Here is a 57,671-nt window from a genome sequence, read left to right on the forward strand (position 1 = left end):
TACTATCTATGATTTCGATGATCGTGAATGCAGAAAAATTTCTGTATCTTTTTGAAAATTTGAGTTTCTTAACTAGCAAGCGCACATTCTCTCTCCTCTCAGTTATATAGCTGGATGTTTCCATATAAAGGTAAAAACAAAGTACCATAAACACTAATAATTAAAACGGCAATGACCACAAAAACCAGCGGCTGGATCAGACTAATTGCTCTTTCAACTTTGCTATTTAACTTTTGCGCACACAATTTGCTATATAAAATAAGTTCGATGCCGAGTTTTCCTGTTGCCTGCCCTTGAAAAACAATCAGACTAAATTCCGGTGGTAAAAACGCGTATCCCTGCAATTTATCACTTAAGGACTCTCCTTTTTGCAAGGCACAATCCAGTTCAGTCGCCAATTGACTTAACAAAGAACTACTATCTGTCTTTTGCATAACGTAAATAATCTGGTTAATTTCTAATCCTTGTTGAAATAATTTTCCCCACTCCAAGGCAAAATAATTGGCGATAAAGAGGCGATAAAATTGTTTAACAACAGGTATTTGACTTAAAAAATTCGCCTGTGCTAAAGCGGAACTTTTTTTGAAGAACTGTTGCATAAGGCCATAGGCTAATACAAGTAGCAAAACAAAAATGAACAACACATACGGACTATAACGAAGAAATAAAATGCCCCAATGACGTTTAGATAACATGCCAGAAGCTAGCAATTGCGGTAATAAAAATTGATGCAAACTCACCATTACACCACTGACAAAAATGAGCAATAAAAAGGGATAACTTAAAACTTGTCGCAGGGCGCGCTTTTGCTTTGCAGCAAGTTGGAGTTGTTTTGCAATTTGTCCTAGTGTTTCAGCTAACAAGCCCTGTTCTGCTGCTAATTGCACTTGGGCGATTTCGCTGGCGGTAAAGTCAAGTGTTTGGAAAACTTCACTTAATTGTGTTCCTGTTGCTAATTTGTCACGAAATGCGCCTAATTTTTCTGCGTTAAAACCGTGACTTCGCTGGATAACTTCAATAGCTTGCAGTAAAGTAAAGCCGCTTAGCAATAAATCGGCTAAAGTTTTTACAAAGCGCTGTTTTTCAGTTTTCTTGCTGGTAAATTTTTTCATCGATTCGCCCTTCTTCAACTAATCGCGCCAAATTTTGTTGCCAATTAGAAAATGGTAGTTCATGTTCAAACTGATAAGCCAATAAACTCGCAATTTTCCCCCTTTTATCAGGCAACAAGCGCTGATAAACAATACCACCTAAACAATAATCCAATTCATTTTCAATCGGCAGTAAATCCCGCAGACGACTTTTGGTCTCCATTAAATTAGCCGCATGAACTGTGGCAAAAACTTTGTGTCCGGTCAGTGCGGCTCGAATCGCCGCCTTGGCTGTTAAAGCGTCACGAATTTCACCAATGATGAGACAATCCGGACGATGTCGTAAAGCCAGTTGGATCAACTTATCATAGGTTTGTCCAATCGCCTCATTCGTTTGTAATTGCAAAAAAGTGCTTTCTTCAATTTCTACGGGATCTTCAATCGTAATGACTTGACCACCATCTGATTTAGCGAGACGATACATTAATGTTGTCTTGCCCGAACCTGTCGGGCCACTGAATAAATACAAGCGTCTTTTTTGAATCATTGCACCTACAATTGCCAATTGTTCCGGTAAATAAAAATGTGCGACTTTGGCGATGGGCTGTAAAAAGCGCAGAACTAAACTTTCATCTCCTTGATAATTTCCCACAACGGAAAGACGCAAACGTTGCTCTCCCATTGCTGTTTCATAGGTGATAGCTCCTAGTTGCACTTTTCTTTTCTCTCCGACATCCATTTGACCTAAATATTTAAACCGGGCAATTAATTTTTCAGCACTATCTTTTGGGATGCTATCAAAATGAATACGTCTACTGCCTTGGCGAAATTGTATCTGCCATAGTTGGTTTTCTGGCGTAATATATAAGTCTTCCATTTTGTGCGTCATCCCATAGGTAATTAACGTTTCAGATAATTCGGTGACGTCCATCTACTTTCCTCCTCACAAAGAATTACGCCAAAAAAATAAATTTTTGTTTACCAGCAGGAACTTTTTTTATTAGCCAAATAAAACGCAACGCCCTTTAAAAATTGCAGCTTTTCAGCAAGAAAAGCTGTAGGAAGCCTTCAGATCTAAGATATAACAAAAGCTATTCTTTCTTTATAAATAAAAAAGCCGCTCGTAAAAGTTACGCTCGGTAAAAAGAAAAAATCTACCCATCATCGCTCAAGTGTTAGTTGATGATTTGGGTAGATTTTTTTATTTGTTGGCTGGTTTAAAAACAGCAAGAACCGTTTCTTTAGCCGCTCGTGCTTGCCAACCAATCTGCAGAGCTTTTTCATTCGAATGAGTGTATTTTCGCTGCAACATAGGAACTAATGCCCGTAAAGGACCAACAAACTTCCCGCTAATTCTTAATAAAAAATCAGGAAGCAAAAAAGGATGATTGCCAAAAATTTCGGCAATTTCTTGAAAAGTTAAATCATTATTTTTCGCAATATAACGCTCTCCAATAGTTTGAGATTTTTCCAAAGCTAAAATATGTAAGGCAGCTAAATCCCGAACATCGGTAACTTCTAAGGAAATATTTGGAACAAATTTGGCTACTTTAATCCCGTCTAACACTTGATTGCTGGAACGATTAGCTGTTAAAGCAGGTCCAAAAATCGCTCCAGGTAAAATGGTCGTTAAATCCAATTGATATTTTTTTGCCAATTCCCAAGCCTTTTTTTCAGCGAATAATTTAGACAAACGATAAGCATTAAGTTCTGGATTTTTCGGATCAGACCAAAAATCTTCAGTGATTATCCCAGTTGTTTTAGCTTGCGGTGTCGCTGCTGCTTGGCTAGACGTCATAATAAGACGTTTTACGCCAGCTTCTTTGGCTGCTTGAAAAACCACTTCCACGCCGGAAACAGCTTCTTGAATTAATTGTGGATTATTGGCATTATCGTGCCCTAAAGGACTTGCCACGTGAAAAATAGCCTCTACATCCTTCATAGCCTCCAGCCAGCCTTGTGAACTGGTTAAATTAGCTGCAAAATAGGAAACATGGTTAAAAATTTTAGGTGCCCGCTCTAAACTTCTAACACTTCCCACTACTTCATAATTTTTTTCTAATAATTGTTGAATTAAATGCATTGCTAAAAAGCCATTGGCACCCGTGACTAAAACTTTCATTTTCTTCTTCCTCCTGTTACACTTGTTATACATGCTAGTATAGAAAGTCACAGATCAAAAAACAAATAAAATCCTAGCATTTGTAACAAAAAGGAGAATGTGTTATGGCAGCTACCGATTATTCAAAAAGTCTCAAAAAAGATAGTCAAGAGTGGATCACCTTAGCCCTTTTAGAAATTCTAAAAACTAAACCTCTTCCCCAAATTACCGTTTCCGAAATAGCCAAAAAAGCTGGTGTGAGTCGGATGGCTTTTTACCGACATTTTTCAGGACTAGAGGATGTCCTCTTTAGCTATTATGAGCCGAAATTTGAAAAAATTTTTGATAAAACATTAAATAAAATAAGTCATGAACAAAAAATTATCGATTTAACGGAATTTTTCAACGACTTGACGCCAGATTTTAAACGAGCTATTACCGGCGGATATGAAACCTTGCTTTTTCAAATTTTTACCCAACAAATGGCTCATTTTTACGACGCCACCACTACCTGGTCTGATTGGAAAGACCCAAAACGAAATTATTGGATAAAATTTATGTCTGCCGGTCTCTTTGAAGTTTGGCTGACCTGGATTCAAACCGGTCAAAAAGAAAGTTTAGAAGAAATGACCCAATTAATTCGAGAATTTCATGAGTAAATTTAAAAATTAAGAAAACCCTCGGATAAATCTCCGAGGGCTTCTTTGTATTTGTGTGTGCTGTTTTATTGCTCACTAAATCGAAATTCTTTTCCCAAACTATTTCGGTAATATTCCGGATACATTTCACCACCGCATTTAGAACAGCTAAATTGCGGTGGTTGGTTTGGTTCACATTCCAAGTCTGTCCCGTCAAGCAAGTCCACCACTGATTTCGGGATATCCTCCTTAAAAATTTAATACAATTTTAGAGGTTTCATCCATTAATCCTTTGAGTAATTGATCTCGATATTTTTCCATCATAAATATTGGACGCAGTCCTTCATCAATGGTAAATACAACATGACGATGCATAATGTTTAACATATCATTTGCTGTAATTTCAGCCCAACGTCTACTTTCACCAGTAGCGCAAGTTGGGCAAAACTTGCCTTTGCACTTTAACGGAACTAAGCGGACATCATGGCAGCCTTCACAAACTAACAGTCGGTATCCCCGTCGAATATCTCCACAAAATTGAAATTTGCGAACTTCTTTTTTTTACGACGAGTCGGATTCGTCGAGAATATTTTTTCAAGAAAGATTCCCAGTTTTGGAATTCATCAAAGAAAATAGCATGTAAAATATTAGGTTTCATACACTTATTTTACCGATAAAAATGCAATATGAAAAGAGGTATGAACAATGTCAAAACAGCCTTCATACCTCTTCAAAAAGATATAATCCCTTAATTGTAAAAAAAGCTGGGACAAAAGTCATTAACTTTTGTCCCAGCTTTTAGCTGCTTAACGTTGTTTTTTAGTTTTATCTGCAAATTGGGCTTCCACACGATAAATGGGTTGACCTTTGGCGCTGAATTTTTCTTCGTATTCCGTCATAACGTTGTCAGCAAACTCACTATTGTGTAAGTCTAACCAAACTTGTTTTAACGTCATACCATATTGCGAAAAACTAGCCAATGAATATTCAAATAATCCTTGATTATCGGTTTTAAAGTGAATCTCCCCTTTTGGTTTCAAAATGGCTTCATCCACTGCTAAAAAGTCTGGTGAAGTCAACCGGCGTTTAATATGCCGTTTTTTGGGCCAAGGATCAGAGAAATTCAAATAAATTTGATCGATTTCACTATCTGCAAAATATTCAGTTAAGGCTGAGCCGTCAACATGTAAAAGACGTAAATTTTTGACTTCTGTCGCCAGTGCCTTATCCAAAGCATGGGAAACTACGCTTACTTGCATATCGATTCCGATATAATTAATATTAGGATTTTGCTGGGCCATCCCACTAATAAAACGCCCTTTTCCCATTCCAATTTCAATTTGAAGTGGTTTATTATTGCCAAACACTTCATGCCAGTTGCCTTTATGGGCTGTCGGCTCTGCAATCACGATTTCTGGATGTGCCGTAAGCATTTCTTCGGCACCATTTCTTTTTCTTACCCGCATGCTCATTTCCTTTCTTTTTCCTAACTAAATTTGAAGCAACTCGCAAAAAAAAGAGCAAAGTCAAAAGCTTCCGCCTACGACATCGCTCTACTCACTAAAAATTCGTTTAATTTGAATAATGACTTCATTCATTGTTTCAAAATCACCACGAACGTAATATTTTTTGACTTCTTGTAACAACGACATCAAAGCATACCAGTATACTTTTTCCAAATTGGCGCCATTTGGCATCATACCATAACTCATTAACCAGCGACTCCAAGAAGATTTAGGTAAATAATGACCCAAAAACGTGCCGATATCCACTGCTGGATCACTAAAACAAATAGAATCCCAGTCTACCAAATATAAATAATTACGACAGACTAGCCAATTACGATGATTGACATCACCGTGAACCACCGCCACATCTTCTTTTGTGAATTCGGGTATATTATGCTTTAAATAATGCAAAACCAATTGTAAAAAACGATTTTCTGCAATCGGGTTTGCCAATGCACTCTCGTATTGTTCTAACATCATTTTCGGGGTTAAAACTTCACCGCCGATTTTTTGTAGCATCCGTTTTAAGGACTGGGAATGATGCAATTGATATAAGACATCCACAACATCATTTCTTTTGCCGATTTCTTCAGCAGTTAAAATTGTTCCTTCCAACCATTCCTGAGCTGAAAAAGTATCGCCATTGCCGGTTCTTTTAGTCCAAATTAACCGCGGGGTAATCCCTTCTTTTGAAAGAGCAGCAAGCATTGGCGTTGTGTTGCGCTTCACAAAAACTTTATCGTTTTCCCGCGAGCCAACATACGCTTTTCCGGTATCGCCTTTAATGGGACTTAAATTCCATTCTTGGCCTAACTGAATATCCATCGCTCCGTCCTCCTTCAAAACAAAAGTACCCCCATTCTAGCGGTCTCACACGCTATCGTCAAGCGCATATACGTTCCCCTGAAGTGCTTTTTAAGAGCTTTTTTATTTTAATGCCCGCTATTATGCCATCTTCTTTAAACGACGTGGGACATACCAACGGGTAAAGAAAAATACCATGAGAAAATATGCAGCGATTACTAAGAAACGCTCGTACCATAAAGATAGCGCCAAACTGGCACTAATTGCAAAAACAAAAGCCGCCAAACTTAATAACAGCAAGAGTAAAACTTGTAATGCTTTAGCCTTTTGTTGGCTAGAAACTGGATAAAGTTGGGTTAAAATCATATAGCGAAATTGATTGTATAACGGGATTAATTGAAAGCCAATCATATAAATAAACAAAATGCCTAAACCCAAACTAAAATAGACGTCTTGAACAAAATACAACAATAAACTTCCAATCACTACTAAACGGATAAAAAGACCGCTGTATTCTGAACCTCTGGCAAATCGTCTCGCATATAAATACAAATACGTATTTTTTTGCTGCGGTTTGATTTTTTGCAAAACACCATCTAAATACGCGCGGCGTTTAACTGTCGCTGTGATTTCTGGTACATCAGTAAAAAGATTGATAAATTGGTAAATGCGGTGAAGTCGGCTTTTCTCCATGCCAATCATTTTTTCCCAATCTAAATTCTCTTCGCTTTTTGCTAATAATTTGAAAATGCCCACCCCAGTGACAAACGCTAAAATTAAACCGATAAAAGGATTTAAAAAAATACCAGCTGCAAGACAAAGTACTGCCAGAACTAGCCAAAGCAGTTCGACTTGTCTTAATTTTGATGGTGCTACTTGATAAATTTTCAGTGTGGCAATTTTTAATTGCGCAAGTTTTAACAGCCACATCGTTCCTAACAGAATAAAAAAAGCGGGAAATGTAATAGCGGTAGTTGCCACTAAAAGTGGCATTAAAAAACCTAAAACTAATAGTTCTATAAAAAAAGGCAACAATAGAGAATAGTTAAAAGCTCCTTTAAAATACTCTTTCAATGCTCGTTCTTTGGGCAACAAAAAGACAATATCGGCTTCTTGCATTAAAGTTGCAAAACGTCCCAACGGCAAAATTGCGACTAAAATCAGTAATGCTACTCCTGCTGCCGGCCAAAAATTACGTGGCAGGGCTTTGACAAACTCGGAATAATAAAGCCCAACTCCCCCAAGTAAAAAGACACAAATTAAGACAAAATGATCATTAAAGACATAGCGTAGATATTTTTGCATATGGCGTTGATGTAATGCTAGACGCTTTTTAAACAACTCACGCATTTTTTATCACCTGCGCTTTAGTTAAATGCAAATAAATTTCATCTAAGTCGGCACCTTCTAAGCCAAATGTCGCCTGTAATTCAGCTAAGCTCCCTTGGGCGATGATTTCACCTTCGTGCAAGACAATAAAACGATCGCAATATTTTTCAGCTGTAGCCAAAATGTGAGTAGACATTAGAATAGCCGCACCATTTCTTTTCATTTGTTCCATCAATTCCAATAATGCGTTGATTGCCAATGGATCTAACCCTAAAAATGGTTCATCGATAATATAAAGGCTCGGTTCGATTAAAAAGGCACACAATACCATCACCTTTTGTTTCATCCCCTTTGAAAATTTAGCCGGAAACCAATCCAACTTATTTTCTAAGCGAAATGTTTTTAACAAAGGTTCCGCTCGTTTGAAGGCTTCTTTTTGCGGTATGTCATAGGCCATCGCCGTCACTTCAATGTGTTCTTTTAAGGTCAATTCCTCATACAAAGAAGGTGTTTCGGGAATGTAGCCGATTTGTTTGCGATAATTTTCTGGGTCTTTTTTTAACGTTAAGTCATTTAAGGTGATACTGCCTTTTTGTGGTTGTAATAGTCCGATAATTTCTTTAATTGTCGTACTTTTACCGGCTCCATTTAACCCAATCAGCCCGACTAATTCTCCTTCACCAATCGAAAAATTTAAATTTTTTAAAACAGGAAACTGACCATAGCCTCCTGTTAAATCTTTTACTATTAAACTCATTTTGATAAGCTCCTTTATCTCAGCTTTTAAAATTTAAATTGAACACAGTCTCATTATACCAAAAAACACCCTTTCTCTGAAAAAAACTGGCTGGTTGTGGTAAAGTAAGAATAACGAAATCCATCAAAAACTCACAGCAAAAAATTAGCGCTGTTAAAAATTAGAGAGGATGAAATTCATGGAAAATTGTATTTTTTGTAAAATCGCAGCAGGTGAAATTCCAAGCTATAAAGTTTACGAAGATGATGTCGTCTATGCCTTTTTAGATTTATCCCAAGTGACACAAGGACATACCTTAGTTATCCCGAAAAAACACGTCACCGATATTTTTGAATACGATGAAAAATTGGTCAGTGCCGTGTTTGCCCGCATTCCCAAAATTGCCCGCGCGCTAGAAGCGGCTTTTCCGGAGATGGAAGGTTTAAACATTTTAAACAACAATAAAGAGTTGGCTTATCAATCTGTTTTTCATTCTCATATCCATTTGATTCCCCGCTATGAAAAAACAGATGACTTCTCTGTTCATTTTGGTGATCATCAAGGTCTGCATAATGAAGCTGAATTAAAAGCCATTGCTACAGCAATTGCAAAGCAGGTGAAATAAATGTTAAAAAGTTTCCTTAAAGGCTTAGTCGTTGGTTCTGTTGCCGGCGGTGTGGGTACGTTACTCACGGTACCAAGAAGCGGCAATGAAACTCGGGCAAAATTAGCCCAAGAGCTAGATGTTGCTACCCAAACAACACTTGAGTTAAATAATAGCTTAACAAATTTCAAAAAAGCGCTGCAGACAACGCAACAAACAGCACAAGAAATTATCCCTGCTTTTACTGCCGGGTTAGAACAAGATATTACAGACTTCAAATTTCAAGCAGAGCCACGGATTGCCCAAATAAAAGACCAAGTCAAAACGTTAAGTGAACATGTCGCTGTCTTAGCAGATCCTCCGCTACAAAATGCAGATACACCGGAACACTCTAAGGAAAACTAAAGAAAAGCGACCATTGTGTGAATTTTGTTTGAAACTTCCAGCCAGTGATTTTTTTTAAAAACAGAATGTGCTATAGTAATATTTGTGAAAATTAAATTGAAAATACAGGAGTGCTCGACTAAATGAAGAAAAAAATGTTATTAGCCGCTGTCAGCGCAATGGCTGTTTTATCCCTTGCTGCTTGTGGCTCTAAAGACCAAGACATCGCCACAATGAAAGGTTCAAAAATCACGGTTTCAGATTTTTACGATCAAGCAAAATATGATTCTAATAATCAACAAACAATCCGTAACATGATTATTTTAAAAGTTTTCGGTGACAAGTATGGCGACAAAGTGGACCAAAAAGCAATCGACAAGCAATACAATGAACAAGCAAAAGTTTACGGCGATTCATTTGAACAACAATTGGAACAATCTGGTTTCACTAAGAAAACTTTCAAAGAATATTTAACCCAACAAGCAGCTTTAGAAAAAGGGATCAAATCTCATGTTAAAGTTACTGATAAAGATTTAAAAACCGCTTGGGATTCTTTCCATCCAGAAGTTGATGCCCATATCATCGCTGCTGCTAGCGAAGACGAAGCGAAAAAATTAAAAGAAGAAGTAAGTAAAAAAGATGCTGACTTTGAAAAAATTGCCAAGAAGAGTTCAACTGATTCTGCTACCAAAGAAAAAGGTGGTAAAATCTCCTTTGATTCTCAAACAGCAAGTGTGCCAGCTGATGTGAAAACAGCTGCTTTCAAACTGAAAGACGGCGAAGTTTCTGCTGTTATCCCTGTGACTGACCAATCTACTATGATGACAAGCTATTACGTTGTCCGGATGGATAAAAATAAGGCCAAAGGCAATTCAATGGACCCTTACAAAAAAGAATTAAAAGAAATTGCGATCAATACCAAAGCATCTGACTCTACTTTCTCTGCTAAAGTAATCGGTCAAGAATTAAAAGATGCTAACGTAAAAGTAAAAGATGATGCCCTACAAAACATCTTAAGCGACTTTATTGAAGCTGCTGAAACAAAAGATACAAAATCAAGCTCAACGAAAGATTCAAAAGCAGACTCTTCTACTGAAGAATCAAAAACAGCTGAAAGTTCAACTGCTGAATCTAAATAATGTAGTAGCTAATAACACCTACAACAGCTATAAACTATGCTGATTGCAACTAAACTTCACCATTCAAAAACCGCTAGGACAAAGTATTAACTTTTGTCCTAGCGGTTTTTTATAACGGTAAAAAAATCTTTATTACAAGCTGTCAAAATTTCCCAACAGAAATCAGCTTACTTTTGTTGGCTTTTATTTCACTTTTTTATTCATCAACCAAGCTATCAGTCCATATAAAATGCTATTTCCCAGCATCAATATAGCAAATACTGGTATCGTCGCCGAAGTTAAAAAGCCAATTTCTAGAATTTTATGAAATAACATTGCTGCCACATAAATTCCGCCAATGGTAGTAATCGTTAAAAATAACCGTAATGGATTAAGCGGTAAGCAAGCTCTAATCACGGCTAGACTGCTGATACCAATTAATAAATAATACATTAATGTGGTGGTCTGCATCTGGGGCCAATTGGCTTGTTGCGCAAGTATTGCTACGGCCAAAACATTCACTACAACTAATAAGGCATTCGGTAAAGCAGATTTCAGTGCTGTAGGTAAAAATTTCCCACTAACTTTTGTTTTGTTGCTTTCAAAAGATAAAAAGAAAGAAGGATAGCCTTCAATCGCCAAGTCAATCAAGGTGATTTGAATTGGGATAAAAGGAAAAGCACTGACACTGAATAAACAAATAATGGCTAGTAAGAAAGAATAAATCGTTTTGATAAAAAAGATACCGGAGACTTTGGTCACATTGTTTACAACCCGTCGTCCTTCAAACAAGACTTCTGGTAACGTGGTAAAGTCTGAATCGAGTAATACCAAATTGGAAATTTGGCGGGTCGCTGCATCCCCGTCAGCCATCGCAATACTGACATCCGCTTCACGCAAAGCCAAAACGTCATTGACACCATCGCCTGTCATCGCAACTGTTCCTCCGGCTTTTTTTAAAGCTTGAACCAAGAGTTTCTTTTGTTGTGGGGCAACGCGACCAAAAACCGTATATTTCAATGCTGCTTCTTTTACTTCCTCATCTGTTTTACAGGTCGTTAGATCAATATATTGTTCATAATGTGGTAATCCTGCTCGTTTGGCAATATTGGAAACGGTAATCGGATTATCACCAGAGATAACTTTTAACGCAACACCTTCTTGATCTAAATAAGCAAGGGTTTCTTCTGCTTTGTTGCGAATAATATCTTCAATTTCAATTACTGCGATTGCCTGCGGTTCTTCTTGGTCAGCTGCTACGGCAATCACTAAAACACGCAATCCTTGTTCTTGTGCGTGCAAAACTATAGGTGGAATATTTTCTTTTGCCAATACGCGTTCTGGCGCCCCCAAGTAGACTGTCCCAATCGTTGCCAAATCCATTTTGCTCCATTTTCGTTCAGAAGAAAAAGGGGTCACTTGGCTAGCAGCATAGGTAGTCGTTTCCGGAAAATAATCCCGTAGTGCTTGCATCGTCACATTACTATCTGTACTATTTTTTAAATAACTTCCAATAATTGCAAAAAGTTGTTCTGTGTACGCTTCTTGTACACTGTGTAATTTTAAAACCCGCATATCCCCTTTGGTAATCGTACCAGTCTTATCCAAACAAAGCGTATCCACATGAGCAAGGGTTTCAATTGCGTACATATCTTGAACCAAAATTCTCTTTTTCGCTAGTTTGGTAACCCCCGTGGTTAGCGCAATACTAATTAATAAAACCAGACCTTTGGGTAACATCCCCAACACAGCAGCAGCCGAGACAACCACAGCTTCTTTTGTACCACTAGAACGCAGGAAAAAGGCTTCTAAGAAAAGTAAAATGCCAAAAGGGATAATGACAAAACTAGTGAATTTTGCAACTTGACGAATGGCCCGAATTAATTCTGAATTAAGTGGTTTATGATTTTTCGCTTCATTGGTTAATTTCACGGCATAATTATCTTTGCCTACATGGACAACTTGAGCGAATACTTCCCCACTAACTAAAAAACTCCCAGACAACAATGAGGCCCCCGCCTGCTTTGCAATTAGGTCTGATTCTCCGGTCAACATTGCTTCATTGACTTCAGCAAAGCCTGTGACAACTTGCATATCCGACGGAACTTGTTCGCCGGCACCTATTTTCACCAAATCATCCATTACCAATTCTGTAGAATCTACCTTTACTTCTATCCCGTCACGCAGGACGCTAACCTGCTTTTTATTCACGATTGAAAGTTTTTGAACCAAATTACGGGCATGAATCTCTTGATAGATACCAATTGTGATATTGACCAAAATAATGACTAGATAAAACATATTGCTATATGCGCCCACTAAGAACAGGCAAATTCCAATCAATAAATTCAAAAAATTAAATAGGGTGACTAAATTATCGTAAAAGATAGCCCCCGTTGATTTAGTTGCACTTTCAGTAAAATTATTTTGCAATCCTTGTTCTTTTCGCTCCTGCACTGCAGCTAAGCTTAAACCACTTCTATTTTCCAAATTTAGCGTCTCCTTTTGAAAATCGTCTACAAAAAAAGATAACACAGGAAATTTTTATTTACTGAAATTCATTGAGATTTTCTAACTGCCTTATAAAAAGTTTAAGAAAAATGGACCAGCAAAAAAACGTGTCTCACTCTTTAGTGTTCGGACACTACACGACAAAAAAGCCTAGTTTATCCCGATTAAAATTAACGGTGTAAACTAAGCTATTGTTATTTTCATCACTTTAATTTAAGGGTTACACGTCTTTGGGCAGATAAAAACTGCGATTGTCCATCCCAAAAATGCGATCAGAGTAATTTCCCGGTTGTGTTTGGCGCAAAGACGTCAACATCATTTGCATGGAGGCATCTAAATTATCAATTTGATGCAAAATTTCTGCTTCCATAATGCGGGGACGAACTGGCGACCCATACTCTAACAAACCGTGATGTGCTAAGACCATGTGGCGTAAAACCACAATGTCTTCTTCATTTTCATCAAATTTTAAAGCAATACAGGCTTTCGTAATTTCTTCATCCACCAACACCAAATGTCCAACCAAATTTCCCACGAGCGTGTATTCTGTTGACATCGGGCCCGACAACTCAATCACTTTTCCTAAGTCATGTAAAATGACACCCGCGTATAATAAAGATGGATTCAACTCTGGATATTCTTTGACGATGGCTTTGGCTAAGCGCAACATCGAAATCGTATGATAAGCTAGACCACCGGCAAAAGCATGGTGATTGCGTTTTGCTGCTGGATAGTCAAAAAATTCTTTTTGATATTTATTCAACAAAAAGCGGACGATTCGATTCCAATGGGGATTGATAATCTCAAATAAGGTCTGATTGATCTCTTCTTCCATCTCTTCTTTTTTAAGTGGTGCTCGCTCCATATATTGCGTTGGTTCGCTGGGTTCATCAGCGCGAGCAAGACGCAGATGGATGATCTTCACTTGAGGATTGCCATTGTACAATTCGCGTTTTCCTTGCAAGGCAACTACTTTTCCTGCTTCAAATTTATTAATTTCTTCTTCAGAAGCATCCCAAAATTTACCATCAATCGTTCCAGATGTATCTTGGAAAGTAAATGCAATAAATTTTTTACCGTTTTTGGCTAAACGCACATCGGCATTCTTAATTAACAAAAAGGCTTGAAATTCTTCATCCACGGCTAAATCTTTTAATTTTTTCATGGCAATCTCCTTTTACTTCTTTTTTCCTTATCACAATTTTTTTCTACTAACGCAACAAGACAATCTTTTGCTGCAGCTTCTCATAATAGCTTACCATTTCTACGTCAGAAGACAAACAAATCACTTGATAGTGCTGTGAAAACTCTTGTAATAATACTGCCAGCTGTTCTTTGCGAACACTATCATAATGCAACCAGCCATCATCGATGATTAACGGACATAGCACATTTGTCTGCAAAGCTAAATAACCAAAGCGTAATGCCATAATCACTTGATCTTTCGTACCAGTCGAAAGTTCGTAAACTTTCCAACTTTGATTTTTAGTTTTGACCGCTAATTCCCCAGCGATAAAATCCAAGGAAAAATAATTATCTTTTGTCAAAAGTTTTAAATATTCACTGCTTTTTTGTAATAGTTGTGGCAATTGTTTATCTGAAAGCTCCGTGGCCAAATCCCCTAATAAAGCTGCCATTAATTTATTTTTACTCCACTGTAAGGCAAGTTCATATACCTCACTATCTGCTTGAGCTAATCTTTGGCGCAACTCATCTAAGGTACCATCACTTTGCATTTGTTCCATCTTTAATTGTGCCTTTTGTAAGTTACGGCTAAGTTTGCGGTCTTCTAGCTGCAACTCTGCTAGTTTGCTTTTAACAGCAGCTAGCGCCATTGCCAATTGACTAGCGGTAATTTTTTTGGGGAATAGTTTTGCTAGTCGCGTCGCTAATTCTTGTTTTCGGGCTAAATCCCCTGCTTTTTGATGCATTTGGGCAATCCATAGTGGAATTTCTGTCGGTTGACTAATTCCCACACTTTGCAACAAGTGCTGATTTTCTGCCAATAATTGATCGAGTTGCTGTTGTAATAGCTGGTTTTGCCGAATTAGTAGGGCAGCTGTCGGCTGTTCTTGTTGCAGCTTAACTTCTTGCATTTCATCGGTAAAATTTTGCAACAGCCGTAAACGCTGTAAAACATCTTGATTAGCTTGAGGCAACCATTTATCTAAAAATCGAAAACGTTGCAAAAAACTCCCATAGGCTTGATCTAATTGATCTAAACGTTGGTCGGCGGTCATTAGCGCTTCGTTTTTTATCAGATAATCTTTGGCAGCATTTTCCAACTGAACCAAAGCTGTTGGTAAATCTTCTGGGGATATAAGCTGGGGTAGCCTTTGTTGCAGTTGATACCAAAGTTCTTCTTGTTTAGCTATCAATTGCGTCACTGCTGTCTTCGTCTGATTTACTGGCTGCGCTTTATTTTTTACTTTGGCTGTCTGATTGCTCTTTGTTTTTTGATAATACTTATACGTAGCAAAAATTAGCGCGATTGACGCCATTGCCCATAAAATAAAACGTGCATTTTTACTTAAAAGGCCACTAATCAAAAAAATTACAGCGACAATACCGCATATTATGGTGGTAAGTGGTGGTTTTACAGGCTGTTTTGACGTACTTTTATTATCAATTGCAGCTTGCAGGTGGGCACTTTGCCAAAGTTCTTCTTGTTTTGTCTGGGTAATGTTTTCTGTTAGTTGCTGATAGTCTTGGGCTAAGTTTTTTATCAACTTAACCTTTTGCTGTGGATCTTCTCCTACCTGGAATTGGTACGTATCTTCTAATACCGTTACAGCTTCAATTAAGTTTTGTTGGACCTGGAGCTGATTTTGAAAATCATCGGTTAAACGTACCGCTGCAACTTGTTCTTGTAACAAACCTTTGATTTCACTTTCATGCTCGAGATAAAAGCGATAGCGATCGGTTAATCCTTGTGTTTCATTTAATGCAATTAAGGCTTGCTTTCCTTCGGCTAAACGTGTATTCAATTGATTATATTGATTGTAAAATTCTTGCAGTTTTTCTGGCTCTGCTCCTAAGTCATCGTCAGGATATTTTTTTTGCAAAAGTTGCCACTCTTCATATTGCGGGAAGCTGTTTTCTTTTTCTTTTAGTGTTAAATATTCTTGCTGTGTTTGCTGTATTTTTTCAGCTAATTCCTGCTGCCGCAATTCATCTTGTTTTTTTTCAGCCAAAAGATCAGTAATGGCGGCTTCTTTTGTTTCTTGCTGATAAACGTGTTGGGCGATTTTCTCTTTTTCTTTTAGCGCTTTGTTTAAAGCTTGGCGCTGTCCTCTAACTTTGAATATTTTTTGTTCATTATCCTGGTATTCTTGCTGTTTACCTAACAACTTTTTACTACCGGTAATTCCCAATGAAATTAATGCATCGTGAAGCGGCTTTTCTTGTAGGCGTTCTAATTGACTCAATTGTTCCTGCTGGAAAGTAAAGACATCTTCAAATAATTCACGATTTAAAGGTGCAATCAACTGATTTAACAGGTCATCGCTACCTGTTTGTTGGCCAAAATAAACTTTTGCTTTCCCACGGTTGACTTGTTTAAAGCGTTCGATTGTCACTTGTCCATGAATAGGTAGTACAATAACTAACCGTCCGCCATAACTCGTACCATCTAACGGTTCAAAATCTCGTTTCCGTCCTCTTTTAAGAGGGAAGCCAAACAACATTGCCATAATAAATTGATATAAGGTTGACTTTCCTGCTTCATTAGCACCATAAAACAACTGATTGCCCGCTGTAAAATCAATGGTTTTATTACGATATTTACCAAAACCGGTAATCTCCGCTCTTAGAAGTTGCATCAATCTTGCCCCCATTCAAATTGCTCGTTTAATTCGGCGGCTACTTGTTTTAAAACTTCTTGGCGAAATTCAGGATCTTCCAGCAGTAAAGTGGTATTTTTATTTATAGTAAGTTCGGTTAATACTTCTTTAAAAATCTCACCATGACTAAACTCTTGCAGTAATTGCGTTTTTAGTAAATCACTAGCTGGTAGTGAAATCTTATGTTTTATTTCTTGTAATTTTAAAGTATGGACAAAAATTTGTGCCGGCCATTGTTGATTTAATAAGTCTTGTAATTGCCCATTTGTAATCATTTCAGCGAAATTTTGTAAATGTTCACTGTCAGTCAGGACTAATTCTAACAATAACGTTGTTTCAGCTGATACTGGTGCCAATTGTTTGCTCAAATAATTTAAAACGGTCGCATTATTTTCACAACTGGCTAATGAAATTGTTCTTTTTTGCCACCGTAATGCAGCTACTGGTCGTTTACTTACGTTAATGTTACTTCCAGTTAACTCCAGCAAAAGAACATCGCCTAAATCAAGTTCTTTTTTTGTATGTCCTTGGGGAGTACCTGGATAAATCATTTCAGCACTTAATTGTGTTGGTTGATGGATATGCCCCAAGGCCCAATAATCATAATTTTTACTCTTCAACTCACTCACACTAAAGGGCGCAAAATTAGCATCCTGAACATCTCCGTGATAAATTCCAATGTGATAGTCTACTTCTAAATTCCGTAGCGGAAATTCTTGGGCCATTTTTTTTGTCAAATATTGCTGACGATAGCTAAAACCAGATAACGCATATTTTTCACCATTTTTGGTAGTAGCAGTAATAGTTTTGACTGTTTCTGTTTCAAATAAGACAACATTATCTGGAAAAGCAAACCAGTAGCGATTTTCTTCATAATAATCATGATTACCAAAAATCAAATATACTGGAATCTCTGCTTGTGCTAACTTTTCAAATTGTTGCATCAACAACTGCTGATTTTTCAAAGAAGGATTCATTTGGTGAAAAGTATCGCCAGCAAAAATGACGAAGTCGACATTTTGCTCAATCGCTGTGGTGACGATATTTTTCAGTGTTTTTTCGTTGGCTTGATTTAACTTTTTTGAAAAATCTGCAGGCAGCTCTTTTGTTAAGCCTTCAAAAGTGCGATCAAAATGTAAATCAGCGACATGGATAAAGCGCATAATAACGCCTCCTTAATTCAATAATTTCACTTTAGCTTTATCATAAAAAGTAAGGAACGATTTTGAGCTTAACGGTTTGAAATTAAATTCAAAAAAGTTTTACATCTATAAAATTCAGTGGTAAAAAAAGACGTTAAATTCCTTTATATCATACCATTTATCACCTATTTCGTCATCACAAATACGAAAATTTGTTCGCCTTTTTTAAAAGAAAAATGCCGCCAAAAAAAAATTGACTAAAACAATACGCGCTGTTTTGTAAACTGCCTGCAGCACAAAAATAAAAGTGGAATTTTAGAAAATTGTTCCTCCAGTCTTCTAAAATTTTATCCTCCTCAACAAAAAACAAACAATCAAAAAGCGTAACAGCTAGGTTACGCTTTTTAAGATTGTTTGGTTATTTTTTTTATTTCGTTTTCACAGCATCTTCTGCTAACAATAAACAGCCCGTAATGCCACTTTCATTTGGTAAACCCCAACGCACGATATATTCACTAACCGGTGGTGTTTCCACATATCCCGCTACTTGCTCCACAAAACTTTGGCGAATTTTCATCAACAAGTGATCTTGATTCATTACGCCCCCACCTAGAATAATCCGTTCTGGTGCTAAGGTCAGAACATAGCTCATTAACGCTTGGGCAATATAATACGCTTGAATTTCCCAAATCGGATGATCTTCTGGTAGATCTTGTCCTTTAATCCCTGTTCTTGCTTCTAGACTTGGGCCTGCAGCCAAACCTTCTAAGCAATCTTTGTGATACGGGCATTTTCCTTCATAATCATCATCAGGATGACGTTTTACATGGATGTGTCCCATTTCAGGGTGATTAATTCCTGAGAAAATTTTACCGTCAATTACGACTCCTCCGCCAATTCCTGTTCCCACTGTTAAATAAATACAGCTATTTTTACCTTGGGCCGCCCCTTTTTTTAACTCCCCATAGGCTGCTGCGTTTACATCGGTCGTCCAAACAAAGGGAATATCATATTTTGCTTTCATTTGACCCAAGAAATCAAATTCAGACCACCCAGGTTTTGGCGTTGCTAAAATATAGCCGTAATTATCTTTACTTTCGTTAATACCGATTGGTCCAAAAGAACCAATTCCCATAGCGCTAATTTCATACTGATCAAAAAAGTCAAACGTTCCTTGTAATGTTTCTTCTGGCGTAGTTGTAGGAATACTCGTTTTTGCTATAATATTTTGTTTTTCATCGCTGACCGCACAAATAAATTTTGTCCCGCCTGCTTCAATACCGCCGTAATACATTTTACATCCTCCTAATTTTGGATGGCACAAATCTATCTTGTTGTACCAAATGGTTCTTTTCATCTGTGCTATCTTATTTTGCTAAAAATTTTTCTGTAAAATTTGATATATCAATTTATAAAATGATTATACTTGGATATACCCAACATGTCTACGCTTTCAGAAATATTTTTTATTTATGTATGAACAAAAAAGAATATGCTATCATAGCAAATAGATATATCAAAAATCAGCTAAGACATGAGGTATCGATCGTGACGCAACCGTTATATCAAAAAATAAAAACAGACTTAAAAAATCAAATTATTAGTGGCCAGCGCCTTTCTGGTAGTAAATTACCTACTGAAAAAGAGCTTTCAGATAGTTATCACGTCAGTCGGATTACAGCAAAACGCGCCTTAACTGATTTGGAACAAGACGGTTTCATTACCCGCGTTCAAGGCAGCGGCAGTTTTGTCAAAGAATTTATCCCTAAAAATGCTCCCCGCAGAATTTTATTGGTTTTACCTTTAGAAGAAAGCACAGAGCTCTCCATTGCACCCTTGAGTGAAGGTGTGATGACTATTTTACAGGCGGAAAAAATCGATGTTCTGCTGACCAATTTCGATTTTTTAACACATCGCAACACACGTGATATTACAAGCGAGTTTGATGGTTTAATTTACTATGCGCGTAATGAAGAGGCTCATCTGGATCTACTCGTTGCGCTAGCTTTGCAAAATTTTCCTGTCATTATTTTAGATAAAAAAATACACGACTTACCTTTTCCTGCTGTTACTGCTGATAATGAAGTGGGGGGCTATCTAGCAACTAAGCATTTGCAACAATTAGGACATAAAAAAATCGCGTATTACTTTGGTACGAAAAGCCATCCTCAGTCAACACGACAACGTTACTTTGGTTATTTGCGGGCATTATCAGAAGAAAAACTCCCTTTTCATACTCATTTAGAGGATACTTACCTAAGCGGGGAATCTTTAAGTGATTATTTACGTCAAAATAATGTGACAGCTCTCGTGTGTGAAAATGATCTTTTTGCCTTAAGAGCGATACAACAATTGCGCCAGCAAAATTGGCAAATTCCCGCTGAACTTTCTGTCACAGGCTTTGATGATACTCCTGCTGCTCGTTTTTTTGATCCAGCATTAACGACTATTTTGCAAGATTTTAAGAAAATTGGAAACACTGCGGCTAAATTGTTATTAAGCTGGTTGCAAGCTGGCAAACAACCAACAGACAGGAAGATTTCTGTAAAATTAATTCAGCGGAATTCAACAACAGCGCTAATAGGAGGAAATTATGAAAGTTGATTGGAGCAAGCAAGAAAAATCACTGTACTTTGCCAAAAAGCCAACGTTAGTCACTATCCCCTCACAACAATTCATTACGTTAAGCGGAGAAGGCAATCCCAACGACGCCTTATTTGCTGAAAAAATTGGCGCTCTTTTTCCCATTGCCTACAAAATTAAAATGGCAATAAAAAAAGGAGCGCTAAAAACGGCGATCGACTATCGCGTTTATCCTTTAGAAGGCGTCTGGACAACTACGGATGGCTCACAAGGAAATAATTTGAATAAGGATGCTTTGAAATACAAAATTATGCTGCGTCAGCCAGAGCTCGTAACCAAAACTTTTTTCAATGAAATAAAAGCAGATCTAGTAGCAAAAAATAGTAATCCTTATTTTAGTGATGTGAAATGGGAAATCTACGAGGAAGGTTCCGCCTTACAAATGGTCCATGTCGGTCCTTTTGATACCGAAATTAACACCTTCAACCAAATGGAGACTTTTATGGCTGAAAATGATTTGGCGAAAACTGTTCTGATGGAAGATTATTGGCATCGAGAAATCTATTTAAAAGATTTTCGCCGTACTCAACCGGAAAAACTGCAAACATTGTTGCGTTACAAAATTAGAAATTAATTTTTAATTCAATCACAAAAAAAAACGGATGTAGTTTATTAAGCCACATCCGTTTTTTTATTTTTTAGTTATATAATTCATGAACAGGGCCCATGATAATGCGGTTTAAGTCATTAACTACGGCACTAAAAGCTTGTTCTTTTTGCATTAATTCGTTAATTAAATCTTCTTTTTGTACTTTTTCAGCTAATTCTTGCGCTTTTTTAGCATCGTCTTCTGAAATTTCTTCACCAGACATCATTTTTTCATGCAAGCCTTGTTGTAACTGTTGAAATTCTTGGAATAACGCATGAGCTTCTTGGTTTTCTTTCAAGCGGTCAAAAGATGCTTTTAAGTCGCCAAATTGTTCTGATTCGCGAATTTCTCGTTCCAATTGATTTGCTGTGTCATAAATGTTCGCCATGATTTGTAACCTCGCTTTTATTTGATATGTTTTATTGTAACATAAAAAATTTAGTTGCCATTTAGTTTGCCCCAAATATCTTGAAAGACACGTTTTGCACCTTCTTTTACCTTCCCGCCAATTTCGCTCAAGCCATCTTTGGCTTTTTCTGCAAAGTCATCCACGGTCTTGCTCCAATCGCTATCACCACTTTGATCGCGATTTACCTCATCGGCTGCCACAACTTTGCCTTTTGTTTGATAGGCATCTGCTACGGCAAAACCAGATTCTTTAACGTGAGGTAAGATATTGGCGGCTTCGGCTTGAAAAATCTTACCGACAACATCGCCGCTGGTTCCTGATAAATAATGTTCCTTACTGCTTTGTTCAAATCCCAACCATGTAGCAATTACAACATTGGGCGTATACCCTACAATCCATTGGTCATTGGCTTTACTTGAGTCAAAGTTGGTTTCTGTTGTTCCCGTTTTACCGGCCATTGTGTAACCCGGATTGGCTTGTGCTGCGGTCCCATTAGAAAATGTGCCCAATAACATACTGGTCATTTGATTGGCTGTCTCTTCAGAGATAACACGTTTACCTTTTGGCTTCGTGTTATCAACGATAACTGTCCCCTTGGAATCAACAATCTTCGTGATGACATGTGGTGTGTAAAGCTGCCCACCATTTGCAAAAACACCATAAGCTGCGGCCATTGTCATTGGCGATTCGCCTTTTTCTAATCCACCTAAGGCCACTCCGCCCCAGTACTTGTCTTTTTCTGATAAAGAAAGACCAAATTCTTGTGCCTTTTTATAGCCTTTATCAATCCCGATTTCGTGGAGCAACCAGACTGCAGGTGCATTTAAACTCCAAGCAACAGATTGATACATCGGTACTTCGCCAGAATACGTACCGTCATAATTTTTTACATCGTAGAACTTTAATTTCTCATCTTTTAAGATGCTATCTGGTTTATATCCCGCTTCTAGCGCCGGGGTGTAGACACTGATTGGCTTAATCGTCGAACCTGGTGAACGTCTCATTTGCGTGGCAAAACTAAAGCCGCGGAAAGTATGCTCGCCACGACGCCCAACTAACGCACGAATGCCACCCGTATTTGGATCCATTGAAACTGATCCAGATTGGGGCATCGCACCATCGGCGGCATTTTCTGGGAAATTATTGGCATTATCATACACATTTTGCATTTGAATTTGTTGTTGTTGGTCTAATGTTGTATAAACTTTATAGCCTTTGGTTAAAATATCAGAATCATCAATATCATACTCGGCTTCTGCTTCATCTAAAACAGCATCGATAAAGTAAGGATATTTATTGCCACCATCTTCGTTATCATACGCATCATATAAAGAATCGGCAATGTTGGTTTGTTCGACTTGCTTTTCTTGTTCTTTAGTAATCTTACCATTATCCACCATCACACCTAAAACAACGTTGCGGCGCTGATTAGCTAAATCGGGGTGGTCAATTGGATTATAAATATTGGGACCTTTTAACATTCCTGCTAGTGTTGCCGCTTCACTTAACTCAACTTCACTTGCATTTACCCCAAAGTATTTTTTAGAAGCATCCTGTACACCCCAGACACCATTACCAAAATAAGCATTGTTTAAATACATGGTTATAATTTGATCTTTGGTATATTTCTTTTCAATCTCAATCGCTAAAAATAGCTCTTTTGCTTTTCGACTAAAGGTTTGATCCAACGTTAGATACGCATTTTTAGCTAACTGTTGGGTAATCGTGCTCCCGCCACCACCTGAAGTATTACGATTAATCACGGCTCTAACTGCAGCCCGGGCAATCCCTTTAATATCAAAACCGTGGTGGTGATAAAAATTACGGTCTTCTGTTGAAACCACCGCATTAATAATATTGGGAGAAATTTTATCGATTTCGACATAGGAGCCCTTGCCAGAACTCAATTTTCCAGCAGTATCCCCATCTTTATCGTAAATGACCGTTGTATTCTTTAAATCCGATTGTAGGCGATCAACATCTACTTGTTTGGATAAGTAAAATAAATAACTGCTGGTAACCAATACCGCCACCAAACCTAATAAGATGATAATTTTATTCACGTGATATTTCTTCCATACCCGTTTGCGCCATTGATGAAATTGCTGTAAATAAGGCTTAAGCCATTGCCAAAAAGACAATAACGCCCCTTTGATTTTTGTCCAAATTTCTTTTGCGTCCATAACAATCTCCACTCATTTAATTTGTGTCAGTTTAACAGGAAAGGTTCCACCTGACCTGCGTCTTTAGACTGAAAATAGCATATTTAACTAAATCTAGCACATTTTAGCAAAGAAAATGCAGTAATTCGTTACATTTTTCTTAAATATCTTTTAAAATAAAGCGGAGCTTAAGAAATATGAAAAGAGGACTACCATGGAATATGCAATAACACTACCGGTAAATCAAAAAGAGATGACCATTCGTGAGCTATTGGAAAAAGAATGGCTGGTTCCTAGAAAGGTACGCCATTTTTTGCGAGTGCGCAAAAATGTTCGTAAAAACGGTGCGCCTGTAATGTTCCATGAACACTGCCAAGCCGGCGATACCATTACCCTAACGATTGAAGAAGACGATTATACCTATCAAGAGGTTGCATTGGGGGATAAAAATAAGATTGTGGTTTTATACGAAGATGAGCACTTGATTGTAGTGAATAAAGCTTATGGCGTTAAAACACATCCCAATCAGGCGCAAGAAACAGATACACTCTTAAATGATCTTGCAGCCTACTTAGCACCTAAAAAGCAACGTCCTTATGTTGTCCATCGCTTGGACAAAGAAACTAGCGGTGCAATTTTATTTGCTAAAAATCCTTTAGTATTACCAATTTTAGGTCGCCTATTGGAACAAAAAAATATTTATCGCCAGTATCAGGCCGTCGTTAGTGGCCATTTGGCCCACGCTGTAACCATTACAAAAAAAATCGGACGCGATCGTCATGATCGGCGCAAACGAATTATCGATGAAAGAAACGGGCAAACTGCCATTACCCACGTGACAGTTCACCACGCAGGCAGAAAAAGCCAAGTCTATTGTCAATTAGAAACCGGGCGCACCCATCAAATTCGGGTCCATTTAAAAAGCATCGGCCACCCTATTGTTGGTGACCCTCTGTATGGTACCCAAAAAGCCCCTCGCCTAATGCTACATGCCAGCCAAATGCATCTAGAACATCCTTTTTCGAAAGAAAAAATAGTTGTCACCGCCACCCCCGGCCTATGGGAATAAGAAAAGCGGAAGGCACTGGGCAGCTCTCAAAAAATAAGAGTGGGATTTTCAGAAATTGTTCCTCAAATTTCCGAAAATTTCACCTTATTTCTTAGCGAGCTAGTGCATGAAGTTAGACAATTAGAAAAGCATTTCGAACTCGTTTTGCTTCTAAGCATTAAGATGAGATTTCAATAAATTGTTTTCCAAATTTCTTGAAATTTCAGCTTAGTGCCGAAATAAGCTAGTTCGAAATGCTGGACAATTAGAAAAGCAAAAGGCACTGGGCAACTCTTTAGAAAAACAAAACAGCCCTCAAACTCCAGGAGTATTTCCCGTTAAAGTTTGAGGGCTGTCTAAATTTTCATATTATTAGGCACCAATTAATGGCGCCGGATCAACGAAACCATCCCACATACCCGTTGCAACACCAAAGTGTAAATGGACGCCGGTTGAATTACCCGTAGTACCCATGCCGCCAATTCGTTGGCCGACACTTACATTAGCGCCATTACTTACTTCAATAGATGTTAAATGGAAATAGTAAGTGTAATAGCCGTTATCGTGTTTGACAATTACGTGATTGCCACAGCTAGCATCAAAGCCTGCTTCTACAACAACACCATCTCGCGCTGCCATAACTGTTTGACCAGTGGAACCTGTTAAATCAATTCCATCATGATGTTCAGTCCCGCCGCCTAAAGGCATCTGGCGCCAGCCAAAAGGACTGCTGACATTTAAACTTCCTTCTAACGGCGAAGCAAAACCAGTTTGCGCTACTTTTTCAGCTTGTTCTTCCTCAGCTTTAACTTTTGCCGCAAGTTTTTCAATTGTTGCCTTCTTTGTTGCAATCTCTTTTTCAAAATTGGCCTGTTCTTGTGCTAATTTTGTTGCTTTGGTCGCTAATTCTTGGTTCGTCTGCTCTAGTTGTGCCAATTTTCCTTGTAAAGCAGCAACTTCAATTCGTTGACTACTTTGTTCTTCTTTCAATTTTGTTACTTGTGCTTCAATTTGTTCTTTTCCCTGTAATCCATTTAATAAATCAAGAGAAGAGCCTAAAAATGATGCCGCCACTTCTGCTTGTTGCGCTTCTTTTTTCGTTAACTGTTCTTTGACACCTGCCAGTTTTTCAATTTCTTTATCCAGCTGCCCTGTCAGTGTCGTTTTTGTTTCTTCGTTTATTTTAATTTGAGATTGTGCATCTTCTATTTGTGATTTAAAATCATTTATTTTTGTTTCACTTTGCGTCACATCTTCTTTTACTGTTGCTAATTTGTCGCTGTTTTCAGAAGCGAATGCTGTTGAAGAAAAGAATAAACTTCCTAGAAGTGAAATTGTTAAAATTGTTTTTTTGAGTTTCAATTAATGACCCCTTTTCGTTTTTTTGACTTGCTTAATTTAGCATGATTTTTCATGAAAAGGATAACAGCCAACTTACAGTTTTATTGCAATGGGCACACGTATTTGTAATGAATACGTTTTAATTTACAACGAGATTTCTAGATTTCAGCTAGATTACACAAAGTATAATTTTTTCATAAAAAGATTATCGATTTGCAAAGTATTCCTTTTTTTGACAACAAAAAAAGTGCCACTTCAAGAAGTGACACAAAAATTTCATTGCTTACTTTTTAACTTTTACTTAAGACCGCTAACTCTTCATCCGTCAACGGTCGATATTCTCCCAAGGACAAAGCTTTATCCAAACGAACACTGCCGATACGATCTCGTCTTAAATACACAACTTTTTTACCAACTGCTTGGACCATTCTTTTTACTTGATGAAACTTTCCTTCGTGAATAATTAGAGAGATTTCTGAAGTCTCGTTTTCTTCATCTACTTTTAAAATCGTCAGTTCTCCTGGTAAAGCCAACTCTCCTTTGTCTAACAATAAGCCTTTGGCAAAAGCTGTCACATCTGCTTGACTTACGATACCTTCAACTTTAGCAAAATATTCTTTTTCCACATGCTTTTTAGGTGCGAGGAGACGGTGAGCCAAATTGCCGTCATTGCTTAATAAAACAAATCCCTCTGTATCTTTATCCAGACGCCCAACTGGAAATAAATCCGGTCTAAAATCCGGCTTTTGCAAAAAATCCATGACCGTTTTATGTTGCGTATCTCTTGTAGCAGAAATAACCCCGGCTGGTTTATTTAACATATAATAGAAAAATTGTTGATACCCAATTTTTTCACCGTCAAAAAAAATTTCGTCTGTCTCAGGCTTCACTTGAAATTTGTCTTGTTTTACGGTTACTTGGTTAACCTGCACTAAGCCTTTTTTTATGTAGCTTTTCACTTCTTTGCGGCTGCCTAACTGCATATCTGCCAAAAATTTATCTAAACGCATGGCTCCTCCTTGTTATCCTATCTGACGATATTTTTATTATCTGCACTTGCAAACTTGCAACACACCTCTAAAAATAGAAATATCCACACTGCCTTCTGATTAACAATTCTACCAATTTATTATACAGTAAATACGAGGTGAGAAAATGAAAAGAAGCTTTTCCGTACAACTAACATGTATGTGTATGATTTTCAATAATCGCAATGAGATTTTAATACAAGACCGTAAGAAACCAGATTGGCCTGGTTGGACATTTCCCGGTGGTCATGTTGAAGCTGACGAATCGCTGACTACTGCTATCATCCGCGAAGTCAAAGAAGAAACCGGCCTTGTCATCACACCGCAGTTAATGGGCGTTGCAGAGTGGCTCAACAAAGCCGATGGCAGTCGCGAATTAGCTGGACTTTTTACCGCTAAGACTTCTTTTGAACCCACCATTATGGGAGAAGGGAAACTTTTTTGGCTGCCAGAAAATGAGCTTCCCACAAAAAAACTTGCAGGTACGCTAGCTGATTTATTGCCTATTTTTTATGGTACACAAACGCAATATTTTAAAGATAATACCCCAGAAAAATAAACAGCGTGATTGTAGTACGTTGTAAAAAATAAGACAGCCTATCTGAACTAATTGTTCAGACGGCTGTCTTAGCCATGCTATTTCATTACAATTACGCATTGATCCGTTTTACTTCTTGGCGGCGATTTAACAGGTAAACTATTACTAATAAAATCAAGCTTACTACAAAAATGAAGCCAATAAATTGCCAGCTATTTAAACCGTTTGCCCCTAATCCAATTACCAATTTAATAAAATCTATCACTGCCATTTTGGCAGCAGGTGATAATAACTGAAATAGAATGGAGCCTAAAATGACGATGCCCAAAGAAAGTGCACCAATTGCTAAGCGCAGATAACCATCAAAGCGATTTAAAAGTGCCCCAATCATCATTCCAATACTGGCGGCTAAAATAAGAAACACCCACAATAAAAACATTGATGGCCAAAAATTACCACCGGTAATCAACGTAATCAGTTGATATTGTAAGAAGAAATTTGGAATCAAGCCTCCATTAAATAACTCAAACAACATTTTCAAAACGATGCTTAGACCAAACGTCAAAATCAGACTCGAAACAAAATTTGCGATAAAAATATGCAGTCGTGAAGTTCCGCATTGAATAAAGAGTTTAAAATCATTGCCCACACTCGTAATAGATAAAATCATGATATAAATCATGGCTGGAGCTAATAAGTCTACGTGAACATTTGTAACCCCATCTATCAGTAACATCGGCATTAATGGAAAAATAACCGCAAATAAAAGAAAGAAACCAAGATAAATCAACACCGAGCGCCATTGTACGGATAACTTGTATTGAATTGCTGTTTTTAATTTCATTTTACGCCACACCCTTTTTTGTTAATTGGACAAAATATGCTTGTAAATTAAGGGGAGCAACGGATACCCCTTGTGGAATATCTTTTGGTGCCGCACCTTCAATATAAACACTAAGCATCCCACCTAGCTCATCTTCACCAATAACCTTCAGATCACTTACCACCTGTGCCACGACTTCTTTTGGCCCTGTGATTACTTTACCTGCAGCTTGAATAGCTTCTGTTGTGGCTTCTCTTAGTACTTTTCCTTCATCGATAATAATGACCTCTTCTAACAAATTTGCGACTTCTTCAATTAAATGAGTAGAAATAACAAATGTACGGGGACGCTTAGCATAAGCTGTTAATAAATAATGATAAAATAAATCACGATGGTTTGCGTCTAGGCCCAAGACTGGTTCATCTAAAAAGATGTAATCTGCTGGCACACAAAGCGCCATAATTAATTTGGCAATGCTGCGATAACCCGTCGATAATTTTCGCAGGCTACTTTTTTGTTCCAAGCCAAATCCAGCTATCATTTCTTCTGCCAAAGCCCAATCAAAATCCCCATAAAAGTCAGCAGTTAATTGAAAGCATTTTTTTACTTTTAAGTTTCCGGGATATAAGTTATCTTCTGACATTAAATAAATTTGATTTAAAGCTGCTTCGTTATCTACAAGAAGGAGGCCATTTAACGTGATTGTTCCATTACTGGCAAAACTACGGTTAGCGATAATATTTAACAGTGTACTCTTCCCCGCACCATTACGCCCAAGTAAACCATATATTTTTTCGGATTGAATATTCCAATTAATCTGTTGCAGCGCTTTTTTATCTTTATACGTTTTGCTAACTTCTTTAATAACCAAACTCATGATTCATACCCTCTTTCAATTAGGTCTTTCAGCTGCTCTACTGTAATACCTAATTTCTTTGCTTCTGTAACAATTTGTAATACTTCATTCGTTAAAAAATGTTCCCGCCGATACTCTCTAACTTTTTGTTGTGCACCTACTAAAACAAACATGCCAATTCCTCTTTTCTTTTCAATCAAACCCCGTTCAACTAACAAATTCATCCCTTTTAAAACGGTCGCAGGATTAATAGCGAAACTTTTTGATATTTCTGTTGTAGAGGGAATTTGTTCACCTTCTTTAAAGGAGCCGTTTAAAATTCCTTCTTCAATCTGTTCAGCAATTTGTTGAAACAAGGGCGTTGTACCGGAATAGTCAAATTCCATTCCTTTCACCTCAACTTCACATTAAACTTAACTGGTTAGTTACTTGTGCAACTAACTATATATCCAGTAATAAAAAAAGTCAACTAAAAAAAGCATCTCCACTGGAGGATGCTTTTTAAATAACTTAGAAAATGATAAAAGATATTGGCAACAATCAAAAGGAAAGTTTACAAAAGGGATTGTTTCCACCAAAGTTAGAACCTTTAGTAAAACAGTAAATTTTTAGCACCAGAATGAAAAAATGTTCTAAAAAGAACACCACCTTATTGCGGTGGAGTTAAAAAATCTTGCTGTAACTGGCGAATGAGGGATTCTGCAAATAGTTTCTTATTTTTTTCTTCCCATTTTTCAGGATAAATTAGCCGAATGGGTGCTGCTTCATTGTATATTTTTAATACGTGATAATCATTTGGATTAAAACAGCCATCACTTACCACGCCCAGGCACATTTGACTTTCTACTCCCGTTACAACCATCAAATCACCTTCAACGTGAATTACTTGTGCAAATTCGTTGGTGTCCTTTAAGACGTATTCAAAAATCACACTGGCTTTACGGTCAATTAGGACCGGCAATTTTTTCATTAAAGAAGCATCTTGCAATATTTTCTCATACGTTTGACAAGACGCTATTAACACCAGGCTTTCGCGTTTGATTGCTAAACTGGTAAAATCTGCTGGTACCATTCGATCGGCAATAATACCCATGTCTAATTTGCCTGCCCTTAGACGTTCTAATGTTTCATCACTTGTACCGTGAATTAAATCAAAACGAACTTGGGGATGATCAATTTGATAATTTACCACTTTGGTGACTACCATTTCTGCTAAATAACGTTCCAAACCACCAATTTTTATGACTGTTTGCCGAGATGCCGTCGCTTTTACTTGCTCTTTGAAATGGCCATACGCAATTAAGGCATGCTGGGCATAATTATATGTCAACTCCCCAATTTCAGTTAAGCCATATTGAACCTTTCCTTCGTTAAATAATGGAAAACCCACAGCTTGTTCCAGCTCGGCTACATGCTTACTGATTGTCGATTGACTGTACATTAATTTTTCAGCAGCCGCTTTAAATGAAGAATAATCGACTGCATATTTATATGAGCGTAAAATTTTCAAATTCAACATCCTTTAAACCTCCTAAAAAGGCAAGTCAACATTCCAAAATGGAAAGTTGGCCGCCTTTTTTTCTCGTTATTATTATAGCAGAAAGTAAGCGCTCTATGAAAAGACAATTCTGGCAATTCTTGGTTAACCGTTACGAATTTTTTTAGTACTTTTCCCTTTATTTATCCTTCGTCTGTATTCATTTGAAGTGCTAAAAATTTCAAGCTGATGAATTCTTACGCTTACTTTTACAAAAACTATTAAAAGGAGTCGTTTTTTTATGAAAAGAAAAATGCCATCATCTTACGCCATTTTATTTGGAATTATCTTTCTGATGGTTGTTTTAACGTGGCTTATACCAGCAGGTCAATACAATTTAAACGAAGCCAAACAGTTGATTCCGGGTACTTATCATCATGTTACACAAAACGAACAGGGGTTTTGGGATATTTTAAAAGCACCGGTCGTGGGTATGCTAGGTGACGACAAGACCTCTGCTGCGATGCCAGTGTCATTATTTATTTTAGTAATTGGTGGTTTTTTAGGCGTGGTGAATGCGACTGGTTCCCTAGATGCCGGGATTAGTTCCATTGTAAAGAAATATCACGGTAAAGAAAAACGCTTAATTATTGTCCTCATGATTCTTTTTTCACTCGGGGGTACGACTTTTGGCATGTCAGAAGAAACATTAGCTTTTTACCCTTTACTCTTGCCTGTTATGTACAGCATTGGCTTAGATAGTTTAGTCGCAGTAGGTGTCATTTTAATTGGCACAACAGTAGGTGTCTTAGCATCTACCGTTAACCCTTTTGCTACAGGGGTTGCTTCTCAAGCTGCGGGTATTTCCCCTGGTCAAGGCATTATCTGGCGGCTTGTTTTGTGGGTAATCTTAACTACCATCGCCATTATTTACGTCTATCGTTATGCGCAAAAAATTGAAAAAGATCCAAAAAAATCCCTCGTCTATAATCAGCGCAAAACGGATTTGGCTAGTTTTAAACTCCAAGAGATCGACACGATGAATCAAAATCAAAAACATGTGATTGTCGCATTTATCGCAACCTTTCTTATCATGATATTAGGCTTGATTCCTTGGCAGACAATCAATCAAAACTTTACTTTCTTTGCCAACTTGCGAGACAGCATAATCAAAATTCCTATTTTAGGTAAAATGATTGGCTCAGACTTCCCCGCTTTTGGCGACTGGTATTTTACTGAAATCACGATTTTATTTATTTTTATGGCAATTGTAATTGGCTACTTATACAAGATGAATGAAAGTACAATTGTGCAGCATTTTGTCACTGGTGCCAAAGACATGATTCAAGTTGCTTTAATTGTTGCAGTTGCCCGCGGGATTCAAGTCGTGATGAATGACGGAATGATTACGGCTACGATTTTACATTTTGGTGAAACGACATTAAGCAGCCTGCCGCCTGTTTTATTTACAATCTTGACTTATATTTTTTATATTCCAATGAGCTTTTTAATTTATTCTACTTCTGGTTTAGCCTCTGCCACAATGGGGATTATGAGCAACTTAGCAGACTTTGTTCACGTACCAAAAGATTTGATAATTACAGCTTTTCAGGCTGGCTCTGGTACCATGAACTTAGTTAGCCCGGCATCGGCTATTATGTTGGGTGTATTGGGCATTGCTCATATTGAATACGCTACTTGGTTAAAATTTACCGCAAAACTTTTAGGTATCATTTTTGTTGTTGTCTGCTTTGTTTTAACCATTGCTACCTTATTTAGTTAAAAAGAAAGGAGTCCTTTTTATGGACCAATTACAAAAATTATTTTTAGAAAAAATCTCCCTTAATGAACAAACTGCCTACGATTTAAATGATGATCTAGCAGCACATCCCGAAATATCGGGACAAGAATTCCGCTCGGTCAAAAAAATTATTGAAATTTTAAAGGCTAAAGAAATTGCCGTTACTGAAAATGTTGCCGGTTTACCTACGGCTTTTGTAGCCCATGTTATTCCCGGTGAAAAAAAACAACCCAAAATTGGGATTTTAATGGAATATGACGCCCTACCCGACATTGGTCACGCCTGCGGTCATTGTGCTAGCGGTAGCTTGAGTCTCTTAGCCGCATTAACATTAAAAGAAATGGCACCTACTGTTTCTGCTACTATTGATTTAATTGGTACACCAAATGAAGAAGCGACTGGTGATAAAATCACGATGGCAAATGCTGGTGTTTTTGATGACTATGCTTTTGTGATGATGATCCATATGAACAGTGACCAAACCTGGCCTGCGTGTCGTTTCTTAGCTTTAAGTGAAATCAAAGCGACTTTTACCGGTCAAACAGCCCACGCGGCAGCTGCACCTTGGCAAGGAAAAAACGCCTTAAATGGCGCGATGCTAGCCTGTCACGCAATTGATATGGCCAGACAGCAAATGAAAGATGGCAGTCGCGTCTCTTATATCTTGCCCCAAGGTGGCACTGCTTCAAACGTCATTGTCGACAAAGCGGAATTAATCATCAATATGCGCCATGCCAATAAATATGATTTAGCCGAGAATTTTAGCAAAGTCATAAACTGTTTGGAAGGTGCTGCACAGGCTACGGAAACTTCTGTCACCTACGAAAAAACAGGTGAAGATTTTGATGATATGAATTTAAATGCCCCTGGAATTGCAGCTATTGATGAAATCATGACGGCCATTGAGCTACCTCATTGTGATGAACCCGCAGGAAATGCTACCGGCAGTTCTGATATTGGGAATGTCAGCTATATTTGTCCGGCTTTTCATCCTATGATGGCAATCTCTGATCACTGGTTTTCTTTACACACCAAAGAAGTTGCCACTATCATGCAAACTCCATCTAAAATTCATCCTGTAATTTTAGGTGGAGCAAAAGTTATCGGATTATTTATTCTCAAAACATTAAGCGATCAAAAATTGATGGAATCTATCCAAGCAGCTTTCCAAGCCTCTCTAAAAGACTAAGCCTGCCTTTACTGAATGCCTTTTAAAGATGCTTCATGATGCTTCAAGCTACTAAAAAAACTGCTCTACTTGCAAAAAGGGACTGTGAAAAAAATATCACAGTCCCTTTTTCTTATTTGTCTATTTCTTACATATGCAGGCGTCGTCTGATTTTTTCCGCTGTCGTCCCTAATAATTTATCGGCTAAGCGCACCCGCAAGACCATAAAGACATAGCTGGCCCCACCAACAGCAGCAACCCCTAAAATCATTACAAATGATTGCAATTTGCTATCGGTATCTAAAACCAGCCCCATTAATTGGCGCATGATAAATGCAATCACTGTCATAATCACTGTCATGATAAAAATCAAAACTGTCCGCCGGAAAGTTAAAATACGATTGAAGCGAGAAATTTTGTGCAATTTATACAAGTTCAAACCACAGGTTACCCCAAAGCCAATCATAGTAGCTAAGAGTGGACCATAAACTTCAAAAACCATGATTAGTGGAATCTGTATGATAATTTTAATAACCAAGCCAATGACAAAATAGCCAATCGCCGCTAAGTTCTCATACATTCCCTGCAACATATTTGAAGTCATCATGTAAAGTCCTAAGAAAAGACCAGAAATACTTGCTTCAACTAAAACACTCGCACCTAAATGACTTGGGGCATAAAACAAAGTATTCAACGGATAGGCCAAAACAATCATCCCAAATGTTGCAGGAAACATAACAAATGCAAATAATTGCAAATTGTTACTAATTAATTTGGCTAGTCCTTTGTGATCCCCACGGGTTTTCGCCTCGGTAATTAAAGGCAAGCCAGCTAGTGCCATAGAAGTTGCCAGACCAATTACCACCATCGTTAATTTATCTGGATTGGCACTAAAAATGGAGAACAAAGAAGTCAGTTGATTTTGTGAGTATGCAGTAAATGATGACATCACCCGCACAAAAGTAACTTGGTCGACAAGTTTAAAAATCGTAATTCCTGATCCGATAATAATAAAAGGAATGGCTTCTTTAACTGTTTCAATCAGTAAATCTTTGGCATCCAAGTTGACATTGTTGGCACTGTGTTCAATTAAGTAATCCATCCGCACTTTATCTTTTCTAAGATAATAGACTAAGACTAAAATACTAATAATGGCTCCGATAAAAGCAGCAAAAGTTGATTGCGTTACGGCAGTTGTGTATTCTCCTTTGGCAACTTTCATAATGATGAAAGTTGCAAGTAGCATGTAAAATACGCGGGCAACTTGCTCTAAGACTTGGGAGATGGCAAACGGCTTCATCTCATTTTGACCTTGGAAGTAGCCACGAATAACACTCATACAAGGAATAACTAAAATCGCAACACTTAAAGAACGAATTGTTGGGATCAGCTCTGCGCCACCACCGGAAATATCTGCTAGCCAAGGTGACATCAAATACATGGCCCCTGCTGCAATTAGACCAAAGACGGCCATAACCTGCAAGGCGCGATGTAACAATTTGCGACTGGTCGCGTATTCATTTAATGAATTGTAATAGGCTGTTTGTTTTCCGATTGCGGCTGGAATGCCGGCAGTAGAAAGCATCATGAACAAGGCATAAAAATTATACCCCATGTTAAACAACGCGTTGGCTTGGTTAGCATGCTCTCCCATCCAGTAATACCAAGGCATGATATAAATCGCCCCTAAAAGACGAGAACCGATATTGCCAATCGTTAGCCACGTGGAACCTTTGGCCATTTTTTCTTCAGTGGATAGTTCCTGTTGCGCCACGAATTTTTCACTCATTTATTTTCTCTACTTTCTATTGGTTTCAAGACATATGTTCTATTTTACTTACAAAAGTTCCCTCCGGCAATCTTTTTTGAGTAAATTTAATTGATTTGCAACACCTGGCAAAATATGTCATAAAACTGACTTTATTTCCTGTTGGTTGGTAGCAACTTTAATTAATGCTATAATACAACCGAAGTAAAATGTAAAGTGAGGCCTGTGCCATGACATTAACATTAGAAAAAATCAGCGCAATTTTGCTGAAAAATGATTTACTAAAAGAAATGATTACGCCGACTGGTTGGCATTTAACCTGCGTGGATTTACCAAAAAAAGAATTTAGTAGCGTAACTTACGACTCTCGTAAAGCAGATGCGAACAGTTTGTTTTTTTGTAAGGGACTTAATTTTAAAGTTGACTATTTAATCAGCGCACTAGCCAATGGTCTAGAAGTTTACGTGGCAGAAGCGCCTTTTGACGTCAGTGCAAAATGTGCCATCATTGTCACAGATATCAAAAAAGCGATGGCACTGTTAGGAGCGGCTTTTTACGACCATCCCGAAAAAGAATTAAAATTAGTCGCTTTTACTGGGACAAAAGGTAAAACAACAGCGGCTTATTTCACCCACGCGCTCTTGGCTAAAGCAACAGGAAATAAAACAGCTTTGTTGTCGACGATGAATACATCTTTAGATGGCAAAACTTATTTTAAATCCCATTTGACCACGCCAGAATCCCTAGATTTATACCAAATGATGCGCCAAGCTGTAACCAATAAAATGACCCATTTAGTGATGGAAGTTTCTTCGCAGGCCTATAAAACAGAGCGGGTTTTCGGTTTGACTTTTGACGTGGGTATCTTTTTAAATATCTCCCCTGACCACATTAGTCCGATTGAGCATCCGACTTTTGACGATTATTTTTATTGCAAGCGGCAGCTCTTACGTCACTCGAAAAAGATGATTTTAAATTCTGGTAGTGACTATTTTGCACTGTTAAAAGAAAACTGTGAATTATTGCAAACACCATATATTTCCTACGGTCGCAAAAATGCAGACTATCTGGTCACTAGTGGCCAGAACAAGCATTTCACAGTTACTAGCAAAAATGACGAATTACAAATTGCTGCGGATTACAGTATTCAATTAGCCGGAGATTTCAACCAGGAAAATGCGACTGCGGCCCTTTTAGCTGCGGCGATTGTCGGTGCTGATGTGAAATCTGCAAAAGATGCCTTAGCTACTGCCCGCGTTCCAGGACGAATGGATCATTTATTCAATACAAACGGTGCCAGTGTTTATGTCGATTATGCCCATAATTATTTGAGCTTAAAAACTTTATTGGAATTTGCCCAAGCAGAACATCCCACAGGTCGTGTAATTGTCGTGCTAGGCAGTACTGGTGGCAAAGCAATTTCCCGCCGGGCCGACTTTGGTAAGGCATTATCAGAACATGGAGATGTCGTTATTTTAACAGCAGACGATCCCGCTTTTGAAGACCCACAAAAAATTGCCGAAGAAATTAACGCTCATATCACCAATGAAAAATTGGAAGTTCACTTTGAAATGGATCGCACCAAAGCGATTGCCGCCGCACTTGCCTTAAGTGATTCTGCTGATGCTGTGGTCATTGCCGGTAAAGGTGTCGATGAATATCAAAAAATCAACGGTGAAGATATGCCTTATGAAGGTGACTACTTCATTGCCCAGCGCTTAATTAAGGAAAACCACGTATAAAACATAAAGTGCAACTTACTTTCTTAAATAAAAAACTTATTCACAGCAAACGACAGTCTACTTTGAATAAGTTTTTTTATTTTTACAAAAAGACGCTCTAAACTTTGTCACGCTTACCAAGTTGAGGTACCATTTAATTAGTACAGATAAATTAGGAGTGATTTTCTTGCAAAATTTAACGGTTCATCGCCCTACCTCCATTACGGAATTTCGCGGTTTGTTAGAAAAAGAAAGAGCTGAATTAAAAAAACACTACCCACAACCTTTAGAGTCTAAACAAGATGGCGTGGATATAATTCTTTTTGCTGGTCAAAGTAATATGGCGGGGCGTGGAAAAGCCCATTTGGCTCCCTATGTTAAAGAAGGCTACGAGTTTCGTCCGGTAAGTGCGCCTAAAAAACTTTTTCATCTGCAAGAACCCTTTGGAAAAACCGAAGACAACCCGACTGGGATTAATGATGAAAATAAAAAATCAGGCTCGCTTGTTAGTAGTCTTGTAAATGCGTATTACGACTGTACCCGTCGCATTGTAGTGGGAATTTCTGCGTCTAAAGGCGGGAGTAGTATTTTAGAGTGGCAACCAAAAAGTCCTTATTGCACTGATATTTTAGAACGTTTACAACGTTGTGAAAATTTTTTGCATCAGCAAAATATCCCGATTAAAAGTCGCTTTTTAGTTTGGTGCCAAGGTGAAACCGATGGCGATCACGCCATGAGTAGCGCTGAATATAAAATGCGCTTTACCGCCTTGCAAAATGCTCTATCTGAAGCGGGGATAGAGGAAACTTTTCTAATTCAAATTGGCAATAAAAAAGATGAACCAAAAAAATATCAACAGATTATTCACGCCCAACGAGAACTTGCCCAAGAAAAACAAGTTGTTTTAATCGCCAATGCCTTTGAATGGATGGATAGACTAGATTTAATGAAAGACAATTATCATTACACTCAGACTGGTTATAATTTATGTGGCGATCAAGCAGGACTGAATTTAGCCGCTTATATTTTAAATGAGCCCACGCTTTAAGACGAGGTGAAAAAATGAAAATCGATGCATGCAAATCAAAAATTGTACAGTGGGATAAAAATTTTGGACTTTTACTCCCAGAAAAAATGTTGGATGCCGCTGGTTTTCCCGTTGACAGCGATCTTTTGGTAACATTAGAAAAAGACCTTAACGGTAAAACACGGATCATCATCACCGCACCAGATGATGCGATTATCAATTTACCGATCAAAGAAATGCAAGATTACAAACGCAGCTTTGATGGCCGTAATTAAATGTTTCCTGCTAAAAAAGCCCAAATAAACTGAGTATCCCTAAGCAATAAAGCTTCCTGTAGGTGAATCTCAGACTTATTGGGGCTTTTTTACGATGACTTCTTAAACCTTCTAGCCGGCCTAAAACTACACGTCAGCTAATCGGCTGGTGTAACCTCTGACAGCTCGCGGACAAATTCCCATGTTTGCCCGCCATCATTGGAACGATACAAGCAGGCGTACATATGCCCTGTCTTTTTGGTCAGATAAAATTTAGCTTCTAAAGTTGTGCTCGTAAGTTCTGTCACTTCATTTGGTGGCTGAAAAATATCTAAGCCGCCTAATAAATATTGCTCTTCTACATTGACCACCGCTTCATGATACGAACCTCCCGCATTTTGGGTATAAAAAATATTTTCTCGCGTGGCAATAAAGCCAAGCTCTGTATTAATAAAACTAACATTTTGAACCGGTGCATTCAGCACTTTACTTTTGGCTTCATACCAATCTTCCACATTGTTATGGGTAATAAAGCACGTCACCTCTTCAGCAGAAGTGGCGCCAATTTTAGAAATTGCCACTATTCCACTACCATTTTCAAAAAATTGTACTTTTCGATAACGCAAGCCACTCACTTTTTCTCCGATCTGTCTTTTCTGCCAGGAATTACCATTATCATTTGAAATTAGTAAATATAAATTGAGATAGTCCCCAGCTTCAGTGGTATAAAGATACCAAGAAAAATCTTTCCCGATTTGATACGTGTCCTCCATAAAATAACCAAAAGGAATTTCACCACTGGTTAATAAGTAACTCCCGCCTCGTAGCCAATCTGCTTTTAAAGGTACGAATTGCCAATGTGCCCCTTGATCTGTCGTTTGAAACAGCTGATGGGTTTTAACATCGAGATAAAGTTCATTTTTTTGACTCGCAATTTTATCAGGAGCTGCACCTTGTTGCTTTAATAGCCCTGTTGTCGGACTGTCTTCTACTACCTCGGTCTTTAAATCAGCTGGTGCTGCTGTATTATTTTGCAGGCTGCTGGTTACCTGCGCGACATAAAACCATAGTCCCCCCACTATCAAAAATACCATTCCTATCGCAATCGCTAACTTTCCAGCTGTTTTTTTATTGGATAGTTTTCCTGATCGCACATGTCCTTGCCTACTCTCAACAGCTAGCAGAAAAATTCTTCCTCTAGTTAAGCCCCAGCCCAGATCCTCCACACCAATCATGAGCTTATCGCCATTGAAACGTTGGGTTAAAAGAACGCAGTCACTTTTTGCTAGTCTAATTTCTTTTTTCGTCTTTAAAAAGTATTCATCCACATCCTCAATTACCGCAGGAAAACCCGCCGATCTTCTAACACGTTTTTCCAACCAATTTTGAAAATCGCTTTTGATGACAAAATAACTAATCAAAATGAATAACATCATTATCAGACATAGGCTGAGTAAAACTCCGCCGCATAAATTAGAAAAACGATGTAACCAAATTATTTTTTGTATTGCTGCAGTTGACATTACATGCTTTTGCAAATAGTGATACACCACCGTACCAAGGCCAAAGAAAAAACTGGTCACCAGGAATGCTAGACCACCAAAAAAAAGAAAAAATTGTTTTTTTGACTGTTGTAAAATGGCTAAGATAATTTCTTTGCCGCTTAATAAATCAATAATTAAAAGTTCCTGATCCATATTCTACTCCAATTAAATTTTCTTTATTATGCAAGAAAATAACAAAAAAAATAGCGCCTTACAAAAAATTTAAATTAGACGTAGGCCAAATTGAAAAAAATTATCATCTCTTTAAACAAAAAACAGCGGATACTAAAATTATCTTATTTTCCGCTACCAAACTATTCTTTTATTTTTGTAATTTTTTTGACTTCTTTTGTTGCCTAAAAAAATATATGTAAAAAATCATTTGAGAGACAGCGAATACTAACAAGCCGACATAGGAAAAACGGTCCCCAATTTTGTCAGTTGGACTTGGATGTAAGCTAATATTTAATTGCAAATAACCGATTAACAAACTACAAAATAGCCCCACTGCAAGTCCCTTTAAATTAGGCTCTTCGCCAAAAAAGTAGGCTTTTTGTAAAAATTGATACCATAGCGCAACTGTAAAACTAAGAAAAAAATTGAGATAGAACATATTGAGTGAATCAGAAAGAAGATATTCAAAAAAGCCACTACTAATAGCCGTTAGTACCGCTAAAACCCAAAACGCTACACCTAAGCTTTGCCAAAAAACTAATTTTTCTCTTTCATCTCGCTGATAACGTCGTACGTTCATTTTTTCATCTACTCACTTTTTTGATTTAAGCGAAAGATTTCTTCTACTGGTCGCTTAAAAAAATAAGCAATTCGTAGCGTCAATTCAATGCTGGGAACATAACTTCCCGCTTCAATTGCTGTTATTGTTTGATGGGAAATCAACAATTTATCTGCCAATTCTACTTGGGTGAGACCACCGTCTTCTCGTACTTACGCCAAGCGATTTACTAATTTCCAACCCATGATAATTGCTCCTCCTTACTCATTTTTTTAAAGTATAGCGCTTACGATTACGCTTCACAAGCTAAAAAAAACTAGGGACAACTCACTTGCCCCTAGTCTAGTATTTTCCTATTTGTTTTGTTCAACTTATAAAGCAGCAAATTCCAATTCTTCATTCAAGGCTTTTACCAAAAATGGTAAATCACTTAAACGATCAATGACGTAATCTGCGCCATCTTCGTAATATTTTTGTGTTACTGCTTCTCGCAGTGATTCTTTTTCTTCAAAAGACAATTTTGAAAAAGCTGCTGCAGTTAATTGTGAAGCTGAACTGCCTTCAATGACACCAACGGAAATCACACCAGCATTTTTACCTTCTTTAATATCCGAAGTAGTGTCGCCAACTTTAATTACCCGTTTTAAATCATTAATTCCCATTAATTTTACATTGCGAAAAATCATGTCTGGCGCAGGCCGCCCCACCCCGTTAACGTCATCTGGTGTCACTAAAAAATCAGGTTCATAGCCATTTTGTTTTGCCCCTTTGGCAACTATTCTCATCATGTCTTTGGTATACCCTGTTGTACTGCCAATTTTAATATTATTTTTGCGTAACCAATGAACCGTTTTTAGTAAACCTTCTTTGGGCGTCGTGTATTGTGCCAAAGACGAAAATAATACTTTTTCAAAATCAGCATACAGCTTTTTTACATCTGCTTGGTTTGCTTTACGCTCATAAAGTTCTTGCCATTTTACTTTGACGTGAGGCAAAGCTAGCAAAGTTTTAATATGGTCGATTTTTAATAAGCCCATTGGTTCTCGAATTTCTCTTTCAGTCAAATGAATTCCCGCCTTGGCAAAAGCTGTATCAAAAGCCGCTACTGGTGCCAAACAGCCATCATCGACTGTCGTACCTGCCCAATCAAAAATTACGCCGCGAATCATAGTGCCACCGCTCCTTTCACATTGCTTTTTACTAAGTATTCTTCTGCTAGCTGAAGAACTTTCATCATGTCAGAGGGATAAACCTCGCCAATATTGCCGATCCTAAAGCAATCAATCTCACTAATCTTACCAGGATAAATCGCATAGCCGTTTTCCTTTAAATATTCGTAAAAATCTGCAAAAGAAAATTCTGGAAAAGGATAGTGAAATGTCGTGATAAAGGGTCCTTGATTTTCTATTGCAATCAATGGCGCAAAGCCTAATTTTTCCATCCCAGTTCTAATAATGTGATTATTTTGGGCATAACGGTTATAGCGGGCTGCAATACCGCCTTCTTGTACCAGTTCTTTTAGCGCCTGTTGAAAGGCTAAAACCGTATGGGTTGGGGAAGTAAAACGCCATTTTCCATCACGATCCATAACTTGGTGCTGATCAAAAATATCCAAACTTAAAGTACGCGCTTTACCACAACTTAATGCCAATTGATCCCGACGACAAATAATAAAGCCAAAACCTGGGACGCCTTGAATACATTTGTTCGCACTTGAAACAAGAAAATCAATGCCAATTTCTGCCATTGGAATTTCAATACCACCAAAACTAGACATCGCATCCACAATAAAGGTAGCTTGATGTGCTTTTACCACTTTTGCGACACTTTCAATATCATTTACAATACCTGAAGTTGTTTCAGAATGTACCATTGCTACAAAATTAATGGCAGAATCAGCTTCTAAAATAGTCGCAATTTCTGTTGCATCGGGTATTTTGGTCTCTGCTACTTCGTAATACAGATGGTTCAGGCCATAACGAGCAGCACTTTGTTGCATCCGCGCGCCATATGCACCATTGCCACAGATTAAAATTTTGTCTTTTTCTCCTACAATTGAGCTTAAAACGGCTTCAACTGCAAAGCTACCTGATCCCTGCATTAAAATCGTCGTATATTCTGTTTCTGAAACATGGGCTAACGCCAGTAATTGCTGGCGAATGTGCTGGGTGATGATTTTATAATCATCATCCCAGGTACAATGATCTACTAACATTGCCTCTTTAACAGTTGCCGTTGTCGTTAACGGTCCAGGTGTTAATAATTTATATTCCATTTTATTCCACCATCCCTTGATGTTTTGCTAATAATTCTGGTGTTAATTTTTCGCTGTAAACTTTTTGATCTTTGGCAATTTCCAATCCATCAGTTTTTTCTTCTTCATACAAAGCACTCGGGTAATAGGTGATGATTTCTTTGCGTCCTGTTGTTAAAATGATAGCCACCATTTTTTGTAGATCTGCCATTTTTTCCTTACTTTGTCCCTTGTTTAAAATGCCAATCGATTCGGTTAAATTGTATGTGCCTTCACTAGGTTCGACATAGTCGATTGGATCTTTCGCTTTTTTAGCCGCCACTGCTTGGTGACGCAAACCATACCCTATTGCGACTTCTCCTACTTTGACTTTCTTTAACGGGCCAGAACCAGAAGCTTCGATATGATCTCCGGCATTTTCATAAATCTTGGCTAAAATAGTTTTGGCTTCATCTTCACCATACGTATCAATTAAACCTTGGAATAACAGCCACGCTGTTGAAGATTGCTTAATGTCAGAAATCGATAGCTGCCCCGCATACTCTGGTTTCGCTAAATCTTTCAAGCTTTTCGGTGGATTAATCCCCGCTTCTTTCAACGCTTTTGTATTATAAAAAACGACTCCTTCTTGAACTGTTAGAGGTAATGTGTAACCTGTTGTAACTTGGAGCGGTTTAACACTGACATCTAATTTTTCTAAAAACTTGTTTTTTTCCTCCGCACTATCCAAATAAAAGGTACTCATGGTAACAATATCGGCCTCTAAATTTTTCCCTTCGGCTAAGAGTTTGCCCCCTAATTCAGACGTCCCTAAACTTTGGACAAGGTATTTACCTTTAAAACCATTTTCATCCAAAGCTTTTTCCATTGCTTTTACCGGTTCTTCATCGGCATTGGTATAAATAATTGCTTTGTCATCTTTTGTCTTTTCCGCACCGGAACCGCTTTTGCAACCGGCTAAAGAAATCAACCCTAAACTTAACATTCCAACCACCATAAACTTCATTACTTTTTTCATTCATTTGCTCCTTGCAATAATTTTTATTTTATAGGCTACCGGCTAAAAACATGCTGCATTTACAACTCACTTTTAGCTAGTAGTGAATCGCAATTACTATGTGCTATTTAGAAGAAAATTTTTGCATTTCTCTTTTAAATAAAATTTGAGGAAAATGAAACCGTTTTTGATTAAGGGTAACCTCTTTTTTCTTCCCCCAATATTTTTTTGTTAACTTAATTGCAAATAACGCGACACAATTAATTGCTAAAATCAATAAGGATAAAATGAAAATATCTACAAAATGCCCAAAGTGCTGTAACTCTTTAATTTTTGTAGTCATCACACTGGTTCGCGCAGAAACTAAGAAAATCAAACCGCTAATTGTTACCATACTATTGGTGAAATAATAGCTCATCATCTCTAAAATCGTCCCCCGAGAATTAGGAATTATAATGCGCCATACTAAATCAATCCAACGATCTCCCATAATTTGCGAAGTTTTTTCCCAACTATGATCCATTTTTTGAAAGCTTTCTTTTGCCATTTGATAGGGCGTGGCAAAAAAGTGAATAATATTGGCGATCACTAAAATACTTAGCGTATTGTGTAGCGTTGTTCCACTAAAAGCCAACAAGAACATGACCCCTAAAACCATCCCCGGAAAACTATTGGTTAAGGTTGCAAATAAATCAATGCCTTTAGCTGCAATACTATTTTGACGGCTAAAGGAAGTAACAATCCCAGCTAAATAGGCAATACTCATCCCCAACACCGCTGAAATCAGACTGACAATTAACGAATTACTTAATGTATTACTTAGTAAATCATCAGCAAAAAATTCACGAAAGTTCTCTGTGGTGAAAATCATTTCGTAAGGCCAGGCTGTGACAAAGGGAATAATAAACATAACTGAAAACATGGCCAACAAACTGCCGCCGACTAGGACAAACAATAAACCCAAAAAGCTGTCGCGGACTAGATTGGCTACCACTGGTACCTTACGACGTTGTTTAAAGGACTGCTGTAATTTTTGCAACTGACGAATCAGTAAAACACTGAATAATGATGGTATCAACATGGATAATGCGACAAGTGAGCCTTTTTGAAAATCTGGAATAGAACCGGTAAACCCTTCATAGAGTAACGTCGTAATAAACACTTTGCGTCCACCTACCGCCGTTGGAATCCCAAAGTCGGTAAACGCCATGAAAAATGTTTGACAAAAACTGATCCCAATTAATTTTTGCATCGGGCGTAAAACATTTTGTAATACACTGGTTATTGGGCTATCCCCCAATAAGCGCGAAACGACTAAATATTGTTGGTCCAAATAATCCATGCCGTTATAAAGGAGCAAATAGGCAGTTGGCAACGTATAAATAAAATAGCCCAAAATGACGCCACTAGAACCATATAAATCAAAAAGTTCAAAGCCTAAGATTCTAGTCCAAAGCCCTTGTTTACCAAAACAATAAAGTAAGACAAAGCCATAAGTAATCGTTGGTAATAACATTGGCAAACGAAAGAGCAAATCGCTAAACTGACGTATAGGTTGAAAAAGTCGTGAAAAATGCATCCCATAAGCCAAAAGCCATGCGGTAATTGTTGCAAGCGCCGCAGCAATGCCGGCGTGTATCACACTGTTTAAAAAGCCTACTAGCCAACCACTTTGCCATAAAATACGAACTGCCCCTTCAAGTGGTTGACCTTCAAAAAGTCCAGCTATAATTAAAGTAATAACTGGGATAATAAAGAAGATGATAATTCCGCCAATTAATAGCCACTGTACCAAATCTGTAATTTTTATTGCTTTCATAGCTGTGCCACCTGGTGGGTACCTTGAAATAGAGCAAAGATATTTTGAATATTACGATATTTCGTTTCCAATTGCGCCACTACAAAATCCTGGATAAACGGACTGCCCGCTTCAGCGATAATTTCTGCCGGCGCAGCAAATTTTGCGACCCGACCATTTTCTAAGACCATCACTTTATCTGACAATGTCAACGCCTCTTCTGGATCATGGGTCACGATGATAGTGGTTAGCTGCAATGTTTTAGCGATCATTTGAATTTTTTCTTTAATCGATTCTTTGATGACACCATCTAATGCACTTAAAGGCTCATCTAGCAATAAAATTTCTGGTTTCATTACCAATGTTCTTCCCAAGGCTACGCGTTGTTTTTGCCCACCAGATAAAGCACTGATTGGTTTATCCAAATGTTTTTCTAAATCGAGGAGTTGAATTAATTCCGCTACTTCTTCTTTTGTAGAAAGACTAGGTTTTCTTTTCAAACCATAAAGTAGATTTTCTCTTGCAGTTAAATGAGGAAACAGACCATAATCTTGAAAGACAATATTAAAGCCGCGTTTTGCCATTGGCACGTTGGTGATATCTTGCCCTTTGTATACCAAACGCCCACTGTTGGGTTTTTCTAAACCTAAAATCATATTTAATAAAGTAGTTTTGCCAGAACCAGAGCGACCGAGAATGGAAACAATTTCCCCCGGTTTAATCACTAAATCAATATCGGTCAAAATCGTCTGTGCACCAAAACTTTTATTTACTTGTTGAATTTCTAACATTTCTCTGCCCCTTTTCTTTTGACTGAAATTTTCGAAAAAACTATCAATTCCGCTTCACTGACTTCAGTATAGAGGCAAAATATTAATGACTTGACACCTTTAAGTAAAAGATTGGTAAAGCCTGTATATTTTATGTAAATAGTCACTAGGATAAGAAAAGCTGAAGGAATCGGGTAGCCCTGAGCCATAAGATCTAAATTTGTTAAAATGGCTCCTTCTTTTTCGCAAATTTAGGCTTAAGGCCGAAGGGGTGATTCGTGAAGCTAGACAGTTAGAAACGCGTTTCGAACTCGTTTAGCTTTTGAGCATTAAGACAGAATTTCAATAAATTGCCCTGCAAATTTCTTGAAATTTTGACTTAAGGCCGATAAAGCTAGTTCGTGAAACTAGGAATTGTTATAACGGCTACGCTAATTTTTCTCGCGAAAAACTTATTCTTTCCTTCCAGATAAAAAAGGATTCAGTGTAAAAGCCCTAACGGCTATCCACTGAATCCTTTTTTAACAATAAGCAGAAAGATTGCTTCTACCTGTGTTTTTTCATTTTTTTAATTGGCAACAATATTCACTAATTTATTTGGTACGACGATCACTTTGCGAACTGTTTTGCCGGCAATATGTTCTTTAATCGCATTATCTGCCAATGCAGTTTTTTCTAATTCATCTTTTGAAAGATCGCGGGCAACTTGGACTTTGCTGCGAACTTTACCATTCACTTGGAAGACAACTTCAATTTCATCTTCAACCAATTGCGCTTCATCATAAGTTGGCCAAGCTACATAAGAAATACCGCCTTCATTGCCTAAAATCGCCCAAAGTTCTTCTGCGATATGGGGGGCGATTGGTGCTAATAATTGCACAAAGCCTTCAATATACGCATAGGAAAGTGCTTCTGTTTTGTATGCTTCATTGATAAAGACCATCAATTGTGAAATTGCGGTGTTAAAGTGCATCTGTTCGTAATCTTCGGTTACTTTTTTTACCGTTTGATGGTAAACTTTAGTCAATTTACCATCGTTAAAGGTCGTAATGCGATCGCGCATTTTTCCTTCTTCGTCTACGATTAAACGCCAAACGCGTTCTAAGAATTTGCGGCTACCTTCTAGCCCATTTTCACTCCAGGCAATCGACGCATCAAGTGGCCCCATAAACATTTCATACATCCGCAATGTATCTGCACCGTATTTTTCCACCACGTCATCTGGGTTTACCACATTACCACGGGATTTGGACATCTTTTCATTATTGCCCCCAAGAATCATACCTTGGTTAAATAGTTTTTGATACGGTTCTTTTGTTGGCACCACGCCGATATCATACAAGAATTTATGCCAGAAGCGAGCATACAATAAGTGCAAGACCGCGTGTTCAGCACCACCGATATAAATATCTACTGGTAACCAGCGTTCCAATTTATCATAGTCTGCTAAAACTGTTTTGTTGTGAGGATCGATATAACGCAAATGATACCAAGAACTACCTGCCCATTGTGGCATTGTATTGGTTTCACGGCGACCTTTTTTACCCGTTTTCTCATCAACAACATTAATCCAATCTTCGATATTAGCTAGTGGTGATTCACCGGTACCACTTGGTTTAATATTATCTGTAACAGGTAAACGCAACGGTAATTCTTCTTCTGAAAGAGCTGTTGTTGTTCCATCTTCCCAGTGGATAATTGGAATTGGTTCACCCCAATAACGTTGACGAGAGAATAACCAGTCCCGCAAACGGTAGCTGACTTCTTTTTTACCAACGCCGTTTTCTTCAAGCCACGCGTTCATTTTTTCAATGGCTTCTTCTTTGTTTAAACCGTCTAAAAAGTCAGAGTTGATATGTTTGCCGTCACCTGTATAGGCTTCTTTTTTTACATCGCCGCCAGCTAAAACTGGAATAATATCCAGGCCAAATGTTTGTGCAAATTCATAGTCCCGTTCGTCGTGAGCAGGTACTGCCATAATGGCGCCTGTCCCATAAGTCGCCAACACATAATCTGCGATCCAAATTGGAATTTGTTTGCCGTTAACTGGATTAATGGCGTAAGCTCCTGTGAAGACCCCTGTTTTTTCTTTTGCTAAGTCTGTGCGCGCTAATTCTGATTTTTTTGCTGCTTGCTCAATGTAAGCTGCTACTGCTTCTTTTTGTTCTGGCGTAGTGATTTTTTCAACTAAATCAAGTTCTGGTGCTAAAACAGCGTAGGTCGCACCAAACAATGTATCTGGTCTGGTAGTGAACACAGTGAAATCTTCATTGCTATCAGCAACTTTAAAGGTAACATTTGCTCCCACTGAGCGACCAATCCAGTTGCGTTGCATTTCTTTAATACTTTCTGGCCAGTCAACCAAGTCAAGGTCGTCTAAGAGACGATCGGCATAGGCGGTAATTTTCAACATCCATTGACGCATTGGACGTCTGATGACATCGTAGCCGCCACGTTCACTCTTCCCATCAATAACTTCTTCATTGGAAATTACTGTCCCTAATTCTGGAACCCAGTTAACCGCAACTTCAGCTTCATAGGCCAAGCCTTTTTCATATAATTTGGTAAAAATCCACTGCGTCCATTTGTAGTATTCTGGATCAGTCGTATTAATTTCACGATTCCAGTCATAACTAAAACCTAATGAATTAATCTGACGTTTGAAAGTTTCAATATTTTTCTTTGTAAATTCAGCTGGGTCATTGCCTGTGTCTAAAGCATATTGTTCCGCCGGCAAACCAAAAGCATCCCACCCCATTGGATGTAATACGCTAAATCCTTGTGAACGTTTCATTCGTGATAAAATATCCGTTGCTGTATAACCTTCTGGATGGCCTACATGTAGCCCTTGACCAGATGGGTATGGAAACATATCCAAGGCATAAAATTTGGGTTGATCTGTCTTGTCATGGGTATTAAACGTATTGTTTTTAGCCCAATATTTTTGCCATTTTTTTTCGATTTGCTTATGATCGTACACTGCTAAATCCTCCTAAAAATTAATTGACTGGCAATCAGTCGTATAAAAAAAGTCCTATAAAAAGCTATGCTTTTTATAGGACGTAATCTACGTGGTACCACCTAATTTTGCTCATCAAAAAAGATAAGCCTCAAACGTTGTAACGATCGTCACCGTAACAGCCTACTTATTTCAACTGCTAACGCTAAAAGGCGAGTTCAAAAGAGTTCGTACACATTTCCACCAACCATGTGCTCTCTAAAACGATTTGCTTTTTACTATTCCTTCTCACAGCGAAGTTTTCTACTTGTTAGTTATACTAACAAAGAATATACCAAAATTCAATTATTATTTTACTTTTAGCGTTTGACCAGGATAAATGAAATTGTTTTGAATTTTGTTTAACTGAATCAATTTATCCATCGTAATACCAAACTTATCGGCAATTCCCCAAACAGAGTCACCACTTTGTACTTGATAGGTTTTGCTGTTGTTTTGGCTGCTAGAATTTTGTGCTTGAACGCCTTGTACGCTGCCTTTTTTCACAATAACTTTTTGGCCTGGGTAAATAAAATCATTTTTGATATTATTCCATTGACGGAATTGATCCATTGAAATTTTATATTTGTTCGCTACAGCCCAAACCGAATCTCCACTTTGAATGGTGTAGTATTGATTTTGACCGCTATTGCCCGTATTACTTGTATTTGTATTGTTACTTGGCTTAGCTGCGGTCGTATTTTGGGCAGGTTTATTATTTGTTGTACTAGCAGAACCATTTTTCACCACTAGGCGTTGCCCCGGGTAAATAAAGTTATTCTTGATATTATTCCAGCTCACTAATGTATTCATACTAATACCATATTTATTTGAGATACCCCAAACTGAATCTCCGCTTTGAACAGTGTAATAGGTTTTCCCGCTACTATTATTTGTATTGGCTGGTTTATTGGTACTTGGCTTATTGGTATTTTGTGCCGGCTTACTTGGTGTTTTATTTGTCGTAGTAGAACCGCTAGCACCTTTTTTCACCACTAGGCGTTGGCCGGGATAAATAAAATTGTTTTTGATATTATTCCAGCTGACTAAACTGCTCATACTAATATTGTACTTATTTGAGATGCCCCAAACTGAATCTCCGCTTTGAACAGTATAGTATTGTGTAGCACTAGAACTTGTTGTATTTCCACTTGGTTTATTATTGTTTTGTGTCGGTTTACTTGGTGTTTCATTTGTTGTAGTAGAACCGTTAGTACCTTTTTTCACCACTAGGCGTTGGCCAGGATAAATAAAATTGTTTTTGATATTATTCCAGCTAATCAAATTATTCATACTAATGCCATATTTGTTCGCGATGCCCCACACAGAGTCGCCACTTTGTACCGTATAATACTGGCTTACGCTTGAAGAAGAACCACTGGAACTGTTGTTATTAGTCGAACCAGAACCACCACTCCAAGCCCCTCCGCCAGCATTACCGCTAGCTGGTGTATCATAGCGAGTCAGTCCGTAACTTTCAATCACACTATTTAATGCTGAAGCATAGTTTGGTGCAGTAGCGTAACGTCCAGTTAACCAAGCCGTTGCATCTCTGTAAGAGCTGGTATTACTCTTCCAAGCACCACGATAATAATATTGACCGCCGATATAAACATTGCGTAATGTTGCAGCATTATCAGCAAAAGATTCTTTATAGGAAGGATAATCCCGGAAAGGTTCTTTCATGGTCACCCATTTCCCATTTAAATATTCTAAGGTGTTCATATAGACAGTTTTACCATTGTAACTGCCTTTAATACCAAATAAGTTATAGTAAGGTGCGCGGGATAAACTACTTGTTCCCCAACCACTTTCAACAATTGCTTGGGCAATCATGACAGAAGCATATAAGTCGTTTGCTGCCGCTACAGGTTGTGCATGAGCTGCCAATTCTGTAATCAATGCAGTGGAATTACTACGACTAGAAGTTTGGCTTAAGTCTCTTGAAATTTGTGCTTGGTTGTTGCTTGTTGCTTCTGCTGTCACCGGTTTTGCCAAAGGTGCCACTACAGAGCAAGCAGTTAAAGTTGTGCCCACGATTGCCGCGCTTTTTTTAGCATCGCGGTAAAACTTAATTTGTTTTTCTTCTTTACGTCGTTCTTTACGAGAAACAAGTTGGGTCAAGTTGCTCGCCTCCTTTTTTAAGCTTTTCTTAACTTTAAGTATACAGGCTAATGTTTTTTATTAAAAGTTTTAAACGATTATTTCGGCAATTTGTTAAATTGCTGTAACATTATCTTTATTTAGTTATTTTTATTACTAACATTATTTATTTTATCAAGTTTTATCTGCTTAATTATTCAGAAATTAAGTTATTAAAAAAACAGCAAAATATTGCAAAACGATTACATAAGTTCTGCTTTACAAAATATTTTTATATTATTTAATAAAAATGTGAAAAAGTGATATTTTCGACTTTTTTTAACCTTATCTTAATATCAGAAAAAATTTGTACCAATAAAAGAAAGGGACAACTTCTCATGCTATAATAATTCCATTGTCAAATAATTACTTACATTTACTAAAGGAGAATTTATGAAACATAAACTTTATTACCAATTTGCTGGTAGTTGTTCCTTATTACTGTTTGTCTTTTTAGGTTATGTGGTGAAATTTTACCGCCAATGGTTAACAGGCTTTGATAATTTTATTACCAGCATCCTTCGTAGTGGATATCCCACTTGGAATAGTTTTTTTATTTGGATTACAAAATTTGCTAACCCTGCCACGATTGTCATTTTGGCACTGGCCTTTTTATTTTTATTTTATCGCGGAAAGTATTACGCAGAAGCACTGTGGCTCTTTATAAATGTCGGCTTAGTGTCAGGGATTGTAAATCCGCTGATTAAGCTGGTCTTCCAACGTGAACGTCCTACATTAGAGCATTTAGTGTCTGAACATAGTTTTAGTTTTCCCAGTGGACATGCTTGTGCCAGCATGATTTTATATGGTACTTTGATTTTCATTTTGCCAGGTTTACTGAAAAACAAGCAAATTTTACTCGGACTACAAATTATGCTTGGCATTTTAATTGTTCTTATTGGTACTAGCCGTATTTATCTCGGTGTTCATTTTCCAAGTGATATTATTGGTGGCTATAGCCTTGCTCTGGGCTGGCTCTGCCTAACATATCCTTACTTTAGCGAAAAACGCTTTGTCTGGCGTTTTAAAAACCAACAGAAATAATGAGGGAATAGCAAATGACTTTTTTATATAGTGAAGATACCAACAAACGTTATCATTCATGGAATTATGCTTTACGCCAAGAATTTGGTGGTAAAATTTTCAAAGTACCTGTCGATGGTGGTTTTGATTGTCCGAATCGCGATGGTACCGTTGCGCGAGGCGGCTGCACTTTTTGCAGTGTTTCTGGCTCTGGAGACATGATCGTTGCACCAGAAGATCCCCTACCCCTTCAGTTTCATAAAGAAATTGATATGATGCACCAAAAATGGCCCCATGTCGACCAATATATTGTTTATTTTCAAAATTTCACGAATACCCATGCCCCTTTAGCAGTCATTAAAGAGCGTTTTGAACAAGTGGTTAATTTACCCGGGGTAGTCGGACTTTCTGTGGGGACTCGCCCAGATTGCTTGCCTGAAGACGTGGTAGAATATTTAGCTGAGCTAAACGAACGTTTGTATCTATGGGTTGAATTAGGCTTACAGACGACTTATGAACAAACAAGTAAAATTATTAATCGCGCTCACGATTATCCAACTTATGTTGATGCTGTGGCTCGCTTGCGCAAACACAACATAAATGTCTGTACACATTTAATTAATGGCTTACCTGGGGAAACACCGGAAATGATGGTGGAAAATGTTCGGCGCACCTTACTAGACAGTGATATTCAAGGTATTAAATTACATTTATTGCATCTGATGCGCAACACCCGCATGTTACGAGATTACCATGAAGGCCGCTTGCAACTGATGAGCCGCAAAAGCTATGTCACGGTTATTTGTGATCAATTGGAATTAATTCCGCCTGAGGTGATCATCCACCGCTTAACCGGCGATGCCCCGTGGGATTCTTTGATTGGGCCGATGTGGAGTTTAAAAAAATGGGAAGTCTTAAATGCCATTGACGAAGAAATGCGTCGGCGCAATACGTATCAAGGAAGTAAAAATGTCTTGCTGGAGGCAAAAATTCATGCTTAAAACGGCCATGCATTATAGCCACGAACTTTTAAGTGAAGTTGTAACTATTGGTGATCATGTCGTCGACGCCACTATGGGCAATGGTCACGACACACTTTTTTTAGCTAAATTAGTAGGCGTAGGTGGTAGAGTTGATGCTTTTGATATTCAAAAGGCTGCCCTTTTAGCCACAAAAGAAAAATTAGCTGCCCATCCGGAGGGAGTGGCTGTCAATTTACATTTAACCGGTCACGAGAATGTTGCCGATTACTTGCAAGGTGAAAAAATTAAAGCCGCTATTTTTAATCTGGGTTATTTGCCACAAAGTGATAAACAGATTATCACTTTACCGCAGACAACAAAAAAATCATTAGATGCGCTTTTAGCCCATTTACAACCAAAAGGACGTATTATCATTGTCTGTTATTACGGTCATCCTGGTGGTAGAGAAGAATTAGAAACAATTCAAGCCTATTGCAGTGATTTGCCACAAAAACAATACAACGTCTTAGCCTATCAATTTATCAATCAAAAAAATCAGCCACCATTATTATTTTGCATTGAAGCCAAGTAATAGTGAACACTAGCTCGAATAAAAACACGCGGATTTGGATGGTTCTCATAAAGAGCACAATCATCCAAATCCGCGTGTTTTTTAATTAAAAGGTAATTTTAGTCATGATAAATCAAATGCTGAAATGAAGTAGCTTGGTTTGCCAAAAGATTTTTCACCACTTCATTTAAAACAGGTGGTCGTAAATCCAATTTTTCAGAGGCCAAATCTAGCCAAGAAAGTGTAATAGTCTTTTCTATACCACTGATAACTGGCAATGTTTGACTATCCGTAACAGTTTGCAAGTGATATAAAAAAAGCACTTGATGATAATCATCGCCTTCATAGACAAAAAAGTTTTCAATGACTGCCATGAGATCTTTTGTTTTTACGTCTAAACCACTTTCTTCTTTCAACTCACGAATAACAGCTGCTTGGGAAGATTCCCCCGTTTTTACTGCTCCACCTGGTAAGGTTTGTGTCCCATCGTCCTCTGTTGAAACCAAAATATGGCCTTTTTGAATTAAAATGCCGCTTGACCGTACATCAAAACGATCTGTGGCAATTTTGGTTCTGATATCTGTCTTGGTATACATGTTGTTCTCCTTTACAAAACAAACAGCTTTTTACTAGTTAAATCTCAACAGGCAACCATTGCAAAACTTTTTGAATCCATTCATCCCAAAAATCCCACGTATGCGCTCCTGGTCCTTCTTCATAGGTAATGAAAAAACCAGCTGCTTGCGCTTTTTGAACAAAGTATTGGTTACTTTGATACAAAAAGTCCTCTGTCCCGCAGCAAACAAATAGTTTAGGTGCGACTTCTGGCGCCACTGTAGTTAAAAGGTGAATCGGATCGTTTTCAGAGCCCTTCATTTTTTCAACGGGACCAAAAACGCCTTCCCAATAGGCTTGGCTACCTGATTGTAATAACACTTCAGGATCGCTAGCCAAAGCTAAAGCACCAGAAAGGCTAGCAACAGCAGCAAATTTATCCGGACAACGCAAACCTAATTTAATCGCACCATAGCCTCCCATTGAAAGACCAGCCGCAAATGTTTTTTCTTTCTTGGTTGTTAGTTGCGGAAATAATTCATGTAAAATATCTGGTAATTCTTCTGAAATAAAAGTCCAATACTGCATGCCATAACGGGTATCTGTATAGAATCCTAGTTCCGTCGTAGGCATCACCACTGCAATCTCACTTTCCCGTACATAGCGTTCAATACTGCTGCGGCGCATCCACGCTGTCTCATTCCCGCCCATACCGTGTAACAGATATAAAACCGGCACATCGTCTTTTTTGTCTCGCGTTAACCGTGCGCTACTTTGCGGTAAGATTAAATTCAATCCTACGTCTAAATTTAAAACATTTGAATAAATATTTGCTTGTATAAATGCCAATTTTTGTCACCTCGACTTTTCAATGTCTCGTTTTCCAAAATGATAACGCCTGGCTGTCCTTGGAAAGGCTTGGGATAAATTTCTAAAGCAATTTAATAAAATTACATCCTCTTATCTGGCAGACAAACGCCCCGCTAAAATTCTTCTTCATTCCAATTCCATTGTATCAGACTTTTTCAAAAATAGGGTCAAAACCAAAGCCGCAACAATTAAAATAGCCCCCGCCAAATAGACACCATGTAAACTAGCAAAAAGAATCCCCCGCAATGTTTCCCGTAAACCCGATGCCAAAAGTTTTGCTGTCTGAGGATTTACCAATTGATTCATGACATCATTTTTATTTGCCACTGTCACACTTTGCAACTTAGCTGCAGTAATCCCATTTAATAAGATACCAAAAACAGAGACCATAATCGTTTGGCCAATCGTCCGCGCTAACGTATTAAAAGAAGTGGCTACCCCCATCTGTTCCGACGAAACGCTACTTTGCGCACTAACCGTACAAGTCACCGTCACCGCCCCTAAACCAATACCGAGAATGGTTGAGATAGCAAAAAACCAAAGCCAATTTGTGTGTTGGGGCACCACGACCAAACAAACCGCCCCAAAAAGCGTTATGATTATTCCTCGAAGCAACACCCGTTTAACCGCAATCGTTGCCATCCAACGTCCTGCCAAAAACGAACCCACTAACCACAATAACGACAATGGTGCCAAAACAAGTCCGCCAATTCCAGCCGAAAGTCCCAGCACACCTTGCATCCACATCGGAATATAAACATCTACCCCAATTAAAAAGCCACTAGCTAGCGCTGCTACTAAGTTCACCACCACAAATAAAGGCTGTGTGAATAAGTGTAACGAGATAACGGGATCTTCTGCGTGCTTTTCTGCATAAACAAACAAAATCCCTGCTGCAACTGCTACAATTGCTAAAACAATAACTTTAACAGATAAACCTTCATCACCTAAAAACTGGAAAGCTAACAATAGAGCTAATAACAGACCCATTAAAGATAGACTACCAAAAATATCCATCTTCTTTTGCTGATGCCTTACTTTTTCTTCTACCAAATAAAGCCAAATTAAAATGATCAAAATAATTCCAATTGGTACATTAATAAAGAAAATCCAGTGCCAACCGATGGTATCTACGATAATGCCACCAGCTAATGGACCGACTACCGAGGCAATTCCCCAGGCAGTACTGTTTAACCCCAGCACCTTCGCACGTTTTTCTTTATCATACAAATCACCAATAATCGTCAATGCTACTGGCATCATCGCGCCAGCTCCCATTCCTTGAATGGCTCTGGAAATAATCAACGTCAGCATCGTATTAGATAGACCACAAAGCGCCGAACCAATAATAAATAGTACGGTTCCTAAAATGAAAATTGGTTTACGACCGATTTTATCAGCTAATTTCCCGTAAATCGGTGTTAACATAGCATTGGTTAATAAATAGATTGAAAAGACCCAATTCATAATTTCAATGCCGTGTAATGAGCCGACGATTGTTGGCATAGCCGTCGTTACGATTGTTCCTTCCACCGCTGTCATAAATGTTGCCACAAAAACAGCAACCGTAACTAGCGTAACATTTGTTTCTTTTTTCATTTTTAACCTCCTCAACTAAACTTAAACTCTCTTTTTACAACAACTGGCAAAAAATTGCATTTAAATTTTCGTATCTCTTTTTTAAAAGCTATTTTCCTCAAAGAAAAGCCGCTATCACCTAAGCAATAGCGGCCAAAAAAATCAAGTAAACAATCAGTATTATGCGTTCACACTAGCTAGCAATGCGTCTACTTTATCCGTGTGTTCCCATGGTAAATCAACATCAGTCCGACCAAAATGGCCATAAGCTGCTGTCTGACGATAAATCGGACGACGCAAGTCCAACATCTCAATAATGCCAGCTGGACGTAAATCAAAGTTTTCACGAATTGCTTCAATTAATTTTTCATCACTGACAGTACCAGTTCCAAAAGTATTAATTGAAATCGAAACA

Annotated in this window: 51 protein-coding genes, 2 pseudogenes and 1 other annotated feature (1 of these 54 running past the window's edge); of the genes and pseudogenes, 16 read left to right on the forward strand and 37 right to left on the reverse strand. The window is 38.0% G+C overall.

Going from position 1 to position 57,671, the window contains the following annotated elements; genetic code table 11:
- Nucleotides 1-98 precede the first annotated feature (98 nt).
- The 3 genes from comGB to JZO76_RS09925 form a co-directional block, all read right to left on the reverse strand.
- Nucleotides 99-1,112: a competence type IV pilus assembly protein ComGB gene (gene comGB, locus JZO76_RS09915; RefSeq protein WP_206903916.1), complete on the reverse strand. Its 1,014-nt coding sequence runs from the start codon at nucleotides 1,110-1,112 to the stop codon at nucleotides 99-101.
- Nucleotides 1,084-2,022 carry a competence type IV pilus ATPase ComGA gene (comGA, locus tag JZO76_RS09920; RefSeq protein WP_206903917.1) on the reverse strand — a complete coding sequence of 313 codons (939 nt, stop codon included), beginning with the start codon at nucleotides 2,020-2,022 and terminating at the stop codon, nucleotides 1,084-1,086. The genes comGB and comGA overlap by 29 nt, the downstream gene beginning before the upstream one ends.
- A 270-nt stretch (nucleotides 2,023-2,292) precedes the next feature.
- On the reverse strand, nucleotides 2,293-3,213 hold the full coding sequence (locus tag JZO76_RS09925) for an NAD-dependent epimerase/dehydratase family protein (RefSeq protein ID WP_206903918.1): 921 nt from the start codon (nucleotides 3,211-3,213) through the stop codon (nucleotides 2,293-2,295).
- A gap of 104 nt (nucleotides 3,214-3,317) precedes the next feature.
- Here JZO76_RS09925 and JZO76_RS09930 point away from each other — a divergent pair, with 104 nt between their 5' ends.
- Nucleotides 3,318-3,851 (forward strand): TetR/AcrR family transcriptional regulator, encoded by a 534-nt coding sequence (locus tag JZO76_RS09930; RefSeq protein ID WP_206903919.1) that lies wholly within the window; start codon nucleotides 3,318-3,320, stop codon nucleotides 3,849-3,851.
- Between the two features lie 65 nt (nucleotides 3,852-3,916).
- Here the strand turns inward: JZO76_RS09930 and JZO76_RS09935 are convergent, their stop codons facing one another.
- The 6 genes and pseudogenes from JZO76_RS09935 to JZO76_RS09960 all read right to left on the reverse strand — a co-directional run bounded on the left by JZO76_RS09935 (nucleotide 3,917) and on the right by JZO76_RS09960 (nucleotide 8,228).
- Entirely contained in the window at nucleotides 3,917-4,060 is a 144-nt protein-coding gene (locus JZO76_RS09935) for a hypothetical protein (protein ID WP_206903920.1), read from the reverse strand.
- Nucleotides 4,061-4,082: 22 nt separating this feature from the next.
- Nucleotides 4,083-4,488, reverse strand: a pseudogene (locus JZO76_RS14180) (transposase zinc-binding domain-containing protein); the annotation flags it as partial.
- A gap of 148 nt (nucleotides 4,489-4,636) precedes the next feature.
- A complete protein-coding gene (gene trmB, locus JZO76_RS09945) occupies nucleotides 4,637-5,296 on the reverse strand; it encodes a tRNA (guanosine(46)-N7)-methyltransferase TrmB (RefSeq protein ID WP_206903921.1) in 660 nt (219 codons plus the stop codon).
- Between the two features lie 87 nt (nucleotides 5,297-5,383).
- A complete protein-coding gene (locus JZO76_RS09950; RefSeq protein ID WP_206903922.1) occupies nucleotides 5,384-6,163 on the reverse strand; it encodes a phosphotransferase family protein in 780 nt (259 codons plus the stop codon).
- Nucleotides 6,164-6,283: 120 nt separating this feature from the next.
- Nucleotides 6,284-7,492 (reverse strand): ABC transporter permease, encoded by a 1,209-nt coding sequence (locus tag JZO76_RS09955; protein WP_206903923.1) that lies wholly within the window; start codon nucleotides 7,490-7,492, stop codon nucleotides 6,284-6,286.
- Entirely contained in the window at nucleotides 7,485-8,228 is a 744-nt protein-coding gene (locus JZO76_RS09960; RefSeq protein ID WP_206903924.1) for an ABC transporter ATP-binding protein, read from the reverse strand. The genes JZO76_RS09955 and JZO76_RS09960 overlap by 8 nt, the downstream gene beginning before the upstream one ends.
- A gap of 178 nt (nucleotides 8,229-8,406) precedes the next feature.
- On the opposite strand from JZO76_RS09960, the gene JZO76_RS09965 reads away from it, so the two are divergent.
- From JZO76_RS09965 to JZO76_RS09975, 3 genes are all read left to right on the forward strand, one after another.
- Nucleotides 8,407-8,832 carry an HIT family protein gene (locus JZO76_RS09965; RefSeq protein ID WP_206903925.1) on the forward strand — a complete coding sequence of 142 codons (426 nt, stop codon included), beginning with the start codon at nucleotides 8,407-8,409 and terminating at the stop codon, nucleotides 8,830-8,832.
- Complete coding sequence (locus tag JZO76_RS09970) at nucleotides 8,833-9,216, forward strand: YtxH domain-containing protein (RefSeq protein WP_206903926.1); 384 nt, start codon at nucleotides 8,833-8,835, stop codon at nucleotides 9,214-9,216.
- Between the two features lie 122 nt (nucleotides 9,217-9,338).
- Nucleotides 9,339-10,334, forward strand: a complete 996-nt coding sequence (locus tag JZO76_RS09975) for a peptidylprolyl isomerase (RefSeq protein WP_206903927.1) — start codon at nucleotides 9,339-9,341, stop codon at nucleotides 10,332-10,334.
- Between the two features lie 183 nt (nucleotides 10,335-10,517).
- Here the strand turns inward: JZO76_RS09975 and JZO76_RS09980 are convergent, their stop codons facing one another.
- The 5 genes from JZO76_RS09980 to JZO76_RS10000 form a co-directional block, all read right to left on the reverse strand.
- Nucleotides 10,518-12,803, reverse strand: coding sequence for a cation-translocating P-type ATPase (locus JZO76_RS09980; protein ID WP_206903928.1), 2,286 nt, complete (start codon nucleotides 12,801-12,803; stop codon nucleotides 10,518-10,520).
- Nucleotides 12,804-13,044: 241 nt separating this feature from the next.
- A complete protein-coding gene (locus JZO76_RS09985; RefSeq protein ID WP_206903929.1) occupies nucleotides 13,045-13,989 on the reverse strand; it encodes a 3'-5' exoribonuclease YhaM family protein in 945 nt (314 codons plus the stop codon).
- Nucleotides 13,990-14,035: 46 nt separating this feature from the next.
- Nucleotides 14,036-16,645: an ATP-binding protein gene (locus JZO76_RS09990; RefSeq protein ID WP_206903930.1), complete on the reverse strand. Its 2,610-nt coding sequence runs from the start codon at nucleotides 16,643-16,645 to the stop codon at nucleotides 14,036-14,038.
- Entirely contained in the window at nucleotides 16,645-17,829 is a 1,185-nt protein-coding gene (locus tag JZO76_RS09995; RefSeq protein WP_206903931.1) for a metallophosphoesterase family protein, read from the reverse strand. Before JZO76_RS09995 ends, JZO76_RS09990 begins: the two co-directional genes overlap by 1 nt.
- Nucleotides 17,830-18,235: 406 nt before the next feature.
- Nucleotides 18,236-19,102 carry an ROK family protein gene (locus tag JZO76_RS10000; protein WP_206903932.1) on the reverse strand — a complete coding sequence of 289 codons (867 nt, stop codon included), beginning with the start codon at nucleotides 19,100-19,102 and terminating at the stop codon, nucleotides 18,236-18,238.
- Nucleotides 19,103-19,356: 254 nt separating this feature from the next.
- On the opposite strand from JZO76_RS10000, the gene JZO76_RS10005 reads away from it, so the two are divergent.
- Nucleotides 19,357-20,412 (forward strand): substrate-binding domain-containing protein, encoded by a 1,056-nt coding sequence (locus JZO76_RS10005; RefSeq protein ID WP_206903965.1) that lies wholly within the window; start codon nucleotides 19,357-19,359, stop codon nucleotides 20,410-20,412.
- On the forward strand, nucleotides 20,402-21,025 hold the full coding sequence (locus tag JZO76_RS10010; RefSeq protein ID WP_206903933.1) for a GyrI-like domain-containing protein: 624 nt from the start codon (nucleotides 20,402-20,404) through the stop codon (nucleotides 21,023-21,025). The genes JZO76_RS10005 and JZO76_RS10010 overlap by 11 nt, the downstream gene beginning before the upstream one ends.
- 64 nt (nucleotides 21,026-21,089) lie before the next feature.
- On the opposite strand, the gene JZO76_RS10015 is transcribed toward JZO76_RS10010, so the two are convergent.
- The gene (locus JZO76_RS10015) at nucleotides 21,090-21,428 is read right to left on the reverse strand and encodes a YlbF family regulator (protein WP_206903934.1); all 339 of its coding nucleotides are present in this window, start codon (nucleotides 21,426-21,428) and stop codon (nucleotides 21,090-21,092) included.
- Nucleotides 21,429-21,478: 50 nt separating this feature from the next.
- Nucleotides 21,479-23,632: a PBP1A family penicillin-binding protein gene (locus tag JZO76_RS10020; RefSeq protein ID WP_206903966.1), complete on the reverse strand. Its 2,154-nt coding sequence runs from the start codon at nucleotides 23,630-23,632 to the stop codon at nucleotides 21,479-21,481.
- Nucleotides 23,633-23,825: 193 nt separating this feature from the next.
- Here JZO76_RS10020 and JZO76_RS10025 point away from each other — a divergent pair, with 193 nt between their 5' ends.
- Complete coding sequence (locus JZO76_RS10025; RefSeq protein WP_206903935.1) at nucleotides 23,826-24,680, forward strand: RluA family pseudouridine synthase; 855 nt, start codon at nucleotides 23,826-23,828, stop codon at nucleotides 24,678-24,680.
- A 351-nt stretch (nucleotides 24,681-25,031) separates the two neighbouring features.
- Here the strand turns inward: JZO76_RS10025 and JZO76_RS10030 are convergent, their stop codons facing one another.
- Nucleotides 25,032-26,021 carry a M23 family metallopeptidase gene (locus tag JZO76_RS10030; RefSeq protein WP_206903936.1) on the reverse strand — a complete coding sequence of 330 codons (990 nt, stop codon included), beginning with the start codon at nucleotides 26,019-26,021 and terminating at the stop codon, nucleotides 25,032-25,034.
- 269 nt (nucleotides 26,022-26,290) lie between these two features.
- A complete protein-coding gene (locus JZO76_RS10035; RefSeq protein ID WP_206903937.1) occupies nucleotides 26,291-27,010 on the reverse strand; it encodes a pseudouridine synthase in 720 nt (239 codons plus the stop codon).
- Nucleotides 27,011-27,155: 145 nt separating this feature from the next.
- Here JZO76_RS10035 and JZO76_RS10040 point away from each other — a divergent pair, with 145 nt between their 5' ends.
- Entirely contained in the window at nucleotides 27,156-27,587 is a 432-nt protein-coding gene (locus JZO76_RS10040; RefSeq protein ID WP_206903938.1) for an 8-oxo-dGTP diphosphatase, read from the forward strand.
- 91 nt (nucleotides 27,588-27,678) lie between these two features.
- Here the strand turns inward: JZO76_RS10040 and JZO76_RS10045 are convergent, their stop codons facing one another.
- The 4 genes from JZO76_RS10045 to JZO76_RS10060 form a co-directional block, all read right to left on the reverse strand.
- Nucleotides 27,679-28,410 (reverse strand): hypothetical protein, encoded by a 732-nt coding sequence (locus tag JZO76_RS10045; RefSeq protein ID WP_206903939.1) that lies wholly within the window; start codon nucleotides 28,408-28,410, stop codon nucleotides 27,679-27,681.
- A 1-nt stretch (nucleotide 28,411) separates the two neighbouring features.
- Nucleotides 28,412-29,266 carry an ATP-binding cassette domain-containing protein gene (locus JZO76_RS10050; RefSeq protein ID WP_206903940.1) on the reverse strand — a complete coding sequence of 285 codons (855 nt, stop codon included), beginning with the start codon at nucleotides 29,264-29,266 and terminating at the stop codon, nucleotides 28,412-28,414.
- Complete coding sequence (locus JZO76_RS10055) at nucleotides 29,263-29,631, reverse strand: GntR family transcriptional regulator (RefSeq protein WP_206903941.1); 369 nt, start codon at nucleotides 29,629-29,631, stop codon at nucleotides 29,263-29,265. Before JZO76_RS10055 ends, JZO76_RS10050 begins: the two co-directional genes overlap by 4 nt.
- 263 nt (nucleotides 29,632-29,894) lie before the next feature.
- Complete coding sequence (locus JZO76_RS10060; RefSeq protein WP_206903942.1) at nucleotides 29,895-30,764, reverse strand: LysR family transcriptional regulator; 870 nt, start codon at nucleotides 30,762-30,764, stop codon at nucleotides 29,895-29,897.
- A 259-nt stretch (nucleotides 30,765-31,023) separates the two neighbouring features.
- Here JZO76_RS10060 and JZO76_RS10065 point away from each other — a divergent pair, with 259 nt between their 5' ends.
- The gene (locus tag JZO76_RS10065) at nucleotides 31,024-32,505 is read left to right on the forward strand and encodes a YfcC family protein (RefSeq protein WP_206903943.1); all 1,482 of its coding nucleotides are present in this window, start codon (nucleotides 31,024-31,026) and stop codon (nucleotides 32,503-32,505) included.
- Between the two features lie 19 nt (nucleotides 32,506-32,524).
- A complete protein-coding gene (locus tag JZO76_RS10070; protein ID WP_206903944.1) occupies nucleotides 32,525-33,712 on the forward strand; it encodes an amidohydrolase in 1,188 nt (395 codons plus the stop codon).
- 127 nt (nucleotides 33,713-33,839) lie between these two features.
- On the opposite strand, the gene JZO76_RS10075 is transcribed toward JZO76_RS10070, so the two are convergent.
- The gene (locus tag JZO76_RS10075) at nucleotides 33,840-35,480 is read right to left on the reverse strand and encodes a putative polysaccharide biosynthesis protein (RefSeq protein ID WP_206903945.1); all 1,641 of its coding nucleotides are present in this window, start codon (nucleotides 35,478-35,480) and stop codon (nucleotides 33,840-33,842) included.
- 209 nt (nucleotides 35,481-35,689) lie between these two features.
- Between JZO76_RS10075 and JZO76_RS10080 the strand changes: the two genes are divergently transcribed.
- The 3 genes from JZO76_RS10080 (at nucleotide 35,690) to JZO76_RS10090 (ending at nucleotide 38,482) form a co-directional block, all read left to right on the forward strand.
- Nucleotides 35,690-37,201, forward strand: a complete 1,512-nt coding sequence (locus tag JZO76_RS10080; protein ID WP_206903946.1) for a UDP-N-acetylmuramoyl-L-alanyl-D-glutamate--L-lysine ligase — start codon at nucleotides 35,690-35,692, stop codon at nucleotides 37,199-37,201.
- Nucleotides 37,202-37,358: 157 nt separating this feature from the next.
- Nucleotides 37,359-38,228, forward strand: a complete 870-nt coding sequence (locus tag JZO76_RS10085) for a sialate O-acetylesterase (RefSeq protein WP_347401463.1) — start codon at nucleotides 37,359-37,361, stop codon at nucleotides 38,226-38,228.
- A 14-nt stretch (nucleotides 38,229-38,242) separates the two neighbouring features.
- Nucleotides 38,243-38,482, forward strand: coding sequence for a hypothetical protein (locus tag JZO76_RS10090; RefSeq protein ID WP_206903948.1), 240 nt, complete (start codon nucleotides 38,243-38,245; stop codon nucleotides 38,480-38,482).
- A 137-nt stretch (nucleotides 38,483-38,619) separates the two neighbouring features.
- Here JZO76_RS10090 and JZO76_RS10095 read toward each other — a convergent pair whose 3' ends face one another.
- The 10 genes and pseudogenes from JZO76_RS10095 to JZO76_RS10140 all read right to left on the reverse strand — a co-directional run bounded on the left by JZO76_RS10095 (nucleotide 38,620) and on the right by JZO76_RS10140 (nucleotide 51,679).
- Nucleotides 38,620-40,158 (reverse strand): WD40/YVTN/BNR-like repeat-containing protein, encoded by a 1,539-nt coding sequence (locus JZO76_RS10095; RefSeq protein ID WP_206903949.1) that lies wholly within the window; start codon nucleotides 40,156-40,158, stop codon nucleotides 38,620-38,622.
- A 169-nt stretch (nucleotides 40,159-40,327) separates the two neighbouring features.
- A complete protein-coding gene (locus JZO76_RS10100; RefSeq protein WP_206903950.1) occupies nucleotides 40,328-40,759 on the reverse strand; it encodes a hypothetical protein in 432 nt (143 codons plus the stop codon).
- 8 nt (nucleotides 40,760-40,767) lie between these two features.
- A pseudogene (locus JZO76_RS10105) lies at nucleotides 40,768-40,938 on the reverse strand (helix-turn-helix transcriptional regulator); the annotation flags it as partial.
- Between the two features lie 171 nt (nucleotides 40,939-41,109).
- Complete coding sequence (gene phnX / locus JZO76_RS10110; protein ID WP_206903951.1) at nucleotides 41,110-41,907, reverse strand: phosphonoacetaldehyde hydrolase; 798 nt, start codon at nucleotides 41,905-41,907, stop codon at nucleotides 41,110-41,112.
- Complete coding sequence (gene phnW / locus JZO76_RS10115; protein ID WP_206903952.1) at nucleotides 41,904-43,013, reverse strand: 2-aminoethylphosphonate--pyruvate transaminase; 1,110 nt, start codon at nucleotides 43,011-43,013, stop codon at nucleotides 41,904-41,906. Before phnW ends, phnX begins: the two co-directional genes overlap by 4 nt.
- Nucleotide 43,014: 1 nt before the next feature.
- Complete coding sequence (locus JZO76_RS10120) at nucleotides 43,015-44,010, reverse strand: extracellular solute-binding protein (RefSeq protein ID WP_206903953.1); 996 nt, start codon at nucleotides 44,008-44,010, stop codon at nucleotides 43,015-43,017.
- Nucleotides 44,011-44,113: 103 nt separating this feature from the next.
- Nucleotides 44,114-45,808, reverse strand: coding sequence for an ABC transporter permease subunit (locus JZO76_RS10125; protein WP_206903954.1), 1,695 nt, complete (start codon nucleotides 45,806-45,808; stop codon nucleotides 44,114-44,116).
- Nucleotides 45,805-46,578 (reverse strand): ABC transporter ATP-binding protein, encoded by a 774-nt coding sequence (locus tag JZO76_RS10130; protein WP_206903955.1) that lies wholly within the window; start codon nucleotides 46,576-46,578, stop codon nucleotides 45,805-45,807. Before JZO76_RS10130 ends, JZO76_RS10125 begins: the two co-directional genes overlap by 4 nt.
- Nucleotides 46,579-47,125: 547 nt before the next feature.
- Nucleotides 47,126-49,537, reverse strand: a complete 2,412-nt coding sequence (leuS, locus tag JZO76_RS10135) for a leucine--tRNA ligase (RefSeq protein ID WP_206903956.1) — start codon at nucleotides 49,535-49,537, stop codon at nucleotides 47,126-47,128.
- Nucleotides 49,538-49,610: 73 nt separating this feature from the next.
- Nucleotides 49,611-49,817 (reverse strand) — a binding site (T-box leader).
- A gap of 47 nt (nucleotides 49,818-49,864) precedes the next feature.
- Nucleotides 49,865-51,679 carry a LysM peptidoglycan-binding domain-containing protein gene (locus JZO76_RS10140; RefSeq protein WP_206903957.1) on the reverse strand — a complete coding sequence of 605 codons (1,815 nt, stop codon included), beginning with the start codon at nucleotides 51,677-51,679 and terminating at the stop codon, nucleotides 49,865-49,867.
- Between the two features lie 411 nt (nucleotides 51,680-52,090).
- Here JZO76_RS10140 and JZO76_RS10145 point away from each other — a divergent pair, with 411 nt between their 5' ends.
- The 3 genes from JZO76_RS10145 to JZO76_RS10155 are packed head-to-tail and all read left to right on the forward strand — an operon-like array spanning nucleotide 52,091 to nucleotide 54,274.
- A complete protein-coding gene (locus JZO76_RS10145) occupies nucleotides 52,091-52,741 on the forward strand; it encodes a phosphatase PAP2 family protein (protein WP_206903958.1) in 651 nt (216 codons plus the stop codon).
- Between the two features lie 14 nt (nucleotides 52,742-52,755).
- On the forward strand, nucleotides 52,756-53,721 hold the full coding sequence (locus JZO76_RS10150) for a TIGR01212 family radical SAM protein (RefSeq protein ID WP_206903959.1): 966 nt from the start codon (nucleotides 52,756-52,758) through the stop codon (nucleotides 53,719-53,721).
- Complete coding sequence (locus JZO76_RS10155; protein ID WP_206903960.1) at nucleotides 53,714-54,274, forward strand: tRNA (mnm(5)s(2)U34)-methyltransferase; 561 nt, start codon at nucleotides 53,714-53,716, stop codon at nucleotides 54,272-54,274. Before JZO76_RS10150 ends, JZO76_RS10155 begins: the two co-directional genes overlap by 8 nt.
- A gap of 98 nt (nucleotides 54,275-54,372) precedes the next feature.
- On the opposite strand, the gene JZO76_RS10160 is transcribed toward JZO76_RS10155, so the two are convergent.
- The 4 genes from JZO76_RS10160 to metK all read right to left on the reverse strand — a co-directional run.
- Nucleotides 54,373-54,849, reverse strand: coding sequence for an NUDIX hydrolase (locus JZO76_RS10160; RefSeq protein ID WP_206903961.1), 477 nt, complete (start codon nucleotides 54,847-54,849; stop codon nucleotides 54,373-54,375).
- A gap of 37 nt (nucleotides 54,850-54,886) precedes the next feature.
- A complete protein-coding gene (locus JZO76_RS10165; protein WP_206903962.1) occupies nucleotides 54,887-55,657 on the reverse strand; it encodes an alpha/beta hydrolase in 771 nt (256 codons plus the stop codon).
- A 147-nt stretch (nucleotides 55,658-55,804) separates the two neighbouring features.
- On the reverse strand, nucleotides 55,805-57,277 hold the full coding sequence (locus JZO76_RS10170) for an MDR family MFS transporter (RefSeq protein WP_206903963.1): 1,473 nt from the start codon (nucleotides 57,275-57,277) through the stop codon (nucleotides 55,805-55,807).
- Between the two features lie 159 nt (nucleotides 57,278-57,436).
- On the reverse strand, nucleotides 57,437-57,671 hold the 3' end of the coding sequence (metK, locus tag JZO76_RS10175) for a methionine adenosyltransferase (protein ID WP_206903964.1). Its footprint extends 956 nt past the window's final position; the window shows 235 of its 1,191 coding nt (coding positions 957-1,191); the start codon falls outside the window, past its right edge; the stop codon is at nucleotides 57,437-57,439.

Origin of the sequence: Candidatus Enterococcus myersii, from assembly GCF_017316025.1 — a bacterium.
In the GTDB taxonomy this organism is placed as follows: domain Bacteria; phylum Bacillota; class Bacilli; order Lactobacillales; family Enterococcaceae; genus Enterococcus_C; species Enterococcus_C montenegrensis.

Bases quoted from the DNA above. Each gene is read 5' to 3' on its own strand.
- comGB (WP_206903916.1), bottom strand. From the start codon at position 1,112: ATGAAAAAATTTACCAGCAAGAAAACTGAAAAACAGCGCTTTGTAAAA.
- comGA (WP_206903917.1), bottom strand. From the start codon at position 2,022: ATGGACGTCACCGAATTATCTGAAACGTTAATTACCTATGGGATGACG.
- JZO76_RS09925 (WP_206903918.1), bottom strand. From the start codon at position 3,213: ATGAAAGTTTTAGTCACGGGTGCCAATGGCTTTTTAGCAATGCATTTA.
- JZO76_RS09930 (WP_206903919.1), top strand. From the start codon at position 3,318: ATGGCAGCTACCGATTATTCAAAAAGTCTCAAAAAAGATAGTCAAGAG.
- trmB (WP_206903921.1), bottom strand. From the start codon at position 5,296: ATGCGGGTAAGAAAAAGAAATGGTGCCGAAGAAATGCTTACGGCACAT.
- JZO76_RS09950 (WP_206903922.1), bottom strand. From the start codon at position 6,163: ATGGATATTCAGTTAGGCCAAGAATGGAATTTAAGTCCCATTAAAGGC.
- JZO76_RS09955 (WP_206903923.1), bottom strand. From the start codon at position 7,492: ATGCGTGAGTTGTTTAAAAAGCGTCTAGCATTACATCAACGCCATATG.
- JZO76_RS09960 (WP_206903924.1), bottom strand. From the start codon at position 8,228: ATGAGTTTAATAGTAAAAGATTTAACAGGAGGCTATGGTCAGTTTCCT.
- JZO76_RS09965 (WP_206903925.1), top strand. From the start codon at position 8,407: ATGGAAAATTGTATTTTTTGTAAAATCGCAGCAGGTGAAATTCCAAGC.
- JZO76_RS09970 (WP_206903926.1), top strand. From the start codon at position 8,833: ATGTTAAAAAGTTTCCTTAAAGGCTTAGTCGTTGGTTCTGTTGCCGGC.
- JZO76_RS09975 (WP_206903927.1), top strand. From the start codon at position 9,339: ATGAAGAAAAAAATGTTATTAGCCGCTGTCAGCGCAATGGCTGTTTTA.
- JZO76_RS09985 (WP_206903929.1), bottom strand. From the start codon at position 13,989: ATGAAAAAATTAAAAGATTTAGCCGTGGATGAAGAATTTCAAGCCTTT.
- JZO76_RS09990 (WP_206903930.1), bottom strand. From the start codon at position 16,645: ATGCAACTTCTAAGAGCGGAGATTACCGGTTTTGGTAAATATCGTAAT.
- JZO76_RS09995 (WP_206903931.1), bottom strand. From the start codon at position 17,829: ATGCGCTTTATCCATGTCGCTGATTTACATTTTGATCGCACTTTTGAA.
- JZO76_RS10000 (WP_206903932.1), bottom strand. From the start codon at position 19,102: ATGTATTACGGCGGTATTGAAGCAGGCGGGACAAAATTTATTTGTGCG.
- JZO76_RS10010 (WP_206903933.1), top strand. From the start codon at position 20,402: ATGAAAGTTGATTGGAGCAAGCAAGAAAAATCACTGTACTTTGCCAAA.
- JZO76_RS10015 (WP_206903934.1), bottom strand. From the start codon at position 21,428: ATGGCGAACATTTATGACACAGCAAATCAATTGGAACGAGAAATTCGC.
- JZO76_RS10020 (WP_206903966.1), bottom strand. From the start codon at position 23,632: ATGGACGCAAAAGAAATTTGGACAAAAATCAAAGGGGCGTTATTGTCT.
- JZO76_RS10025 (WP_206903935.1), top strand. From the start codon at position 23,826: ATGGAATATGCAATAACACTACCGGTAAATCAAAAAGAGATGACCATT.
- JZO76_RS10035 (WP_206903937.1), bottom strand. From the start codon at position 27,010: ATGCGTTTAGATAAATTTTTGGCAGATATGCAGTTAGGCAGCCGCAAA.
- JZO76_RS10040 (WP_206903938.1), top strand. From the start codon at position 27,156: ATGAAAAGAAGCTTTTCCGTACAACTAACATGTATGTGTATGATTTTC.
- JZO76_RS10045 (WP_206903939.1), bottom strand. From the start codon at position 28,410: ATGAAATTAAAAACAGCAATTCAATACAAGTTATCCGTACAATGGCGC.
- JZO76_RS10050 (WP_206903940.1), bottom strand. From the start codon at position 29,266: ATGAGTTTGGTTATTAAAGAAGTTAGCAAAACGTATAAAGATAAAAAA.
- JZO76_RS10055 (WP_206903941.1), bottom strand. From the start codon at position 29,631: ATGGAATTTGACTATTCCGGTACAACGCCCTTGTTTCAACAAATTGCT.
- JZO76_RS10060 (WP_206903942.1), bottom strand. From the start codon at position 30,764: ATGTTGAATTTGAAAATTTTACGCTCATATAAATATGCAGTCGATTAT.
- JZO76_RS10065 (WP_206903943.1), top strand. From the start codon at position 31,024: ATGAAAAGAAAAATGCCATCATCTTACGCCATTTTATTTGGAATTATC.
- JZO76_RS10070 (WP_206903944.1), top strand. From the start codon at position 32,525: ATGGACCAATTACAAAAATTATTTTTAGAAAAAATCTCCCTTAATGAA.
- JZO76_RS10075 (WP_206903945.1), bottom strand. From the start codon at position 35,480: ATGAGTGAAAAATTCGTGGCGCAACAGGAACTATCCACTGAAGAAAAA.
- JZO76_RS10080 (WP_206903946.1), top strand. From the start codon at position 35,690: ATGACATTAACATTAGAAAAAATCAGCGCAATTTTGCTGAAAAATGAT.
- JZO76_RS10090 (WP_206903948.1), top strand. From the start codon at position 38,243: ATGAAAATCGATGCATGCAAATCAAAAATTGTACAGTGGGATAAAAAT.
- JZO76_RS10095 (WP_206903949.1), bottom strand. From the start codon at position 40,158: ATGGATCAGGAACTTTTAATTATTGATTTATTAAGCGGCAAAGAAATT.
- JZO76_RS10100 (WP_206903950.1), bottom strand. From the start codon at position 40,759: ATGAACGTACGACGTTATCAGCGAGATGAAAGAGAAAAATTAGTTTTT.
- phnX (WP_206903951.1), bottom strand. From the start codon at position 41,907: ATGATTCGCGGCGTAATTTTTGATTGGGCAGGTACGACAGTCGATGAT.
- phnW (WP_206903952.1), bottom strand. From the start codon at position 43,013: ATGGAATATAAATTATTAACACCTGGACCGTTAACGACAACGGCAACT.
- JZO76_RS10120 (WP_206903953.1), bottom strand. From the start codon at position 44,010: ATGAAAAAAGTAATGAAGTTTATGGTGGTTGGAATGTTAAGTTTAGGG.
- JZO76_RS10125 (WP_206903954.1), bottom strand. From the start codon at position 45,808: ATGAAAGCAATAAAAATTACAGATTTGGTACAGTGGCTATTAATTGGC.
- JZO76_RS10130 (WP_206903955.1), bottom strand. From the start codon at position 46,578: ATGTTAGAAATTCAACAAGTAAATAAAAGTTTTGGTGCACAGACGATT.
- JZO76_RS10145 (WP_206903958.1), top strand. From the start codon at position 52,091: ATGAAACATAAACTTTATTACCAATTTGCTGGTAGTTGTTCCTTATTA.
- JZO76_RS10150 (WP_206903959.1), top strand. From the start codon at position 52,756: ATGACTTTTTTATATAGTGAAGATACCAACAAACGTTATCATTCATGG.
- JZO76_RS10155 (WP_206903960.1), top strand. From the start codon at position 53,714: ATGCTTAAAACGGCCATGCATTATAGCCACGAACTTTTAAGTGAAGTT.
- JZO76_RS10160 (WP_206903961.1), bottom strand. From the start codon at position 54,849: ATGTATACCAAGACAGATATCAGAACCAAAATTGCCACAGATCGTTTT.
- JZO76_RS10170 (WP_206903963.1), bottom strand. From the start codon at position 57,277: ATGAAAAAAGAAACAAATGTTACGCTAGTTACGGTTGCTGTTTTTGTG.